This is a genomic window from Streptomyces sp. NPDC002845, from assembly GCF_053591955.1.
Window position 1 is genome coordinate 111,742 of record NZ_JBSFUU010000009.1, and the last position, 57,671, is coordinate 169,412.

At 71.3% G+C, this 57,671-nt stretch carries 38 protein-coding genes and 1 pseudogene (2 of these 39 only partly in view); 27 read left to right on the forward strand and 12 right to left on the reverse strand.

All coding sequences use genetic code 11. The annotated features are described in order from the left end of the window. Together ACWD3C_RS08940 and ACWD3C_RS08945 are read right to left on the reverse strand one after the other, a co-directional pair. Nucleotides 1–215: the start of a lactate 2-monooxygenase gene (locus ACWD3C_RS08940; protein WP_451141640.1), read on the reverse strand. The gene continues 955 nt to the left of window position 1, outside the view; the window shows 215 of its 1,170 coding nt (coding positions 1–215); it begins with the start codon at nt 213–215; its stop codon lies off the left edge, out of view. Between the two features lie 183 nt (nt 216–398). Then, a complete protein-coding gene (locus tag ACWD3C_RS08945; protein ID WP_451141642.1) occupies nt 399–989 on the reverse strand; it encodes a hypothetical protein in 591 nt (196 codons plus the stop codon). Between the two features lie 348 nt (nt 990–1,337). On the opposite strand from ACWD3C_RS08945, the gene ACWD3C_RS08950 reads away from it, so the two are divergent. After that, on the forward strand, nt 1,338–1,772 hold the full coding sequence (locus ACWD3C_RS08950; protein WP_451141644.1) for a protease inhibitor: 435 nt from the start codon (nt 1,338–1,340) through the stop codon (nt 1,770–1,772). Nucleotides 1,773–1,910: 138 nt separating this feature from the next. Here ACWD3C_RS08950 and ACWD3C_RS08955 read toward each other — a convergent pair whose 3' ends face one another. Further along, on the reverse strand, nt 1,911–2,102 hold the full coding sequence (locus tag ACWD3C_RS08955; protein WP_451141646.1) for a hypothetical protein: 192 nt from the start codon (nt 2,100–2,102) through the stop codon (nt 1,911–1,913). Nucleotides 2,103–2,460: 358 nt separating this feature from the next. Between ACWD3C_RS08955 and ACWD3C_RS08960 the strand changes: the two genes are divergently transcribed. The 5 genes from ACWD3C_RS08960 (at nt 2,461) to ACWD3C_RS08980 (ending at nt 9,246) form a co-directional block, all read left to right on the forward strand. Then, nucleotides 2,461–3,315: an ABC transporter permease gene (locus ACWD3C_RS08960; protein ID WP_451141648.1), complete on the forward strand. Its 855-nt coding sequence runs from the start codon at nt 2,461–2,463 to the stop codon at nt 3,313–3,315. After that, nucleotides 3,312–4,199: a carbohydrate ABC transporter permease gene (locus ACWD3C_RS08965; RefSeq protein WP_451141650.1), complete on the forward strand. Its 888-nt coding sequence runs from the start codon at nt 3,312–3,314 to the stop codon at nt 4,197–4,199. The genes ACWD3C_RS08960 and ACWD3C_RS08965 overlap by 4 nt, the downstream gene beginning before the upstream one ends. A gap of 57 nt (nt 4,200–4,256) precedes the next feature. After that, on the forward strand, nt 4,257–5,906 hold the full coding sequence (locus tag ACWD3C_RS08970) for an extracellular solute-binding protein (RefSeq protein ID WP_451141652.1): 1,650 nt from the start codon (nt 4,257–4,259) through the stop codon (nt 5,904–5,906). A 40-nt stretch (nt 5,907–5,946) separates the two neighbouring features. Continuing rightward, a complete protein-coding gene (locus ACWD3C_RS08975; protein WP_451141731.1) occupies nt 5,947–7,011 on the forward strand; it encodes a LacI family DNA-binding transcriptional regulator in 1,065 nt (354 codons plus the stop codon). 336 nt (nt 7,012–7,347) lie between these two features. Then, complete coding sequence (locus ACWD3C_RS08980; RefSeq protein ID WP_451141654.1) at nt 7,348–9,246, forward strand: DUF2264 domain-containing protein; 1,899 nt, start codon at nt 7,348–7,350, stop codon at nt 9,244–9,246. Here the strand turns inward: ACWD3C_RS08980 and ACWD3C_RS08985 are convergent. Next, nucleotides 9,167–9,601, reverse strand: coding sequence for an STAS domain-containing protein (locus ACWD3C_RS08985; RefSeq protein WP_451141656.1), 435 nt, complete (start codon nt 9,599–9,601; stop codon nt 9,167–9,169). The two genes, ACWD3C_RS08980 and ACWD3C_RS08985, sit on opposite strands and share 80 nt — an antisense overlap. A 283-nt stretch (nt 9,602–9,884) precedes the next feature. Between ACWD3C_RS08985 and ACWD3C_RS08990 the strand changes: the two genes are divergently transcribed. Next, nucleotides 9,885–10,334, forward strand: a complete 450-nt coding sequence (locus tag ACWD3C_RS08990; protein WP_451141658.1) for a hypothetical protein — start codon at nt 9,885–9,887, stop codon at nt 10,332–10,334. Between the two features lie 277 nt (nt 10,335–10,611). Here the strand turns inward: ACWD3C_RS08990 and ACWD3C_RS08995 are convergent, their stop codons facing one another. Next, the gene (locus ACWD3C_RS08995; protein ID WP_451141660.1) at nt 10,612–11,622 is read right to left on the reverse strand and encodes a Ppx/GppA phosphatase family protein; all 1,011 of its coding nucleotides are present in this window, start codon (nt 11,620–11,622) and stop codon (nt 10,612–10,614) included. 159 nt (nt 11,623–11,781) lie between these two features. Here ACWD3C_RS08995 and ACWD3C_RS09000 point away from each other — a divergent pair, with 159 nt between their 5' ends. Genes ACWD3C_RS09000 through ACWD3C_RS09015 form a run of 4 tightly spaced genes read left to right on the forward strand, consistent with a single transcriptional unit; the run spans nt 11,782 to nt 16,937 of the window. After that, nucleotides 11,782–12,321 (forward strand): GNAT family N-acetyltransferase, encoded by a 540-nt coding sequence (locus ACWD3C_RS09000; protein ID WP_451141662.1) that lies wholly within the window; start codon nt 11,782–11,784, stop codon nt 12,319–12,321. Nucleotides 12,322–12,379: 58 nt separating this feature from the next. After that, a complete protein-coding gene (locus ACWD3C_RS09005) occupies nt 12,380–13,879 on the forward strand; it encodes an ABC transporter substrate-binding protein (RefSeq protein ID WP_451141664.1) in 1,500 nt (499 codons plus the stop codon). Nucleotides 13,880–13,884: 5 nt separating this feature from the next. Continuing rightward, the gene (locus tag ACWD3C_RS09010) at nt 13,885–15,663 is read left to right on the forward strand and encodes an ABC transporter permease subunit (RefSeq protein WP_451141733.1); all 1,779 of its coding nucleotides are present in this window, start codon (nt 13,885–13,887) and stop codon (nt 15,661–15,663) included. Continuing rightward, nucleotides 15,660–16,937, forward strand: coding sequence for an MDR family MFS transporter (locus ACWD3C_RS09015; protein WP_451141666.1), 1,278 nt, complete (start codon nt 15,660–15,662; stop codon nt 16,935–16,937). Before ACWD3C_RS09010 ends, ACWD3C_RS09015 begins: the two co-directional genes overlap by 4 nt. 810 nt (nt 16,938–17,747) lie before the next feature. Here the strand turns inward: ACWD3C_RS09015 and ACWD3C_RS09020 are convergent. From ACWD3C_RS09020 to ACWD3C_RS09035, 4 genes are all read right to left on the reverse strand, one after another. Further along, nucleotides 17,748–20,564, reverse strand: coding sequence for an NHLP bacteriocin export ABC transporter permease/ATPase subunit (locus ACWD3C_RS09020; protein WP_451141668.1), 2,817 nt, complete (start codon nt 20,562–20,564; stop codon nt 17,748–17,750). Nucleotide 20,565: 1 nt separating this feature from the next. Continuing rightward, nucleotides 20,566–22,800: an NHLP family bacteriocin export ABC transporter peptidase/permease/ATPase subunit gene (locus tag ACWD3C_RS09025; RefSeq protein ID WP_451141670.1), complete on the reverse strand. Its 2,235-nt coding sequence runs from the start codon at nt 22,798–22,800 to the stop codon at nt 20,566–20,568. Continuing rightward, nucleotides 22,797–23,603: an HlyD family efflux transporter periplasmic adaptor subunit gene (locus ACWD3C_RS09030; RefSeq protein WP_451141672.1), complete on the reverse strand. Its 807-nt coding sequence runs from the start codon at nt 23,601–23,603 to the stop codon at nt 22,797–22,799. The genes ACWD3C_RS09025 and ACWD3C_RS09030 overlap by 4 nt, the downstream gene beginning before the upstream one ends. 129 nt (nt 23,604–23,732) lie before the next feature. Next, the gene (locus ACWD3C_RS09035; RefSeq protein WP_451141674.1) at nt 23,733–23,948 is read right to left on the reverse strand and encodes a type A2 lantipeptide; all 216 of its coding nucleotides are present in this window, start codon (nt 23,946–23,948) and stop codon (nt 23,733–23,735) included. A 911-nt stretch (nt 23,949–24,859) separates the two neighbouring features. On the opposite strand from ACWD3C_RS09035, the gene ACWD3C_RS09040 reads away from it, so the two are divergent. Continuing rightward, on the forward strand, nt 24,860–26,215 hold the full coding sequence (locus ACWD3C_RS09040) for a S1 family peptidase (RefSeq protein ID WP_451141676.1): 1,356 nt from the start codon (nt 24,860–24,862) through the stop codon (nt 26,213–26,215). A 241-nt stretch (nt 26,216–26,456) separates the two neighbouring features. Here the strand turns inward: ACWD3C_RS09040 and ACWD3C_RS09045 are convergent. Next, nucleotides 26,457–27,323, reverse strand: a pseudogene (locus ACWD3C_RS09045) (class III lanthionine synthetase LanKC N-terminal domain-containing protein); the annotation flags it as partial. 245 nt (nt 27,324–27,568) lie between these two features. Here ACWD3C_RS09045 and ACWD3C_RS09050 point away from each other — a divergent pair. Continuing rightward, the gene (locus tag ACWD3C_RS09050) at nt 27,569–29,974 is read left to right on the forward strand and encodes a SpoIIE family protein phosphatase (protein WP_451141678.1); all 2,406 of its coding nucleotides are present in this window, start codon (nt 27,569–27,571) and stop codon (nt 29,972–29,974) included. Between the two features lie 12 nt (nt 29,975–29,986). Then, entirely contained in the window at nt 29,987–30,490 is a 504-nt protein-coding gene (locus ACWD3C_RS09055; RefSeq protein ID WP_451141679.1) for a metallophosphoesterase family protein, read from the forward strand. 357 nt (nt 30,491–30,847) lie between these two features. On the opposite strand, the gene ACWD3C_RS09060 is transcribed toward ACWD3C_RS09055, so the two are convergent. Beyond that, nucleotides 30,848–31,795 (reverse strand): methionyl-tRNA formyltransferase, encoded by a 948-nt coding sequence (locus ACWD3C_RS09060; RefSeq protein ID WP_451141681.1) that lies wholly within the window; start codon nt 31,793–31,795, stop codon nt 30,848–30,850. Between the two features lie 247 nt (nt 31,796–32,042). Between ACWD3C_RS09060 and ACWD3C_RS09065 the strand changes: the two genes are divergently transcribed. The 8 genes from ACWD3C_RS09065 to ACWD3C_RS09100 all read left to right on the forward strand — a co-directional run bounded on the left by ACWD3C_RS09065 (nt 32,043) and on the right by ACWD3C_RS09100 (nt 52,248). Then, nucleotides 32,043–33,398, forward strand: coding sequence for a lysine N(6)-hydroxylase/L-ornithine N(5)-oxygenase family protein (locus ACWD3C_RS09065; protein ID WP_451141683.1), 1,356 nt, complete (start codon nt 32,043–32,045; stop codon nt 33,396–33,398). 118 nt (nt 33,399–33,516) lie between these two features. After that, complete coding sequence (locus ACWD3C_RS09070) at nt 33,517–34,575, forward strand: FecCD family ABC transporter permease (RefSeq protein ID WP_451141685.1); 1,059 nt, start codon at nt 33,517–33,519, stop codon at nt 34,573–34,575. Between the two features lie 13 nt (nt 34,576–34,588). Continuing rightward, a complete protein-coding gene (locus ACWD3C_RS09075; RefSeq protein ID WP_451141687.1) occupies nt 34,589–35,650 on the forward strand; it encodes a FecCD family ABC transporter permease in 1,062 nt (353 codons plus the stop codon). A 40-nt stretch (nt 35,651–35,690) separates the two neighbouring features. After that, nucleotides 35,691–36,542, forward strand: a complete 852-nt coding sequence (locus tag ACWD3C_RS09080) for an ABC transporter ATP-binding protein (RefSeq protein ID WP_451141689.1) — start codon at nt 35,691–35,693, stop codon at nt 36,540–36,542. 112 nt (nt 36,543–36,654) lie between these two features. Beyond that, nucleotides 36,655–37,716 carry an iron-siderophore ABC transporter substrate-binding protein gene (locus ACWD3C_RS09085; RefSeq protein WP_451141691.1) on the forward strand — a complete coding sequence of 354 codons (1,062 nt, stop codon included), beginning with the start codon at nt 36,655–36,657 and terminating at the stop codon, nt 37,714–37,716. Between the two features lie 2 nt (nt 37,717–37,718). After that, nucleotides 37,719–39,506, forward strand: coding sequence for an ABC transporter ATP-binding protein (locus ACWD3C_RS09090; RefSeq protein ID WP_451141693.1), 1,788 nt, complete (start codon nt 37,719–37,721; stop codon nt 39,504–39,506). Nucleotides 39,507–39,563: 57 nt separating this feature from the next. Further along, nucleotides 39,564–50,531: an amino acid adenylation domain-containing protein gene (locus ACWD3C_RS09095; RefSeq protein ID WP_451141695.1), complete on the forward strand. Its 10,968-nt coding sequence runs from the start codon at nt 39,564–39,566 to the stop codon at nt 50,529–50,531. A 16-nt stretch (nt 50,532–50,547) separates the two neighbouring features. Further along, the gene (locus ACWD3C_RS09100) at nt 50,548–52,248 is read left to right on the forward strand and encodes an ABC transporter ATP-binding protein (protein WP_451141697.1); all 1,701 of its coding nucleotides are present in this window, start codon (nt 50,548–50,550) and stop codon (nt 52,246–52,248) included. A gap of 79 nt (nt 52,249–52,327) precedes the next feature. Here the strand turns inward: ACWD3C_RS09100 and ACWD3C_RS09105 are convergent, their stop codons facing one another. Beyond that, nucleotides 52,328–53,455 carry an alpha/beta hydrolase-fold protein gene (locus ACWD3C_RS09105; protein WP_451141699.1) on the reverse strand — a complete coding sequence of 376 codons (1,128 nt, stop codon included), beginning with the start codon at nt 53,453–53,455 and terminating at the stop codon, nt 52,328–52,330. A 94-nt stretch (nt 53,456–53,549) separates the two neighbouring features. On the opposite strand from ACWD3C_RS09105, the gene ACWD3C_RS09110 reads away from it, so the two are divergent. The 5 genes from ACWD3C_RS09110 to ACWD3C_RS09130 form a co-directional block, all read left to right on the forward strand. After that, nucleotides 53,550–53,762 (forward strand): MbtH family protein, encoded by a 213-nt coding sequence (locus ACWD3C_RS09110; RefSeq protein WP_451141701.1) that lies wholly within the window; start codon nt 53,550–53,552, stop codon nt 53,760–53,762. A gap of 15 nt (nt 53,763–53,777) precedes the next feature. Continuing rightward, nucleotides 53,778–55,355, forward strand: a complete 1,578-nt coding sequence (locus tag ACWD3C_RS09115) for an amidohydrolase (RefSeq protein WP_451141703.1) — start codon at nt 53,778–53,780, stop codon at nt 55,353–55,355. Next, nucleotides 55,352–55,582, forward strand: a complete 231-nt coding sequence (locus ACWD3C_RS09120; RefSeq protein ID WP_451141705.1) for a hypothetical protein — start codon at nt 55,352–55,354, stop codon at nt 55,580–55,582. Before ACWD3C_RS09115 ends, ACWD3C_RS09120 begins: the two co-directional genes overlap by 4 nt. Nucleotides 55,583–55,725: 143 nt before the next feature. Beyond that, nucleotides 55,726–56,247, forward strand: coding sequence for a GNAT family N-acetyltransferase (locus ACWD3C_RS09125; RefSeq protein WP_451141707.1), 522 nt, complete (start codon nt 55,726–55,728; stop codon nt 56,245–56,247). 913 nt (nt 56,248–57,160) lie between these two features. After that, nucleotides 57,161–57,671: the 5' portion of a pentapeptide repeat-containing protein gene (locus ACWD3C_RS09130; protein WP_451141709.1), read on the forward strand. 134 nt of this gene lie beyond the right edge of the window; 511 of the gene's 645 nt are visible here — the first part of the coding sequence; its start codon is at nt 57,161–57,163; its stop codon lies off the right edge, out of view.

A 57,671-nucleotide genomic window follows, 5' to 3' on the forward strand; every position in this document is an offset into this window, starting at 1 on the left:
CGGGGCACGATCCTGTGCCGCTGGAACGCGGCCCGGTTGGCGCGGACCGTACTGCCGTCGCCCGCGCCGCCCGCCACATAGCCGGCCGGCCCGGCCCCGAGCCGCCGCTCGGTCAGCTCCTCCAACCGGGTCAGGTCGGCGGGCAGCCGCGGTACGGCGCCCCCCAGCCCGTGCAGATAGATCTCGTACTGGAAATCCGCCCAGTGCTTCGCCATCCGTACGTCCCGCCTCTCACCGATGAGACCGCGCTGTACGCCGACGATCCTGACGGGCGGGACCGGGCCCGTCCACCGTTCTAGGAGGTCAGTTGCCCTCGACGGCCAACGCGGTGGACGCGTCCTCGGGCCGCGCCCCCGGCCCGCTGATCGGTGGCACCGGCACGTCGGCCGTACGGGAGATCACTGTTCGTAGGGCCGGGCGTCCTCCTGCCCGGATTCCTGGTCGCCCGGCGTGTCCTGCGGCTCCGCGTCCGCGTCCGGCCCCTGAGCCCGTACACGCTGCACATGCTCCAGTGACTCCCGCAGCTCGGTGAGCCAGTCGTCGGTGTGGCGCTGGACGAGGCGTACGCACCAGGCGAGGGCGTCGCTGCGGCTGCGGGCGACACCAGAGGCGACGAGCGTGTCCAGCACCTGGCGTTCGGGCTGCCGCAGCCGGGTCATCACGGGCGCCGCGACATGGGTGAACCGGGCGCGCTCGCCCGCGCACTCCACGCCCCAGGAGACCTTCTTGCGGAACCGGTGCTCCGCCTCGCGCGCCACCTCGATCCTGTCCTCGCGGGTGCGCTCGCGGAACTCCTGGATACGGGCCTCCACGGCCGCCTCCCGCTCGGCGGCCGAGACACCCTCCGCGAGCCGGGGTTCGGGGATGCGGCCGATGACGGTGATCTCCTCGCGGTCGACGATCACGTCCACCAGGCCGTCGAACAGGTCGTCGGGCAGCCGGCCGGTGAACCAGCCGCGCAGCTTCTCATGCTGCTCTTTTGTAATCATGTAATGAAAATTACTCAACCGCTCCATGAACACAAGGGGAGCGGTCAGAGGTCCGCCGGGAGCTGAACCGGAATGTTTCAGGCCGATTGCCGAGCCATGCGAATCCAGCCAGTTGAACACCCCGGACGATCAACAACCGCTCAGCTGTGGGGTTTGCATGTTCGAATTCTGTGACTTCACGCCACTGATTGAATACTGAAAGTTACCGAAACGCGTGGGGTGGGGGTGAAATCCGATGCCGGACTCGGCAGACTCGCGCTCGCCGATCCGGCACCCGCCCGGACCGACCGCGTCGCACGACGACGGGAGGCGGTCCGGTGCTCAACCCTCAGCGGAAGGATGCACACCATGCCGAACACCGCGCGCTGGGCAGCGACCCTGACCCTCACGGCCACCGCCGTCTGCGGCCCCTTCGCGGGCACCGCCCTCGCCGCCCCCGAACCCGCCGCGTCGAGCCTCTACGCCCCCTCGGCCCTGGTGCTCACCGTGGGCCACGGCGAGACCGCGGCCGCCGTCACTCCCAAGCGCGCGGTCACCCTGAGCTGCGCTCCGAGGCCCTCCGGCACGCACCCGGACCCCGCCGCGGCCTGCGCCGAACTCCGGGCGGCCGACGGGGACTTCGACGCGCTGTCGGACAGAGGCGAGGCGCTGTGCACCAAGGAGTACGACCCCGTCGTCGTCACCGTCGACGGCGTCTGGCAGGGCCGGCGCGTCGCCCTTGAGCGCACCTTCGCCAACGAGTGCGTGAAGAGCTCCTCCGGGATCGCCGTCTTCACGTTCTGAGGAACCGGGGTCGCGCGGTCCCCGTGAATGGCGCATGCGGGTTCGCAACTGGGGAGTGCGAGTCCTGTCGCGGGGTACCACGCGATCTCCGCACCGGGGGTCGGCCGCAGAGTGGGGCTGTCGGCCGACCCCCGGGATTCAGTCCTGCTCGATGCTCCAGCGCCCCACCTCGCGATAGCCGGAGTCGTATACGACCGACCCGTCCCCGGGCTTGAGCTCGTAGTGGTGGAGGTTCCCGCCCCAGTAGCGCAGGATCCGGCTCAGCTCCTGGACGACAGTGCCCTCGTTCCAGTCGGCTCCGCCCAGGTCGACTTCGAGATGGAATTTCACGTAACGCGCCTCCACTTCCGGATCGTCCCGGCGCCTCGTGGCACCTCCTTCAATCGTTTCATTGAACTCCTACTTGAGGCTTGGGCCGCCTTCGCAGGCCACGAGGCCGTCGCCGCCGGACGCCGCGAACGCGTGGTGCGGTCGTCAACTCCCGTTTCTGTCCGAAGTGTTGACCGTCTTCTGGAAACGTTTTAACTTCCCTTCACCCGACACCCAGAGGTGAGGAGGCTCCGTGGCAGCGTTGCTACGGGAGCGCACAGGTAGGACGCCGGTGAGCCCTTCCCGCCGCCGTCCACCCCGCGCTCGTACGAAGCAAAAAGGTTTTCAGAGCCGCAGGAGCCGGACTCTGTTCCTGCTCATGCTGCCCGGGCTCGCGTACTTCCTCGTGTTCCACTACGGCGCGCTGGCGGGCAACGTCATCGCGTTCAAGGACTACGTGCCCTTCGACGGCATCTGGGGCAGCCAGTGGGTCGGCCTCGGCAACTTTCAACGGATGTTCGAGGACGGCGCGTTCTGGGACGCGACCCTCAACACCGTCTGGATCGCGGTCCTCCAGCTCGTCTTCTACTTCCCCGTGCCGCTCGCACTCGCACTGCTGCTGCACACCCTCACCTGGAGCACGGTCCGCCGCTTCGTGCAGTCGGTGGCGTATCTGCCGCACTTCATCTCATGGGTGATCGTGGTCGCCCTGTTCCAGCAGGTCCTCGGCGACACCGGCGTGTTGAACGGCTACCTCGGCGACGCGGGACTGCACAGCGTCGACATCATCGGCAACCCCGACGCCTTCAAACCGCTCGTCGTCGCCCAGGTCATCTGGAAGGACGCCGGCTGGGGCACGATCATCTTCCTCGCCGCGCTCTCCCAGGTCGACGAGCAGCAGTACGAGGCCGCCGCCATCGACGGCGCCGGACCCTGGCGGCGCTTCTGGCACGTCACCCTGCCCGCGATCCGCCCGGTGATCATCCTGCTGCTCATCATGCGGCTCGGCGACATCCTCTCCGTCGGCTTCGAGCAGATGCTGCTCCAGCGCGACGCGGTGGGACCGGAGGCCGCGGAGATCATCGACACCTTCGTCTACTACCAGGGCATCGTCGGCGGCGACTACGGATTCGCCGCCGCCGCGGGCCTGTTCAAGGGCGTGATCGGCGCCCTGCTCGTCTACGCCGCCAACAAGGTCGCCCACCGGCTCGGCGAACAGGGGGTCTACAAGTGAGCGCCCATGTCCGGCCCGGCTGGATGGAGAAGCCGAAGCCCGTCACCCAGGCCGCCAAGGCCCTCGCCCTGACCACGGTAGTGCTGCTGGTCTGCGTACCGTTCCTGATCATCCTGTCGACCTCGCTCGCCTCCCAGCGCGAGGTGATCGCCAACGGCGGCTGGGTGCTGTGGCCCCAGGACCCGACCCTCAAGGCGTACGAGGACATCCTCGACGGCGGCATCGTCACCCACGCCCTCGGCGTCAGCACGGGCGTGACCGTGCTCGGCACCCTGCTCAGCCTCGCCTGCACGGTGACTCTCGCCTACGCCCTGTCCCGCCCCGGGGTCTTCGGCGGTAAGCCCGTGCTGCTGCTCGTTCTGTTCACCTTCCTCTTCCCACCGGGCATGATCCCGAGCTTCCTGCTGGTCAAGGAACTCGGACTGCTCGACTCGTACGCCTCGCTGGTCCTGCCCGTCCTGGTCAACGTCTTCAACCTGGTCGTCCTGCGCGGCTTCTTCCAGGGCATCCCGGAGGAACTGTACGAGGCGGCGCGGTTGGACGGCGCCGGGGACTGGCGGGTGCTGTGGTCGGTCGTGCTGCCGCTGTCCAAGGCGGCGCTCGCCGTCGTCGGCCTCTTCTACGCGGTCGCGTACTGGAACTCCTGGTTCTACGCCTCCCTGTACCTGGAGAGCGACCACTGGCCGCTGCAACAGGTGCTGCGCACCTATGTGGTCGCCGGGTCCGGGCTCACCGACACGACGACCGGCGAGGCAACCGTGAACGCGCCGCAGACCGTGCAGATGGCGGTGCTGGTGATCGCCACCGTGCCGATCCTGCTCGTCTACCCGTTCCTGCAGAAGTACTTCACGAAGGGCGTGCTCACCGGCGCCATCAAGAGCTGACGACCGAACCAGAGCTGACATCTCATCAAGAGCCGTGCAAAGAAAGGTCGGTTGCCCATGTCCACCCTGTCCCGGCGCACCCTTCTGCGCTCGATCGCCGTCGGCGGAGCGGCCGCCGCCGCGCCCGGCGTGCTCACCGCCTGCTCCAGCGGATCGGGCGGCGGTGACGTCTCCAACGCGGGCAAGGAACTCGCCCCCTGGCCCACCCACACACCGGTCTCCGGACCGAAGCCCGACCTCGCGCCCACCGACGAGGGCGTCCAGGCCGGATACACCTCCTACCCCTCCGACCTCGTCACCTCGGTCCCACGCACACCCGGCGAGGGCTCCACCATCAAGGTCATGTCGGTGACCTTCGGCGTGCCGCCCAAGTCCGCCTCGGAGAACCGGTTCTGGACGGCGGTGGAGAAGGCCCTCGGCGTGAAGATCGAGTACACGGTCGTCTCCCAGACCGACTACCAGAAGAAAATGGCCACGGTCATGGCCGGCGACCCCGGTGAACTACCCGACATCCTGAATGTGTTCTCCGGCTTCGTCCTGCCCCGCGAGGCCCAGTTCGTCCAGCGCAGGGCCGAGGACCTCACCCCGTTCCTGTCCGGCGACGCGATCGCCGACTACCCCAACCTCGCCAACATCCCCACCCACGCCTGGCAGGACATGGGCCGCATCGGCGGACGCATCTACGGCATCCCCTTGGAGCGCCCGCTGCCCGGCTCCACCCTCTGGCTCAACCAGGACTTCTTCACCGACGCGGGGATGAAGGAGGACTGGACCTCGCAGGACTTCGCCGCCGTCGCGCAGCAGGGCACGGGCGGCGGAAAGTACGCGCTCGGTGCCGCCGTCGGCTCGCTCTTCGGCAACGCCGTGCACTCCGCCGCCCACAACGCCCCTTCGAGCTGGGCCGTGGACAAGGACGGCACGTTCCACGCGAACTTCACCGACGAGCGCTTCAAGGCGGCCGTCGCCTTCCAGGCCGAGTTGCGCAAGAACGGCTCCTACCACCCGGACGCCACCTCGATCTCCCAGCCGGACCTGGGCACCCTCTTCCTCAACGGCACGGTCGGCTCCATGCAGGACGGGTTCGGCGCGTACCTGCCCAAGTACCTCGACTCCGAAGGACTGTTGACCCCGGCGGCGGCCCTCCCGTACAGCGTGGACGGCACGCCCGGAGGTGTCGTCGCCGCCCGCCGTTCCTTCGGCTACACCGTGCTGAAGAAGGCGAAGAAGGAGCGTATCGAGATGCTGCTGCGCATCCTGGACTATCTGGCCGCGCCCTTCGGCAGCAAGGAGTGGGAACTCGTGCACTACGGCGTGGAGGGCACCCACTTCACCCGTGGCCAGGACGGCGCGCCCGAGGCCACCTCGCTCGGCGAGATCGAGAACAACACCAACCTGCCGTTCAAGTACCTCGCCGAGGGCCCGCAGGTCCTGTTCGTGCCGGGTCGGCCCGAAGCGGTCCGCGCTCTGCACGCCTGGCAGCAGAAGGTGGTGCCGGTCGCCGTCCGGGACGCCTCGTACGGGCTCCAGTCCGCGACGAAGACCGCCCAGGGCACGACGCTCAAGGCGTTCATGGACGACACGGTCACCGGGATCATCGCGGGCCGCGCCCCGCTGTCCGAACTGGACGCAGCCGCGAAGCAGTGGCGCTCCAGGGGCGGCGACAGAATGGCGGAGGAGTTCGCGAAGGACTACGCGGCCAACACCTGAACGGTTGGCGGAAGAGGAGACGCGGGGGATGGGAAGCGACATGGCGTCGAAGGGGCGGGTCACGATCCGCGAGGTCGCCGAGCGGGCGGGCGTGTCCGTGGCCACCGTCTCGCGTGTGCTCAGCGGCAACTACCAGGTCCCGCCCGCGACGAGGGCCCGCGTACTGCGCGCGGCCCGCGACCTCGACTACGTCGCCAACGCGCACGCCCGCGCCCTGGTCGGCGGCGGCCGCAAGATGGTCGCCGTCGTCCTGCGCCAGGTCACGAGCCCTTTCTACGCTCAGGTCGCCGAGGGCGTCGAGGCGGAGGCCGCCGCGCGTGGCTGGCTGTGCCTGGTCGGCACCACGGGCGGCGATCCCGGGCGCGAGCTGGAGTTCGTGCAGCTGATGCGGGAGGAGGGCGCCCGGCTGGTGATCCTCGTCGGCGGGGTCGTCGAGGACGACGCCTACCGCGAGCGCGTCGCCCACTACGCGCAGGCCCTCGACGCGGCCGGGGCCCGGCTCGTGCTGTGCGGACGGCCCGCGCCCGACCCGGACATCCCCGCGCTCGTCGTGGAGTTCGACAACGAGGCCGGGGCCCGCGCCATCACCGGGCATCTGCTGTCGGCGGGCCACCGCCGGATCGTCTTCCTCGGCGGACTGCCCGGCAACACGGCCCTCGACGCCCGCGTCTCCGGCTACCGTGCCGCGCTCGCGGAGCACGGGCTGCCGCCCGAGGCCGCCCATGTCATCGACTGCGGCCTCGGCCGGGCGGCGGGCCACCGGGCCATGGCCGAACTCCTCAAGGCCACACGGGAGTTCACCGCCGTCTTCGCCGGGGACGACATGGTCGCCGCCGGGGCGCTGCGCGCCATCGCCGAGGCCGGGCTGCGCGTGCCGCACGACATCTCCGTCGTCGGCTACAACGACATCCCGCTCGCCGAGGACTTCAACCCACCGCTCACCACGGTCCGCACCCCCGCCGAGGAACTGGGCCGCGCCGCCGTCCGCATCGCCCTGCGCGACCCCGACCACACCGCGGGCACGCACCACCTGCTCGGCACCCACATCGTCGTCCGCGACAGCGTCCAGCCGCCACCGACCGATGGAGGTTCCGCCCCCGTGTGACGGTGCCGCATGTGTCGTTGTCGTCCTGTGCGGCCGGGATTTCAGTGGCGCGGTGCCTCAGCGTCGTCGTCCGCGCCATGGTCCGGCTCTTCGACTTACGGAGGTTTCCGCCGCTGTGTGAACGCGCCGCATCTGTCGCTGTTGTCCCGCGCGGTCCTGACGGCACCGGGGCCGCCCGTCATCGTCGAGCGCCCGAACTGACGGAGGTTCCGCCGCTGTAACCGCGCCGCAGGTTCCACTGTCGCCCCGCGTGGCCCCGACGACACCGGGGGGCGCACACCGTTGTCGTCGGCGACAGCGTCCAGCCACCCCCACCGACGGAGGACTCACCCCCGCATGACCGCGCCGCATGTGTCGCTCACCGGCCTGCCGCCCCTGGACCCCGCCCGCTCACCCGTCACCGGCTTCACCCGCGCCCACTGGGAGGCGACGGCCGACCGTCTCCTGGAGGGCCTCGTGCCCTACGCCACCCCGGGATTCGCCCAGTACCGGCTGCCCGGCCGCGCGAGTCACTCGGGTCCCTGGTCCGACGGACTGGAGGGCTTCGCGCGCTCCTTCATGCTGGCCGCCTTCCGCATCGCGGGGTCCGCGGGGCGCGTCGGCCCGGCCCTGATCGAGCGGTACGCGGCCGGGCTCGCCGCCGGGACGGACCCGGGCTCCGACGAGCGCTGGCCGCCCATCACGGACCGGGGGCAGCCCATGGTGGAGGCGGCCTCCATCGCGATCGCCCTGCACGAGAGCCGGCCGTGGCTCTGGGACCACCTCGACGACGGGGTGCGCGAGCGGGTCGCCGACTGGCTGGGCGGCTTCGTCGGCGCCACTGCCAACGACTCCAACTGGCGCCTCTTCCAAGTGATCACGGAGGAGTTCCTCGCCTCGGTCGGCGCCCCGCACAGCCGCGCGGAGATCGACGCGGGACTGGCCCGTCTGGAGGACTGGTACCGGGGCGGCGGCTGGTACACCGACGGCGACGGCCGCAAGTTCGACTACTACAATGCCTGGGCGCTGCACCTGTACCCGGCCCTGTGGGCGCGTATGGCGGGGCCTCGCGGAGACGCCGAGGTGGTGGCCCGGCACCGCGCCCGGCTGCGTGAATTCCTCGACGCCCACCAGCACTTCTTCGGCTCCGACGGCGCCCCGGTCCACCAGGGCCGCTCGCTCACGTACCGGTTCGCGGCCGCGGCCCCGCTGTGGGCGGGCGTCCTCGCCGACGCCACCCCGCTGCCCCCGGGCCGCACCCGCCGCCTCGCCTCCGGTGCCCTGAAGCACTTCACCGACCGCCAAGTACCCGACGGTAAGGGCCTGTTGAGCCTGGGCTGGTACCGGCCCTTCCTCCCGGTCACCCAGCGGTACTCGGGCCCGGCCTCCCCGTACTGGGCGAGCAAGGCGTTCCTGGGCCTGCTGCTGCCCCCCGACCACCCCGTGTGGACGGCACCCGAGGAGCCGGGCCCGGTCGACACGGCCGACACCTGCCTGGTGCTGCCCGCCCCGGGCTGGCTGCTGCACTCCACGGCCGCCGACGGGATCGTACGGCTCGTCAACCACGGCACCGACCGGCTGCCGCCCCCGCCCGCCGCCTCCGAGGACAACGCGCACTACACGCGCTTCGCGTACGCGAGCGCCGCGGCGCCCGACACCGCGGGCGCGGGCATCGACAATCACGTCGCCCTGGTCGCCCCCGACGGAACCGCCTCCCGGCGCGGGCGCGTCCACCCGCTGGGCATGGCCGGAAACCGGGCGGCCTCCTGGCACACGGCGTCACTCGCGGGGGAGGGGCATCGGATCGAGACCACCAGCGTTGTACGCGGCCCCTGGGAGGTGCGGGTGCACCGGGTGGAGGGTCCGCGCGGCGCGGTCGTACGCGAAGGGGGGTGGGCCCTGGCCGACGACGACCGGCCGCCGGAGGAGGCGACCGGGCCGGGGTGGGCGTGGGCGTGGCGGCCGGACGGGCTGGGCAGTGCCGTCGTCGCCCTGCACGGCTGGGACATGGAGGTGAGCGGTGCGGTCGCGCACGCGCGGGATGCCAACGCGTACGGCGTTCACTCGGCAACTCCCCATCTGCTGCTGCCCGTTCATCCGGGAGGCAGCCGGTTGCTGGTCACGCTGGTGGTGCTCGGCACCGACCCGGAGGACGCGCTGAAGGCGAGCGCGCGGGTCACGGCGGACGGCGCGGTGCGGATCCGTTTCCCGGACGGGGCGGAGGAGGAGGTTCCGGGAGTGGGGGAAAGCGGTTGAGCAGGCCCGCGGCGCGCAGCAGGCGGCGGATGCGGGGCTGGTCGGAGACGAGACGGAGACGGCCGCCCGCTCCCGGGCCCTCGCCTCGGCACGGCACAGCACGCGCAGCCGAGCAGTCGAGGAAGGCGCACCGGCGCAGATTCACGAGGACATCCGGGGAGGGGCCGTTCGTGGCGGTCTCCAGGTGCTCAGCCACACAGGCGGCCGTCGCCATGTCGATCTCCCCATGCACCTGAACAACGAGGAACGGGCCGGTCCGGCGGCCGCGCGTGTAGGGGTTCGGCGCGGCGAGCCCGGACCCGGCGGCCGTACCCCAGGGTGAATCGGCGGTGGGGTCATGGGCTTCCGGCGGCATGTCGGCTCCACCTCGGCGGCGGTAGGGCGCATTTGATCTCGCCGGCTACCCCGGCAGGGCCAGAACCATCCCTACCGCACGGCCCACAAAATTTGGTTCACTCGACAAGGTGAATTTCGATCCGGAGTGTTGACTTTTGGTGGGAGGTGCGGGGCTGGGATGCTCTGGCCAAGCCGGATGTGGGAGCCATAGAGTCGCAGTGCAGCCCCAGCCCCCGGCCGCGCCGCCGTCCGAGTGGCGTTTCATGGAAGCCCATGCGTCTGTCGAACGAGGGGGGTTGGCGGTGGGGACACCGGTACGCACTCCCGCTGAAGATCCGCCGTTGCTGACCGAGTGCGGACTGATGGCACCCGCGCTGGAAATGGAGTTCTCGGCGCACTTCTCGCGCGCCGACGGGGAGTCGGCGGCGGAGGCGGCCATGGCGGCGGTGGCGCGCGTGATCGACGCGCCGAGGTGGTTCCTCAAGCCCGTGCTGGAAGCCGGCCGCTCGACGAGCGGCCACCTCCTGGAGCGCACCACGGCCGACATCTGCCGGATCGTCCTCACCGCGAACGACTCGGGCATCACGGTCGCGGCCACCGACGACACCGAGGTCGCTTTCGACACCGGTCACCACCGCGGTGCCGGACAACTGCCCCTGCTGGCCGTCGTCGACGGACTCCGCCTCCACCATGGTCCGGACGGGCACCTGTGGGTCGTATGGCAGGGCTCATGGGGAGCTGCCGGCCGCTAAGCGGCCCCGGGGAGGTGGGGTGCGTTTCCGCGCCCGCCGCGGAGCGGCTGATGTCACCGCGGTGCTGGGGGCACCTCCCAGCGGTAGCTGGGGGAGCATCGGCGTGCTGCCGCATCGTCCTCGTACTGGATGTACTTGGGTGATGCGGCAGTGCGGCGAGGTGCCGTGCCGGGCGGCGTGGGAGCGTGTCTCACTTCGCCGAGGCTGCTTAGGGGCTCCCAGTGAAGGCCGCGCCCCGTCAGAGGCGCGGGGTGACCTCGAACTCTCGCCGAGAAACTCACCGCACAGGCGTGGCGATCCGCAGCGGCACCGCCCCCTTCGCCCCCGGAGGGGGCTCCTCGCCCTGGACGACGTCCGCCCACCAGGCGCCCCCGTCCTCGATGTGCCGCAGCAGGATGCCCTCGCGGATCGCCCAGGGGCAGATGGCGACCACCTTGAGCCCGGTCAGCTTCATGGCCGTGTGCCCGACCACGGCTCCCGCCAGGCTCTGGGTGGCCCGCGGCGCCGAGATGCCCGTGAGGTGGGCGCGCTCGGCGGCCGGCAGTACGGCGAGGCGGTCGATGGACCGCCGCAGGTCCGAGCGGCGCAACTTCCGCTCCACGAAAGGCCCGTGGCGTCCGGGCGCGGCCCCGCACAGCCGGGCCAGCTGCTGGAAGGTCCGCGAGGTGGCCACCGCGGTGCGCGGTCCCTCCCAGCGGATCCGGGCGGCCACGTCCCGCAGCTGATGGCGGACCTTGCGGCGCAGGGCCTTCACGCTCTGAAGCGAGGGCGGGTCCTGTCCGTCGAAGAACTCATGGGTGAGGCGGTTGGCGCCGAGGGGGAGCGAGGCCGCGAAGTCGGGCAGGCGTCCGCGTCCGAAGGCGACCTCCAGTGAGCCGCCGCCGATGTCGAGGAGCGCGAGCGGACCCGAACGCCAGCCCATCCACCGGCGCGCCCCGAGGAACGTGAGCTCCGCCTCGACCTCGCCCGGCAGCGTGCACAGGGGCACACCGGTCTCGGCGCGGACGGTCCGCAGCACCTCGGCGCGGTTGGGCGCGCTGCGCACCACGGCGGTCGCGAAGGCCAGCGGGCCCGCCGCACCCCACCGCTCCGCCGTACGGACCGCCGCGGCCACGGACTCGCTCAGCCGCTTGACCGCCTCGTCCGGGACGAGGCCCCCGTGTGCCACCTGCTCGGAGAGCCGCAGCCGCCACTTCGCGGTATGCACCGGAAGCGGCACCCCGCCCTCGGCGTCCGCCACGATGAGCCGGACCGTGTTCGAACCCACATCCACCACGCTGATTCGCATGCACCCGAAGTACCCGCGAGGTGCGTCGGCACGCGTGTCATGGGCACGAAGAGGATGTGCGGCGGCGGGTATGAGACAACCGCTGCGATCACTTCTGAATCACCCACAATCACCCGCCCCCCATCGTGAGCTGCTTGTTTAATTGCATATGATTCGCAGGTGCGTGATTACGACATCAGGACGGCGACTCCCGGCGATCTCGACGGCGCGCGTGCGGTGATGCTCGACACCGTCTACCGCGACTTCGGCACGGGATACGTGCCCCGCTGGCACGGCGACATCATCGACCTCGACGGCGCCTACCTCGCGCCCGACCGGCACACCCTCCTGGTCGCGGTGGACGGGCGGGACGGCGCGGTCGTCGCCACCGCGGCACTCGACTCCCGGGGGCCGGCGCATCCCCCCAACCCCCGCCAACTGGCCGAGCGTTACCCGTCCGGCGAGACCGCGCAGCTCAGGCGCGTCTACGTGCGCCCCGATCACCGCCGCCGGGGCCTGGCCCGACGCCTGGTCGCCGCCCTGCTCGACTTCGCGGCGGCCGACGGCGGCTACCGCTCCGTATATCTCCACACCGACCCGGCGGTGCCCGGCGCCGAGGACTTCTGGCGCTCGCTCGGCAAGGTCGTGTGCGACGAGCGCGAGGCGGGCGGGCAGGGGGTCGTCCACTTCGAGGTGCCCGTGAGTACCCTCGCTAGATGAAAATCATTTCCATGTAGTCTGTCGCCCGTTCCGTCACCCCCACCCCAGAACGAGGACCATGCTCCCCGCGTTTTCCGTCGCCCGGCGCCGACTCCTCGCCGGCCTGCTGCTCGCCCCCCTGCTGACCGGCTGCTTCGCCTCCGGCGGTGACACGTCCGGAAGCGACTCCACGGACGGCGCCCGGCTCCGCGTGGCGCTAGCCTTCCCGCCCACCGAGAACTTCTCCCCGTACGGCGCCGACGCCACCCTCCTCAGCAGGCTCGGAGTCACCGAGGGACTGACAAAGCTGGACGCCAACGGATCGGCGGCCCCCGCGCTCGCCGAGTCGTGGACCCGTGAGAACGACCGGAGTTGGCTGTTCACGCTGCGTGAGGCGAGCTTCCAGGACGGCACCGAGGTCACCCCGGCCGCCGTGGCCGCCGCCCTCACCCACGCCACCGAGGCCGAGCCCGTCACCCCCGCGCTCTCCAGTATCACGCTCACCGCACGGAAGGCCGGCGACCACCAGGTGCGGATCACCACCGAGGACCCGGACCCGGTCATGCCGCTGCGTCTGTCGAGCCCCGGCCTCGCGATCCTCTCCACGCAGGCGTACGGCAGGACGGTCGACCCGGTCGGCACCGCCACCGGCCCCTTCGAGCTCACCGAGGTCACCGGCGCCACCGCGGCCACCCTCGACCGCTTCGACGACTACTGGGGCGGCCGGGCCCAGGCCTCCGGCGTGGACGCCAGGTTCATAGCCGACGGCACCGCCCGCACCAACGCCCTGCGCACCGGCGAGGCCGACATCGCCGAGGCGGTCCCGGTCTCCCAGGCGGCATCGCTGGACGAGGGCACCCGCCACGAGACGGCCACCACCCGCACGACCAGCCTCTTCCTGAACACGCAGTCGGCCGTCTTCAAGGACGCCGGGACGCGCGCCGCCGCCCGCGCGGCTGTCGACACGTCCGTGCTCGCCAAGGACGTCTACGAGGGTTACGCCGACCCCGGCGCCGGCATCTACGGGCCCGCCGTGACCTGGGCGGCCGCCGAGCGCGTCGAACCCGGTAGGCGTGCCGAGGCGGCGAAGCCCGACGAGGCCCCGGTGACGTTGGCGACGTACGACAACCGGCCCGAACTGCCCGAGGTCGCACAGGTGCTGAAGCAGCAACTGGAGAAGGCCGGGTTCACGGTCGAGCTGGAGGTGCGCGAATACTCACGCCTCGAAAGCGACGTCCTCGCCGGCAAGTTCGACGCCTTCGTGTCCGCCCGCAACACCCTGCTCGACACCGGCGACCCGGTCTCCGTCCTCACCAGCGACTACACCTGCGACGGCGGCTACAACCTGGCGCTGCTCTGCGACAGGACCGTCGACCGAGCCGTCGCCGAGGCCGAGGCGGAAGCCGACACCGACAAGCGCCGACAGGCGGCCATGGCCGCGGAGGCGGCGATCCTGGGCACGGACGCGGTCGTCCCCCTGGTCCACCAGCGGATCATCACCGGCGTCGGCACCTCGGTGCGGGGCGTGCTCCTCGACCCGTACGAGCGCACGCTCATCGGCACGGGGACCCGGCGCTGAGCGGCATACGCGGCGGCACGTTCCTCTGGCGCCTGGCACTGGCGGCCGCCCTCGCCTGCGGCATCGGTCTGCTGCCGTGGCTGTCGCGGACCGACCCGGCGCTCACCGTCCTCAAGGCCCGCTCGGCCGAACGCGCCCCGACCCCGGAGGTGCTGGCCGCCGTACGCGACCAACTCGGCCTCGACCAAGGGCCGTTCGGACTCCTGGGCCAGTGGCTCGCCGGGCTGGCACGCGGGGACGCGGGGCGTTCGTGGATCTCGGGCGCCGAGGTCACGCCGTCCGTCGTCCAGGCCCTCGGCGTCTCACTGCTGCTGATGGCCGCCGCACTCCTGGTCGCGGCGGCCACCGCGACGGCCGTCTGCGCACGCACCCTGTGGCTGGGATCGCGCCGCCGCCTCGGCGAGCGGCGCGGGAGCGGCAGCGCGGCGGCGGTGCTGGCAGCGCTGCCCGAGTTCCTCACCGCGTCCGTCCTGGCCGCCGTGATCGGCGTCCACCTCGGCTGGCTGCCCGCCCTCGGCTGGTACGGGCCCCGCTGGACGGTACTGCCCGCGCTCGCCCTCGGCCTGCCCGCGGGCGCCCTGCTCGGGCGGCTCCTCGACGACCTGCTGCCCGGCACCTTCGCCGGGCCCTGGGCCCTGGCCGCCGCCGCACGCGGCATACCGGGGCGGCGCATCGCCCGGCAGGCGCTGCGCCACTGCGTGCCCGGACTCCTGCCGAACATCGGCCTGTTCGTCGTCGGACTCACCGGCGGCGCGGTCGCCGTAGAGCAGATCTTCGACATCCCCGGCCTCGGCCGCACCACCCTCCAGGCCGCCATCGCCCAGGACCTGCCCGTCCTCCAGGCCGGCACCCTCGCCCTCGTCCTGCTGGCCGCCGTGGCCGGCGGACTCACCCGGCTCGGCGCCCGCATGCTCATCGGCCCGGCCCTGCGCGACAACGCCCTCCAGTCGCCCCACCGCCCGAAGCCGCCCGCCCCGCGCACGACGCCGCTGCTGTACGGCGCCGTCCTGCTCGGGGTGATCGCGCTCGGCCTGCCCCGCGACCCGCTCGCCCTGGACACCGGCGCCCGGCTCCAACCTCCGTCCTGGGCACGCCCGTTCGGCACCGACGCGCTCGGCCGCGACGTTCTGGCCCGCATCGGGCACGGCGCCTTCCACACGCTCGCCCTCGCCCTGGCGATCAGCGCCGCCGCCCTGCTCACCGGCGTTCTGCTGGGCCTGCTGCCCCGGCTGTCCGGCCCGCTCGTCGACACCGTCAACGCCGTACCGCCGGTCCTCGCGGGCCTGCTGGCGGCCGGAGTCGCCGGAAGCGGCGCGGCGACCCCGGCGCTCGCGGTGGCCGCCGTCGCCTGGGCGCCGCTCGCCGCGCACACCTCGGCCCTGCTCGCCCAGGAACGGGCCACCCTGCACATCACGGCGACGAAGGCCCTCGGCGCGGGCCCGACGTACCTGCTCCGCCACGAACTCCTGCCCGCCGTCCTGCCGCCCGTCACCCGCCACGCCCTGCTCCGCCTGCCCTCCGTCGCCCTCGCCCTGACCGCCCTCGGCTTCCTCGGCCTCGGCAGCCGGCCGCCGGACCCGGAGTGGGGCCTCCTCCTCGCCGAGAACCAGCCGTACGTCGAACGCGCCCCCTGGGCGGTCCTCGCCCCCGCCGCCGTACTCGCCCTGCTCGGCGCGCTCGCGGTGACGGCGGCGGGCGGGGTGCGGTGGCCGCGACCGTCCCTCTCGCCCGTACGACAGCCGAAGCCCGCCGCCGTCACCACCCCCGTGAAAGCACCCCGATGACCCGACAACCGACCCTCACCCGTCGCCGCACGTGGGCACAGCTCAACCCCCTCCTGCGGCTGCTGATCCTCACCCAACTCGCCTTCAACATCGGCTTCTTCGCCGTGCTGCCCTTCCTCGCCGAACACCTCGGCACCGCGATCGGGATGGCCGGCTGGATGGTCGGGTTCGTGCTCGGCCTGCGTACGTTCAGCCAGCAGGGCCTGTTCGTGGTGGGCGGTGCGCTGGCCGACCGGTACGGCGTACGGCCCGTGGTCCTCGCCGGGTGTGTGCTGCGGATCGCCGGGTTCGTGTGGCTGGGATACGCGGAGGAGTCGTGGGCGGTCATCGGGGCCGTGCTGCTGATCGGCTTCGCCGCCGCGCTGTTCTCACCGGCCGTCGAGTCGGAGGTGGCCCGGCAGGCCGTCCTCTGGGAGGAGGCGGGCGGCGGCTCCCGTACGCGGGTCCTCGCCCTGTTCACCGTGGCCGGACAGGCCGGGGCGTTCGTCGGGCCGCTCCTCGGCGCGCTGCTGCTCGACGTGGACTACCGCACGGTGTGCCTCGCGGGTGCCGGGGTCTTCGTCCTCGTCCTGGCGGGGCATGTGTGGCTGCTGCCGCAGCACATACCGGGGCGGGAGCGGGTCGAGGTCAGGGGAGGGGTCGGCTCACTCGTCCGCAACCGCCGCTTCCTGGCGCTGTGTTGTGCGTACGGGGCGTACTTGCTGGCGTACAACCAGCTGTATCTCGTGCTGCCGCTGGAGGTGGAGCGGGTGGCTGGCTCGCAGCAGCCGCTGGCCTGGCTGTTCGCGCTGTCCTCGCTGCTCGTCGTGACGGCCCAGCTGCCGGTCACCAACTGGGCGGCGAACCGGCTCGATCTGCGCCGCTCCATGACGGTGGGGCTGGTGCTGATCGGTGCCGGGTTCGCGGTGGTGGGCGGGGCGCGGCCCGCCGCGTGGACGGGGAACGCGGGGCTGCTGCCCGCGGCAGGCTTCGTCGTGCTGCTCACTCTCGGTCAGATGCTGGTCGCGCCCGCCGCGCGGGCCTGGGTGCCCGACCTTGCCGACGACGGGCGCCTCGGCCTCTTCACCGGTGCGATGTCCTCCGTCTCCGGCCTGATCGTCCTGGTCGGCAGCGCGGCCACCGGCTCCCTCCTCGACACCGGCCTGCCGCCCGCCGTCCCGTGGCTCGTCCTCGCCGCGATCCCGCTCGCCTCGATCGCACTGCTACCACGCCACTCCGGCCCGCCCCGGGGCCCCAGCCCGACCCACCGCCCGGGCACGGTACGCCGCCGCTAGGGCATCTGGTACGGCTGGTTCCTCGCCCCCGGCCGCCCCTACCCGTCCCATCCCCAGGGGCTGCCGCCCCTTCACCCGGCCCTGGGGCTGCGGCCCCTGGACCCCCTGGGGGTGGGTGGGTTGTCTGCGGGTGGGTGGAGGTTGCTGTGGGATCGGCCTGAACGGCCTCGTCCTCAAGCGCCGGACGGGCTGGGGGTGTCTGGGGCGGGTCGGGACGGTGCTGCTGGGTGGGTGGTGGGTCGGCCTGTGGCCTCGTCCTCAGGCGCCGGACGGGCTGGGGGTGCTTGGGGTGGGTTGTGTGTGGGCCGGTGGGTGATGGGTCGGCCTTGCGGCCTCGTCCTCAAGCGCCGGACGGGCTGGGGGTGCCTGGGGTGGGTTGGGTGTGTGTGGGCCGGTGGGTGATGGGTCGGCCTTGCGGCCTCGTCCTCAAGCGCCGGACGGGCTGATGGTGCCTGGCCGGGGCTGAAAGGGCTCGGCGCGGAGTCGGCGGTCGGCGCGGGCTGGTGAGGTGGGGCGCGGGCTGATGGGTACTGCTCCGGGCTGGAGCCGCGCCCCGTCAGGGCCGAGGGAGCCGCGCCCTGTAAGGGGGGCGGGGCTGTATCGATATGCGGCTCCGCCGCGGGGGCGCGACCAGCCACACACAACCCGCAGACTCCCGACAACCCACACCACCCACCCCCTGCCGGCGGGGTCGAAGGGGCGGCAGCCCCTGGGGATGGGACGGGTAGGGGCGGCGGGGGCGAGGAACAGCCGTAGGACGCTGTGTGGCGTACTCCGGCCGACGGCTCACCCTCCCCCTCACTCTCACGCTCAGGCCAGCTGCCGTCTCACCAACTCATGCAGTCGCCCATCCGCGTCGGCGAGCAACCGCGCGGGCGGGCCCACCTCGGCGACCTTGCCGTTCTCCATGACGATGACGCGGTCGGCGTCCATGACGGTGGAGAGGCGGTGGGCGATGACGACGCGGGTGGCGTTGAGGGCGCGGGTGCTCTCGATGACCTTGCGCTGGGTCTCGTTGTCGAGGGCGCTGGTGGCCTCGTCGAAGAAGAGGATGCGGGGGCGGCGGATCAGCGCCTGGGCGATCATCAGGCGCTGCCGCTGGCCGCCGGACACGGAGCCGCTGCCCTGGACGATGGTGTGCAGCCCCATCGGCATCCGCTTGATGTCATCCGCCAGCCCCGCCATCTCGGCGGCAGCCATCGCCTCCTCGGGCGTATACGGCTCGGTACCGCAGATGACGTCGAGGATGGAACCGGTGAACGGCTGGGCGTGCTGAAGGACGACCCCGCACTGGCGCCGCACGGCGGACTGGTCGAGGGCGCCCAGGTCCTGCCCGTCGTACAGGACACTGCCGGAGACCGGTCGGTCGAAGCCGATGAGGAGACGCAGCAGGGTGGACTTGCCGCAACCGCTCGGGCCGACGATCGCGACGAACTCGCCCGGCTCGATCTCGAAGGACACGTCGTCGAGGACGAGGGGACCGTCGTCGGCGTACCGGAAGGCGAGCCGTCGCGCTTCGAGTCCGCCCGACAGGAGGCCGGGGCGCGTGCTCGCCGTGCGCACCTCCGGCGTTCCCTCCAGCACCGGCTTGATCTGTTCGAAGAGGGGCAGCGCGGAGACCGCCGACACGAACGCCCCGGTGAGCTGGGTGACCGAGGTCAGGAGCATGGTGACGGACGTGCTGAAGGTGAGGAAGGCGCTCGCGGACATCGAACCGCGTGCCGGGCCCGCCAGCAGGATGAACATCAGCAGGGTGGACAGCGGCAGATACACCGACCCCAGCACCGTGTTGAGGTTCTTGATGCGGCCGACCCTCTGCTGGAGCTCCCGGCTGCGCGCGAACTCGCCCGCCCAGGCCGCGTACGCGTAGTTCTCGGCCGCCGCGACCCGCAGCTTCGGCAGGCCCCGCAGGGTCTGGAACGCCTGGTTGTTGAGCTTGTTGTTCAGCACGACCAGCCGGCGCTGCCAGCGCACCTGCCACAGGCCGAGCCCGAGGAACACGGAGGCGATGACGACGAGCATGCCGATCGCGGCCAGCGCCATGGGCACGCTGTACCAGAGCAGCAGTCCCAGGTTCATCGCGCCGAGCGTGACCGACTGGGCGACGACCGGTCCGACACCCGCCAGCGTGCGGCGCATCGCGGTGATGCCCATGGCCGCGCTGGCGAGTTCACCGGTGGAGCGCGAGGTGAAGAACTTCGTCGGCAGTCTGAGCAGCCGGTCCCAGACCGCCGGCTGGAGCGTGGCTTCGATCCGCCCCTCCAGCCGCAGGATCGTGAGGTTCTGCAACAGCATGAACGCGGCCGAGACCACACTCGCGATCATGATGGCCAGACAGACCTGCACGATCAGGTTCTCCTGGGCTTTCGGTACGTACTCGCCGAGCACCTTGCCCGTCGCGATCGGTACCAGCGCGCCCAGCGCGACCGTCACCAGACCGCTGATCGCCAGGTTCGTCATGTCCCCGCTCGTGCCTCCGAGGCTGAACCGCATCAGCCGCAGTGGGCTGAGCGTCCGCTCGGGCAGCGGTCGGTAGAACATCACGGCCCGCGGCTCGAACTCCGCCTCGTTCGCCTTCTCGATCGGCGTCTCGCGGCCGGACGACGGCTGTACGGCCACATAGCCGCCGCGCCGCCACAGCAGTGCGACCGGCGCGCCCGACAGGGCCCGGTGCCCGACCAGGGGGCCCACGTTCTCCCGCCACCAGCGCCCGGTGAGGCGTACGGCGCGGGTGCGGACCCGGGAGGCGATCGCGATGCGTTCGACCGGGTCGAGCCGCTCGCTCTCGGTGCCGCCCTGCGCGGGCTCGGACAGGGCGATCCCGGTGGCCTGGGCGACGAGCCGGCAGGCCGCGTATGTGGCGTCGGCGTCCGCGGCGGTCGTACGCCGTGCCGAGGACTTGCCGATGGAGGCGAGCAGCGTCCGGTCGGCCTGGGCGCGCACGGCCTCACCGGCCTTGATGCCCTCCGCCGTACGGTGCTCGTGGGTGCGCTCCAACTGCTCGATCCACCGGTCGAGCGTGGCCAGCAGCCGGTACTGCTGGTCGACCATGCCCTGCCAGACACCCGGGTCCATGAGAAGATCGGCCGCCGCTTCGGCGCCGTACATCGAGCCGTACTGGACGCTGCCCGGCGGCACCTGCATCCAGAACACGTCGTCGTCGGTGAGCGCGGCGGCGTTCTCGGTGGCCATCGGCGCCTGGAAGAGGATGGACAGACCGCGGCCGACGCCGAGGGCGAGGGCGTACTCCAGGGGGCTCGACCGCGGGGGTACGTACTGGGGGTTGCCCCACTCGTCGTACGACCAGGTCTCGGTGTTCACCGGCTGGTACAGCTCGCGCAGTCCGATACGGCGCACCACGCAGTCCCGCAACGGGCGGGCGACAAGTGTGTGTTGGGGTCCGGCGACCGGGCCGAGCAGCAGGGAGCCCACCTCCAGTCGGCCGAGGTGGTGCCAGTGGCCCTGCTGGGCGGCGTCCACCGCGAACAGGTCCAGGGCGCCGGACGCCACGAGCCACAGGACCTGCGGGCCCTCCAGGTCGAGGCGGCTGTGGCCGGAGCAGTCGATCGGCGTGCCCATGGAGCCCAGCGCGCCGAGGACGAGGTCGCCCTCGTGAACGGACGTCATCTCATCGCTCCCTGACCAGCTGGGCGTACGCGCCGCCGGCCGCGACCAGCTGCTCGTGCCGTCCGCGTTCCACGATCGTGCCGTGCTGGAGCACCACGATCTCGTCGCTGTCGCGGACCGTGCTCAGCCGGTGCGCGATCACCACACAGGCGCAGCCGCGCTTGCGCAGGTTGTCCATGACGAGCAGCTCGGTCTCCGCGTCCAGCGCGCTCGTCACCTCGTCGAGGACCAGGATGCTCGGCCTGCGCACCAACGCCCGGGCGATCTCCAGCCGTTGACGCTGACCGCCGGAGAAGTTCCGGCCGTCCTGCTCGACCCTGCTCCGGATGCCGCCGGGGCGGCGCGTCACCACGTCGTACAGGGCCGCGTCCCGCAGCGCGTCGACCACGGCCTCGTCCGGGATCGACGGGTCCCACAGCGCCACGTTGTCGCGGACCGTGCCCTCGAAGAGGAACACCTCCTGGTCGACGAAGGAGACGGAGGCCGCGAGCGCGCCGCGTGGGATGTCCTCCAGCCGCTGCCCGTCGATCCGGATCACGCCCTCCCAGGGGGCGTACAGGCCGGAGATCAGCCGGGACACCGTCGACTTGCCGCTGCCGGAGCCGCCGACCAGCGCCACCTGCTGCCCCGGGCCGGCCGTCAGGTCGAAGCCGCTGAGCAGCGGCTTGTCGAGCGGGCTGTAGCCGAATGTGATGTTCTCCAGCTCGACATGACCGTGCAGCCGGCGCGTCGACTCGGTCGCGTCGGGGCGGGCGTACAGCGGGTCCGCCTGGAAGTTCTCGACGTCCTTGAGGCGGGCGACGTCGGCGGCGAAGTCCTGGATGCGGCCCGCGACGCCGTTGAGGCGGGTGATCGGTGCGGTGAAGCGGGTGACGAGTGCCTGGAAGGCGACGAGGAGACCCACGGATATGTGGCCCTCGATGGCCCGCATCCCGCCGATCCACAGGATGAGCGCGCTGTTGAGCGTGGCCAGCGTCGGCGCGACCACGCCCAGCCAGGCACTCGGCACCCCGAGCCGCTGCTGCTCCTCCAGGGTGGTGGCGTGCTGCCCGGCCCACTTGCGGAAGTAGCCGTCCTCGCCGCCCGTCGCCTTCATCGTCTCGATCAGCTGCAGGCCGGTGTACGCCGTGTTGGTGAGCCGGGCGTTGTCGGCGCGCAGCTTCGCCGTACGGGTCGCGCGCAGCTTGATGACCACGCGCATCGCGACGACGTTGAGCAGGGCCACGCCGATGCCGACGAAGGTGAGCTGAGGGTCGTACGTGTAGAGCAGCAGCGCGTAGAGCACCACCACGACCGCGTCCACGCCGGCCGCCGCGAGGTCACGGGCCAGGGTCTCGGCCACCGCGTCGTTCGACTGGAGGCGCTGGACCAGGTCGGCGGGGCTGCGCTGGGCGAAGAAGGTGACCGGCAGGCGCAGGAGGTGGCGCAGGAAGCGGGCGCTGGACAGGGTCGAGGAGATGATGCGGCCGCGCAGCAGGTTCGCCTGTTGCAGCCACGTCAGGATGATCGTGAGCAGCACGGACGCACCCATCGACGCGAACAGCACGCCGAGCAGTGAGGTCTGGCCGCCGATCAGGAACATGTCGATATAGGTCCGGCTGAGCGCGGGCACCGCCGCGCCGACCACGACCAGCAGCAGACTCGCGAGCACGGCGGCGGGCATCGTGCCCGAAGTGCCGCGCATCCGGGCGGGCATGGCGCCCAGGACGCCCGGCTTGCGGCCGCCCTTCTTGAAGCCGTCGCCCGGCTCCATGACGAGGACGACACCCGTGAAGGCGGCGTCGAAGTCCTCCATCGGCACGAAACGGCGGCCCTTGCCGGGGTCGTTGATGAGGACGCCCCGACGGCCGAAACGGCGCCCCATCCCGTCGTACACGACGTAGTGGTTGAACTCCCAGAACAGGATGGCCGGCGCCTTCACCTCGGCGAGCGCGGCCACGTCCATCTGCATGCCCTTGGCCGTCAGGCCGTAACTGCGGGCCGCCTTCAGCAGGTTGCTCGCGCGCGAGCCGTCGCGGGAGACACCGCAGGCGATGCGCAACTCCTCCAGCGGGATGTGCCGTCCGTAGTGGCCGAGCACCATCGCGAGCGAGGCGGCGCCGCACTCCACGGCCTCCATCTGCAGGACGGTCGGGGTGCGGACGGCCTTCTGTCCGCCCTTGGGAACGGGGCGCTTGGGCGCGGCCTTGCGCCTGCCCCGTACGGGCCGGGTCTCCTGGGCCTGGGGCGCGGTCACGGGAGCAGCCAATCGATCGGACGCTGATCGGCCATACGGATCTGACCCGTGGCCATGGTCATGGAGGTGAGCTCGAACGGCGGCCCGTCCTGCGAGGACCACTTGTAGCCGGACTTCGTGGCGGCCCCGCGGTCCAGGCGCACCGTGACGGCCACCGGCCGGCCGTCCTTGGTGAACTGCTCACCCAGCTGGCTGTCCCCGAGGAACGCGCCGATCGACTGCGGCGTCTGGGCGGTCCGGTCCACCGACTCCACATGGCCGCGCAGCACGCCGTACTCCGAGGTGGGCACGGACTGCACGGTGAGGTCCACCGAGGCGTTCTCGGGAATCGTGGCCGCGTTCTCGGCGGGGACGTACACCGTCGCGTACAGCGCGTCTTCGGCGCCCGCGACCTTCTCGATGGCCGCGACATTGGCGCCGGTGGAGATGATCTGGCCGATGGTGGCCGCGACGGCGGTGACCCGGCCGGCGGCGACCGTGCGGACGACGGTCTCGCCCTCGGCGGTACGGACCTTCAGTACGGGTGCCTTGGCCTTGATGCGCTGCCCCTGCTCGGCGAGGACCGCGGTGACCTGCCCCGCGGCGGGGCTCTGGAGGATGTAACTGCCCTGCCCGTGCGTGAGGATGGCGGGCGCGCTGACCGTGGAAGCCACCGAGCCCGTCACCGCCCACACCGACGCGGCGGCCATGACGACCACGGTGACGGAGAGGACGAGCCAGCCCTGGGGACGGGCGAAGCGCACCGGAAGGTCGAGTTCTTCCGGTGACTGCAGCTTGGCGAGGGCCTGTTGGCGGAACTGCACGGGAACTTCCCTCACCTGCGGGTGAACTCGAAACAGGGGCTACTGCTCGGCGGGTGAACCGAGCCGCACAAACGGGCGAGAGCCCCGGAACCGAGGGACGGTTCCGGGACTCAGCGGCACAAGGTGCGATCAGAGACCGGCGACCAGGTTGGTGACCGGGGCCGTGCTCAGGCCGGTGGCGCCCTCGACGGTGCCGACAACCGTGTTGAGGGTCGAGGAGAGCGGAACAATGCCGTCCACCGCACCGACGACCGAGTCGACCGCGTTCACGGACAGGCCGCCGGAGACGGCGTCGAGGGCGGCGTCCGAGATCTCGGCGGTCTCAACCTGGGGGGTGGAGTTCATGATGGAACTTCCCTTCGTATGGATATTTCATAAGGGGGAGAGCGGCCCCCCTCTGGAACAGACGGTCGGCCGCGCCCACAGGCGTCAGGTCCCCGTCTGAAGGGGAACCTTTGGGGTGACCCCTGCGGTGCGAAGGATCAAAGCACGGTGCCGCGCCGCGCATCCAATCAATCCACCGCCTCACCAGGGCAATTGCGCGGCAGATGCGCCCAACCGTGCAGACGCGGGCACGGATCGGTGGCAGGTTCTTCACGCGCGGCGCGGCATCGTCGCATCCCTTGTGTTGCCACCCGGAAAACGATTGGGACAGTCCCGGCTCAAAGGAGCGGAGCGCAGGCGACGGTTGTGACGGTCCCCTGCGTCCCGTGACTTGGTTGGGCATTCGATGTGGAGATTCGCTGAAGCCGGGATTCCGTTACGAGGCGACAACTGACCGCTGTTGACTGGTGGCGGATCGTGTTCGCTCATCGAGCTGCCGGCGAAGGAAGCCGTCCGGTGACCGATCCTGGCGAGAACCTCCTCGACGGTGACGTTCGCTTCCGTGATGGCTCGCCGGCAGTGCGTGGACTGCCGAACCGTCGCCGCGCCGTCGGCGGCCGTCGGCGCCCGACCCGGCAGAGCGCCCCCTCGCGGCCGACCGGCCGGAGCACGGCAGGGGCCGACCGGTCGGACCACGGCCGGAGCGATGGCTCCCGGCAGTGACCCAACTCCCTTATCAAAAAGCCCAGTTCAAGAACCCATGGGGCGAAACCGGCGGAAAGGATCTTGTCGAGCCGACCGGGGGCCGGTGTCATGGACAGATTCCTCCCGGCGTTGAACACCCCACGAGGCGCGCGCGTATCAACTGGCATCCAGGCGCCCCAGTCAACTGCCGGACGGCGGCCCCGGCCTCGTCCCCAGGAGGTTCAGAGTTGAGTCACAAACGCACACCCAAGCGCAAGGCTGTCATCGCGGCAGGAAGCGTGGTGGCGCTCGGAGCCGCGGCATTTCTGCTGCCGAACGCCCTAGCGAGCCAGACGGACGGGAACGAGGGCACCGCCCCCAGGACGTTCACGGCGGCCGATGTCCCGGACCTCTCCTCTCAGCTCTCCTCGCTGCTCGGTGACGCGTTCGCCGGGTCGTACTACGACGCCGGCAACCAGCAGATCATCATCAACGTCATCGTCGGCGACGACAACGAAGTGATCAACCAGGTCAGGGAACTCGGCGCGGTTCCCAACGAGGTGCAGAACAGCACCGCCACGCTCCAGACCGCCGCCAGCACGCTGAAGGCCGACGCGACGATCCCGGGCACCGCCTGGTCCGTCGACCCGAAGACCAACGAGATACGGGTCACCGCGGACAGCACCGTCACCGGCGCCAAGTGGGACCAGCTGGAGTCGACGGTCGACTCGCTCGGTTCCGGGGTGGCGACCATCACGAAGTCCGCCGGGACGTTCAGGACGTTCGTCGACGGCGGCGACGCCATCTTCGGCGGCGGCTCGCGCTGCTCCGCGGGCTTCAACGTCACCAACGCGGACGGTACGCCGGGCTTCCTGACCGCCGGTCACTGCGGTGTCGCGGCGGCCCAGTGGTCGGACGCGCAGGACGGTGCGCCGATCGGCACGGTCGACGCGGCCGTCTTCCCCGGCCAGGGCGACTTCGCGCTCGTCAAGTACGACGACCCGGCGACCGAGGCCGCCAGCGCCGTGGACGTCGGCGGCGGCCAGCTCGTCGAGATCACCCAGGCCGCCGAGGCCGCCGTCGGTCAGCAGGTCGTCCGCATGGGCAGCACCACCGGCCTCGACGAGGGCGAGGTCCTCGGTCTCAACGCCACGGTCAACTACCCGGAGGGCACGGTCACCGGGCTCATCCAGACCAACGTCTGCGCCGAGGCCGGCGACAGCGGCGGCTCCCTGTTCACCGCGGACGGCAGCGCCATCGGCCTGACCTCCGGCGGCAGCGGTGACTGCACCGTCGGCGGCGAGACCTTCTTCCAGCCGGTCACCACGGCCCTGGCCGCGGTCGGCGCCACCATCGGCGCGGGCGACGCCGTCGGCGGCGAGGAGGCCGGCGCGGGCGAGGAAGCGGGCGCGGGTGAAGAGGCCGGTGCCGGTGAGGAAGCCGGTGCCGGAGAAGGAGCGGGCATCGGCGAAGAGGCCGGTGTCGGCGAAGAGGCCGGTGTCGGTGAAGACGCCGGTGTCGGCGAGGAGACCGGTGTCGGCGAGGAGGTCGGCGTCGGCGACGGCGTGGACAACGGCTCCGGTCTCAGCCTCAGCGACTACTGATCCGGCCGTCGTGCCCACAAGTCACTGACCCGGCCCGGCCGCACCAGCGGTTCCGGCCGGGCAGTGGACTGGTCCGGCCCTCCGGCGGGAGGGCCGGACCAGTCATGTACGCGCACACGGTCGCGGAGGCGGCCATGTACCCCCCTCCGCCCGAAGGCATGCCCCCAGCACTGAAGCGCGGAACGGCGGGCGGGCGCTCCTTGTACGCCCCCGCGCACCCCGTTGGCCGGTTCTTCGCGCCCAGCCGGGCGATCGCGGCGGCCCCGTCCGCGGCGAGCCCGGCGTGCGGGCGGCCCTCCTTGAGGACCACCTTCCGGCCGGTGCGGGTGTCGGTGCCCTGGTACACCCCGCCGCCGTTGGAGAAGTGCAGTGCCTTCTCGATGCGGTACGGCAGCTCGCCGACCGTCGTCGTGTTCCGCGCCGCGAGCTGCGGCTCCAAGAATGCGGGCAGCGTCACCCACTCCGGGACCTGGAAGGACGGCTGCCGCCCGTCCGGCACCAGCGTGCCCTTGCCGTCGCGGACCGCCGGGACGAGCGTGCCGCGCTCGTGGACGACGAAGGAGCGCGCGAACGCGCCGTACCGGACGTACAGAGGTCCGTCGTTCCAGCGCAGGTCGGTGAGGATGTACGGCCCCTGCAGGCCGGCCAGGCGTTCGCCCAGCTCGCGCAGGACCAGGTGGAGCTGCTCCTCGTCGGACGGGTAGATCGTCACGAACTTGCCGCTGGTGTCGCGGGCCGCGTACTTGGCGTTGCGCGGGTGCAACAGATGCGGGGCCGGTACGAACTTGAACGGGATCAGCCGGGGCACGCAGTAGTCCCACACGGCCGCCGCGATCCGCTCGGCGTTCATACGGGTGGCCGAACAGTGGATCTTCCATCCCTGCGTCGGTCCGGGGCGTGGCCGTCCGTCGTCGTCGACGGGGGTCAGCGTGAGCCAGTCACCGATCCGGGCCGCGTGCCAGCCGTCGGGCGCCGCGCGGCGGGCCGTCTCGTACAGGGGAGCGGTACCGCCTTCGGCGGCCGAGGGGCCCGCACCGGCCGACAGCCGGTCCGGAGTCTCGTAGAAGTGCCGGTCGGCGAGCGCGTACACCTCGTACCGCTTGTCCATGCCTGTTCCCCCTCGGCTGTTCCCCTCGGCCACGTGACGCCGAGCCTTCCAGCCCGCCGGGGGCACCGGACAGTCCCGCCTGTCACGAGAAAGCCGTCACGCCTGTCATGCGCTGCCTGTGCGGAACGCATACGTAAAGACTTGTTCGACGCGGTTTCGGACAGCGAGGCTCCGCTGCGTGTCCGACCGCCCCCGGCGCGGTCACAGGGGCTGCGCGAGTGTCCGATAAGCGCTGTAATACGGACGTGGTCAGTGAGGGCGCCGCCGGACGCGGAACGAGAACGCTGCGCGCCGAACTTGCCCTCACGGCGCTTGCCGCCGATCCCGACACACGCGGGCGGCTCCGCTCCGTACTCGAACAGGCGCTCGTCTTCACGGAGGCGACCGTGGCCGCCGTGTACACGCCGGACGACAGCGGCGACCTGTTGCGCCTGGTCGAGTCGGCCGGTGTGCCGAGGACGCTGTACGGGCTGCGCGACAGCTATCCCTCCTCCGGCGGGTCCCCGGTGCCCGAGGCGTGCCGTTCGGGGGAGCCGTCGTGGCCGACCTTCGCGGAGCTGGGCCAGGACGCCGACGTACGAAGGTCGCGGGTGAAGGACTTCTCGCTGGGCGTGCTGCCGCTGCGCGACACCGGCTGCCTGGTCGCGGTGAGCGAGAGCGCCGGGGGCTTCGGCGCCGAGGACCGGCAGTGCCTCCGTCTGGTCGCCGACGCGGTCGCCTTTCCCACGCCGCCGTCCGCCGCGCCCGGCAGCTCGTTCAGCCTGGCCATGGACACCGGGCGGGTCGAGGTCGACGACGGGCTGCTGGAGCTGTTCGGGATCAGTCCGGGCGACTTCGACGGCAAGGTCGAGACGCTGCTCGCGCGGACCGTGCCGGAGGATCTGCCCGCGCTGATGTCCGTCGTGGAGGCCGACCACATGGCCATCGGCGACCGGGAGCTGGAGTTCCGCATCCTCCAGCCCTCCGGCGAGCCGAAGTGGCTGCGGCTGCGAGGTCGTCTGCTCCCCGCCGGCGACGGCCGCCCGGCCCGGCTGGTGGGGACCGTCACCGACTCCTCCGGGCGGGGTGATGTGGCCCGTATCCAGCGCCTCGCCGCCTCCCTGGCCACCGCGGGCACCGTGCGCGACGTCAGCCAGGCCATGGTCGCCGCCCTGCGCAAGCCGCTCCAGGCCGACCGGATCGCCCTCGCCGAGCTGGAGGCCGAGCGCCTCGTCGTCACCGTCCTCGACCCGCCCCAGCCCGAGGCCTGGCCCGAGCTGTGGCGCAGCGAATGGCGCTCCGAGTGGCCCGACGCGCCCGTGCGCGCCATGCCCACCCTCGCCGCTGCCCTGCGCGAGGGCCGCACCGCGATCCGGCCCGCCGGAGCCGCCCTGGAACCCGCGCTCGCCGAGGTCGGCCCCGGCGGTCTCGCCGTCCTGCCGCTGCCCGCCGGCGACCGTATGGCCGGGGCCTGTGTGATCGGCTGGGACAGCCCGCACGACTTCGGCTCCGACGAGCGCTCCCTGCTCACCGCCGCCGCGGGCCTCGCGGGCCAGGCCCTGATGCGCGCCCACGCCCTCGACGCCGAGCACGAGCTCGTCGGCACGCTGCAGCGCACCCTTCTCCCGCGCCGGCTGCCCCAGCTGCCCGGCGCGGTCGCCGTCGCCCGCTACCTGCCCGCGACGGCGGGGCTCGAAGTCGGCGGCGACTGGTACGACGTGATCCCGCTGCCCGACAACCACGTCGCCCTCGTCATCGGCGATGTCCAGGGCCACAGCGCGGCGGCCGCCACCCTCATGGGCCAGATGCGCACGGCCCTGCGCGCGTACGCCGTCGAGGGCCACCCGCCGGACGTGGTCGCCTCGCGCGCCAACCGGCTGCTGATGGACCTGGAGACCGACCTCTTCGCCACCTGTGTCTATGTCGACGTCGACATGGAGGAGGGCACCGCCTGGTACGTACGCGCCGGGCACCTGCCCCCGGTCCTGCGTCACCCTGACGGCACCACGGAGATCACCGAGTCCGAGGGCGGACCACCGCTCGGCGTGATCACCCAGGCCGAGTTCCCGATGACCCCGATGCGCCTCGCCCCCGGCACACTGCTCGCGCTGACCACGGACGGCCTTGTCGAGTCCGCCGAGACCGACATCGAGGACGGCCTCAATCGGCTCGCCGCCGAACTGGCCACCGCCGACCCCGCCCACCTCGGACTGGTGGCCGACGCGCTGCTCGGCGGCGCCAACCGCGCCGACGACGTGGCCCTGCTCCTCATCCGCTACGACGGGATGGCCCTGCGCCCGCTGCGCGAGACCTGGACGGTGTGGCGGGTGCCCGAGGCGGTCGGGCACGCCCGACGCTTCACCCGGCGCACCCTGCGCGCCTGGGGCGTCGGCTTCGAGGCGGACGCCGTCCTCCTCGTCGTCTCCGAACTCGTCACCAACGCGCTCGTGCACACCGAGGGCCAGGTCCGCCTCGACCTCACCCTCATCAACGGCCGCCTGCGCGTCGCGGTCGCCGACCCCTCACCGCGTACGCCGATCAAACCGACCAGCATCGGCTGGGAGGCCACCGGCGGCCGCGGCATCCTCCTCGTCGAGGCCATGTCCGCGGCCTGGGGCACCGTGCCCGTCAGCGGCGGCAAGCAGGTGTGGGCCGAGATCCCCGTCCGGTGAGACGCTGGACGCGTGCGCCTGCTGCTCATGTCCGACACCCACGTGCCCCAGCGCGCGAAAGCCGTGCCCGCCCCGCTTCTCGCCGAGCTGCCGCACGCCGACGTCGTCGTGCACGCCGGCGACTGGGTCGACACCGCCACCCTCGACCTCCTGGAAGCCGGCTCCCGCCGCCTGATCGGCGTGTACGGCAACAACGACGGCCCCGCCCTGCGCGCCCGGCTCCCCGAGGTGGCGTACGCCGACCTGGACGGCCTGCGCCTCGGAGTCGTCCACGAGACCGGCCCCGCCCAGGGCCGCGAACGCCGCTGCGCCGAGCGCTTCCCGGAGCTCGACGTCCTGGTCTTCGGGCACAGCCACATCCCGTGGGACACCACGGCCGACACCGGACTGCGCCTGCTCAACCCCGGGTCACCGACCGACCGCCGCGGTCAGCCGCACTGCACGTACATGACGGCGACGGTGACGGCCGGCCGGCTCACCGAGACGGAGCTGCACCGGCTGCCGCCCCGCACCTGACGGTCGGTGTGAACACCGGTCTGTGAGGAGGGGAAGGGCTGCCGCGCGCGGTTCGCCGCAGGTCACCGCTGTTCGGCGCGCGCAAAAGACGATCGCCGCCGCGCGGACCTGTGGTCCGTACGGCGGCGATGTCATGTCGGCCCCGGGACCGTACCGGGGCCGACAGGCTGAGGGGCGGAGTGCGACGGAAACGTGCGGGGCAGCTGCCTCGGTCTCGATGTGCTGCTGAACCCTCCGGCGTCGTAGGGGCGTTCACTGTCGTGATGCCGGGGGAGTGCCGCCGCCGTGCGGAGACGGGAAGGTTCGCACGGCGGCGGCGTTCGGCCGGCCCACGGGACCGCGGCGGGGCCGGGCGTGTCAGGGGTGGCTGGTCAGATAGCCGCCCATGGAGGTGAAGTACTCCGTCGCGGACAACTCCCGGCCGTCCTCGGTCCGTACGCGGGTGATGGCCAGGCCGGGGTTGCGGCCGGTGCGGGCGTCGGCTCCGGCGACGATCACCACGCCGTCGCCCTCGCGGTAGAAGATCCGGCCGGGCGTACCGCCGTAGTGCCCCTGGGACACCACGGCGGCGAGGACCTCAAGTCGCTTGCCCTTGTGGAAGGTGAAAGTGCTGGGGTACGGCTCGGACTGGGCGCGGACCAGGCGCTGAAGGTCCTCCGCAGGCCAGGTCCAGTCGATGCGGCTGTCCTCGATGGACCGCTTGTGGAAGAAGCTGGCCCGGGAGCGGTCCTGCTGGGTGAACTCCGTCTGCCCGGCGGCGATGAGGCCGAGCGCGCCGATGGTGACCGGGGCGATGAGGTCGACGGTCTTGTGGAAGAGGTCGGTGGCGGTGTCCGTCGGTCCGACCGGGACCGCCTCCTGCCGGACGATGTCGCCGGCGTCGAGCTCGTCGTTCATCATGTGCGCGGTGACGCCCACTTCGGGCTCGCCGTTGATCAGGGCCCAGATCAGCGGGGAGAAGCCGGCGTACTTCGGCAGCAGCGAGTCGTGCACGTTCAGCGTGCCGTGGCGCGGCAAGGCGAAGATGCGCGGGGGGATCCATGTCCGCCAGTTGTTCGCCACGATGATGTCCGGGTCGGCCTCCTTGAGGCGCTCGAACAGCTCGTCGTCGTCAGGGCGGTTGCGGATCAGCACCGGGACGCCGTGCTCTTCGGCGAGGTCGGCGACGGAGTCGCTCCAGATCTTCTCGTACGCGTGCTCGCTCTTGGGATGGGTCACGACCAGCGCCACGTCGTGTTCGGAGTCCAGGAGGGCTTGGAGGGTGCGGTGCCCCCAGGTCTGGTAACCGAACATGACGACCCGCATGGGGTTCCTCCTCAGAGCAGGGACTGACCGAGAGCAAGTAAAGCAAGGCTTACCTTAGTTTGCAATGGGCCTGCACGGCGCCCCAGTTGACGGACCTCGCGGTCCCGGTCGTCCGTTTTGCCCTATCGACAGCTCTGCGAGATTAGCTTAGGCTCACCTAAGTTCAAGCGGGCCGCTCCGTCGGCGTGCCCACTTTTCGTACGTTCCCCGCGCCTGACAGGCGGCTGCCCCGCACGATGGGAGTGACATGTCACAGGTTCTTCCTGGTGACGCACCACTGGTCCACGACCTCATTGGCATCGGCTTCGGGCCGTCCAATGTGGCCATGGCGATAGCGCTCAGCGAGCACAACGCAAGCGTCGGCAGGCAGGATGCGGTCACCGCTCACTTCTTCGAGCAGCAGCCGCGCTTCGGCTGGCACCGCGGCATGCTCATCGACGACGCGACCATGCAGGTGTCCTTCCTCAAGGACCTGGTGACGCTCCGGAACCCGGCCAGCGAGTACAGCTTCCTGTGCTACCTGAAAAGCAAGGGACGGCTGATCGACTTCATCAACCACAAGAACCTCTTCCCGCTCCGGGTGGAGTTCCACGACTACTTCGAGTGGGCCGCGGCCCAGGTCGATGACATGGTCTCCTACGGTCACGAGGTCGTCGGCGTCACGCCCGTCGTCCGTGACGGAGCCGTGGAGTACCTGGATGTGACGGTCCGGTCGGGGGAGGGGCTCGTGGTCCACCGGGCCCGCAACCTCGTCATCGGTACCGGGCTGCGTCCCCTCATGCCGGAGGGGGTGGAACGCGGCGACCGCGTCTGGCACAACTCCGAACTGCTGGCGAAAGTCGACGGGTTGGAGGGCACCTCGCCCTCTCGGTTCGTCGTGGTGGGCGCCGGGCAGAGCGCCGCCGAGAACGTGGCCTACCTGCACCGCCGCTTCCCCGAGGCCGAGGTCTGCGCGGTCTTCTCCCGCTACGGCTACAGCCCCGCCGACGACAGCAGCTTCGCCAACCGGATCTTCGATCCCGCGGCGGTCGACGAGTACTTCGCCGCGCCCGAGAACGTCAAACGCCAACTGATGGACTACCACGGCAACACCAACTACTCCGTGGTGGACATCGACCTGATCGACGACCTGTACCGGCAGATGTACCGGGAGAAGGTCCTCGGCACCGAGCGTCTGCGCTTCCTCAACGTGTCCCGGCTCGCCGACGTCAAGGAGACGCAGGGCTCGGTCCACGCCACCGTGAAGTCCCTCGTCACCGGCGAGGAGACTCTCCTGGACTCGGACGTCGTGGTCTTCGCCACCGGCTACACCCCCGCCGACCCCCTCGGCCTCCTCGGCGAGGTCGCCGACCGCTGCCTCCGCGACGAGGCGGGCCGCGTCCGCGTCGAGCGCGACTACCGCATCGCGACGGACCCCGACCTGCGCTGCGGCATCTACCTGCAGGGCGGCACGGAGCACACGCACGGCATCACGTCGTCCCTGCTGTCCAACACCGCGATGAGGGTCGGCGAGATCCTGGACTCGCTCCTCGGCCGGGGCGTCAAGTCCGCTTCCGACGAGGCCCGGACGGTCGCCGACGGAACCGGCAGCACCGCCCGGTAGTCCGCCCGCCGGTTCGGCCCCCGGACCGCCACGCCCCGCCCCGCCTGGTGGAGCCGCACCCGGCAGGCGGGGCAGCACTGTGCAACCCCGTGAAATCAAAGGGATAACGTACGTCGACATGGGCACGACTGCAGTGGAGCGCCCCGCGCCCCGAGGCACAACAGAGGCCCGTCGGCGGCGGGTTGTGGGTTTGGGCACGCTGGTGGTGCTCCTCGTGGCCGCGGGGGCGGTGTCGTTGGCTGTCGGTGCGCGCGCGTTGAGTCCCGCCGAGGTGTGGCACGGGTTGTTCGCGGCGCCGGACTCCGACCAGCGGCTCACCGAGATCCGGCTCATCGTGCAGACCGTGCGGGTGCCCCGGACGGTCCTCGCGATCGTGGCGGGCATCGCCCTGGGGGTCGGCGGGGCGCTGATCCAGGGGTACACGCGCAACCCGATCGCCGACACGGGCCTGCTGGGGGTGAACTCCGGCGCCTCGTTCGCCGTGGTGTCGGTGATCTCCCTGTTCGGCTTCTCCAACCCGTTCCAGTACGTCTGGTTCGCCTTTCTGGGGGCGGCGGTCGCCGGTGTCGTCGTGTTCGGTCTTGCGAGCATCGGCCGGGGGGCCGGCAACCCCTTGACGCTCGCACTGGCCGGGCAAGGGGTCACGGTGTTCCTGGCGGCGATGACCACGGCGGTCTCGCTGTCGGACCAGGCGGCGCTGAACGCGCTGCGGTTCTGGAACGCGGGCTCCCTGGCCGGTGTCGGATTCGACGTCATCTGGCCGGTGACCGCGTTCATCGCGGCCGGGCTGGTGCTGGCGCTGACCACGCTGCCCGCCCTCAACCTGCTCAACCTGGGCGACGACGTGGCGCGGGGGCTGGGCGTGAACATCGCGCTGAGCCGGACCATCGGCATCGCCGCCATCACCCTGCTGGCCGGCGCGGCGACGGCGGCGTGCGGCCCCATCGCGTTTCTCGGGCTCATGGTCGCCCACGTGGCCCGGTATCTGACCGGGCCGGACTATCGCTGGCTGGTGCCGTACGCGGGTCTCCTCGGTGCCATCGTCCTTCTGGTCTGCGACATCGTGGGGCGTCTGGTGGTGCGGCCGGGCGAGTTGGACGCGGGTGTCCTCGTCGCTCTCCTCGGCGCCCCGTTCTTCGCGGGTCTGGTGTGGCGCGGAAAGTTCAAGAGCGCATGAACGGGACAAGCGCATGAACGGGACAGACGTGAAGCCATCGGTGGCGCCGGGCGTGCGGCTCGGCCATGTGTCGTTCGTATGGCGGCCCTGGATCGTCTCCGTCACGCTGCTGCTGGCGGCGGCGACCTTCCTGGTGTTCTGCCTGTCCATCGCCGTCGGGGACTTCCCCATCGGCCTGCCCCAGGTGATCGCCACGATCCTCGGGCAGGGTGAGCGGGTCGACGAGTTCGTGATCATGGACCTGCGGATGCCGCGCGCCCTGGCCGGGCTCGTCGTCGGGGTGGCGCTGGGGGTGTCCGGGGCGATCACGCAGTCGATCGCGCGCAATCCGCTGGCCAGCCCGGACATCCTGGGGATCACCGGAGGCGCCAGCGCGGTCGCGGTGTTCGGGGTGACGGTGTCGGGCGGGACCGCCGCGGCCGTCGTCAACTCCGTGGGCCTGTCCGCGGCGGCGCTCGCGGGCGGCCTCGGCACGGGGCTGCTGGTGTACTTCCTGGCGTGGCGGCGCGGGATCGACGGCTTCCGGCTCATCCTCATCGGCATCTCGGTGAGCGCCGTGATGGAGGCGATCACGACCTGGCTGCTGGTCACGGCCGACATCAGGGACGTGGCACGGGCCCAGGCGTGGCTGGTCGGCTCGCTGGACAACCGGTCGTGGGACGAGGTCCGGGTGGCGCTCTGGTGCTCGCTCGTCCTCCTCGTCGTCGTGGCGTGTGTCGCGTTCCAGTTCAAGCCGATGCACCTCGGCGACGAGATCGCCGCGGGCCTGGGCGTCCGGTACTCGACCGTGCGGGCGGTCCTGCTGCTGTGCGCGGTCCTGCTGGCCGGTGTGGCGGTGAGCGCGGCGGGCCCGGTCCCGTTCGTCGCCCTGGTGGCGCCCCAGGTGGCGATGCGTCTGGCGAGGTGCCCGACGCCGCCGATGGTGGCCTCCGGCACGGTGGGCGCGCTGCTGCTGATCGGCGCGGACCTGGTCGCGCGCACGGCACTGCCGGTCAGTCTCCCGGTCGGCGTGGTCACCGCCGCGATCGGCGGTCCCTTCCTCGTCTATCTGCTGGTGCGGGCGAACCGCAGATAGCTGGTACAAAAGTTAGGCAAGCCTAAATGAGGGGGGCCTTGTGGCCGCGCAGTCCATCACCGGAATCGAGTCCGGGGTCGAGTCCGGCGCCGATGACGCCTCGCGGCTGGCAGCCAGGGGCGTCACGGTCGGGTACGGCGCCCGGACCGTCATCGACGATCTCGACGTGGCGATCCCGCCCGGGGTGATCACCACGATCATCGGCCCCAACGGCTGCGGGAAGTCGACCCTGCTGCGGACCCTGTCGCGGCTGCTCAAGCCGGCCAAGGGGACGGTCGTGCTGGACGGTGACGACATCGTCAGGCTCAAGACCAGGGACGTGGCCAAGAAGCTCGGCCTGCTGCCGCAGGCGCCGGTCGCGCCGGAGGGGCTGACGGTGTCCGACCTGGTCGCCAGGGGGCGCCATCCGCACCAGAGCTGGCTGCGGCAGTGGTCGTCGGACGACGCCGCCGTCGTGGAGCGCGCGCTGGCCATGACCGGGGTGTCCGACCTGGCCGACCGTCCGGTCGACGCGCTGTCCGGCGGGCAGCGTCAGCGCGTCTGGATCTCGATGACCCTGGCCCAGGGCACCGATCTGCTGCTCCTGGACGAGCCGACCACCTACCTGGACCTGGCGCACGCGATCGACGTGCTCGACCTGGTGGACGACCTGCACGAGTCGGGGTGCACCGTGGTCATGGTGCTGCACGACCTCAATCTGGCCACGCGCTACAGCGACAACCTCGTCGTGATGAGGGAGGGGTCGATCCTGGCGCAGGGGCATCCGCGTGACGTGATCACCGCCGAGTTGCTTCACGAGGCGTTCGGGCTGCGCGCCAAGGTGATCGACGACCCGGTGGGCGACCGGCCGCTCATCGTGCCGATCGGCCGCACCCACGTCCAACTCGCCTAGATGCCGAAAAAGTTATAGAAGTTAGGCTAGGCTAACCTCACTTGTGCACGGTAAGGTTTGCCTGCCCTTAGACGGGGTCGCAGTGAACAGCGCGAAAGCAAGGGGATTGCGGATGCTCATCCATAGAACGACGCCGGTGAAGCCCTGGCGGCGGTTGGCGGCGATACTGTCCGCCGCGACTCTCGGCGTCGGCCTCCTCGCGGGATGCGGCTCCGACTCGTCCGACTCGGCGGACAACGCGAGCGACGACACCTCGGCTGCCGCCGCCTCCGGCGCATTCCCCGTCACCGTGGAGCACGCGTTCGGGTCCACCGAGATCACCGAGGCTCCCGAGCGGGTCGTCTCCGTCGGCTACACCGACGACCAGACCATCCTGGCGTTCGGCATCAAGCCGGTCGGCATGGTCGACCAGTACCCGAACCCGGCGGGCCAGAGCCCCGACATCAACACCCAGTGGCCCTGGGTGAAGGACAAGTGGGGCGACACCCAGCCCGAGGTCATCATGAAGAACGGTGACTCCGGCCCCAACTACGAGAAGATCGCCGCCCTGCGCCCGGACCTGATCATCGCGGTCTACTCCGAGGTCGATCAGGCCGCCTACGACAAGCTCTCCCAGATCGCTCCGACGGTGGGCCGTACCAAGGCCGAGAAGGAGCCGTTCAGCGCTCCCTGGCAGGACAACGCGCTGCACATCGCCAAGGCACTCGGCAAGGCCGAGGAGGGCGAGAAGATGGTGGAGGACATCCAGAGCCGGCTCGACGAGGCCAAGGAGGCGCACCCCGAGTTCGCGGACGAGACCGCCGTCGCGCTGTCCTGGTACGACGACTCGGTGGCGCCGTTCACCTCCACCGACGTGCGCGGACGCCTGGTGACGGGCATCGGCTTCCAGTACCAGACCGAGATCGACAAGGTCGCCGACGGCAGCTTCTACACCACGCTCTCCCCCGAGCGCATCGACCTGATCGACGTCGACCGCATCTTCGTCATCAACGACAAGGCGGACACGGAAGCGCTGAAGAAGTTCGAGCTGTTCACCAACCTGGACGCGGTCAAGAACGGCAAGGTGTCCTACCTGCTGGACAGTGAGGGCCCGGCGGTCGGCGCGGCCATCTCCCAGGGCACGCTGCTGTCCATGCCGTACGCGATCGACGAGCTCGTCAAGTCGGCCGAGTAGGTGTGAGCACCACCGACACGCGCGTCGCCCCGGCGACCCTGCGCACGGCGACCGGACGCGAGGCCACCCGATGGGTCGGGGCGCACTGCCGCGAGGTGCCCTGGCTGACGGTCGCCACCGTGCTCACCACGGTGGCCGGGGCGGCGCTCCAGGTGCTCCCGGTGCTCCTGCTCGGCCGGGTGGTCGACGGGGTGGTCGAGGGCGAATCGCGCTCGATCCTGGTCACGATCGGGGCCCTGCTGGTGGCTGCCGCGCTGCTCGGCGCGGCGGCCACCGCGGTGTCGACCTACCTGATCGGGCGGCTGGGCGCGGATCTGCTCGCGCGGCTGCGGGAAGGCGCCGTCCGGGCGGTGCTGGGGATGCCGAGCGCACGGATCGAGCAGGTCGGCCGGGGCGATGTGCTGTCCAGGGTCGGGGACGACGTGGCCGTGATCTCCAAGGGCATCCGGACGGCCGTCCCCACGGTGTTCTCGGCGGGAGTGCTGGTCGCCATCGCCACGGTCGGCATGTTCGGCCTGGACTGGCGACTCGGCCTGGCCGGCGCCTGCGCGCTGCCCGCGTACGCGCTGGCCCTGCGCTGGTACCTCCCCCGGTCCGCCCCGCTCTACCGCAAGCAGCGGGCGGCCCAGGCCGACCGTGCGCAGGCGTTGATCAGTGGTTTGAACGGGATCGACACGGTCCGGGCATACCGCCTGGAGAGTGCCTTCCGCGAGAAGGTCACCAGCGAGTCGTGGCGGGTGCGCGATCTCGGCGTCGAGGTGTTCCGGTTCTTCGGCCGGTTCGTCGGCAGGGAGAACCGCGCCGAGTTCATCGGGCTGGTCCTCATCCTCGTCGTGGGATACGCCCTGCTGGAGGCCGATGCCGCCAGCCTGGGCGAGGTGGCGGCGGCCCCGCTGCTGTTCCATCGGCTGTTCACCCCGCTGGGCCTCATCATGTTCACCTTCGACGAGGCGCAGAAGTCGGGCGCGAGCCTGACCCGGCTGGTCGGGGTGCTGGGGGAGGACGCGGAGGACCGGCTGGTGGGCGACGCGGCCGTCGCGTCGGCGGACGCCGCGCCGTACCCGGTGACGGTGGAGGGGCTGACGTTCCGTTATCCCGGCACCGAGGAGCCGGTCCTGAGGGATGTCGACCTGACGATCCCGGCCGGCGGTTCGCTCGCGCTGGTGGGGGCGACGGGTGCGGGCAAGACGACCCTGGCTGCGCTGATCGCGGGCATCGGAACCCCGCAGGCCGGATCGGTGCGCGTCGGGTCGACCGACCTCGCCGGTCTGGACGAGGCCGGGGCGCGGGCCCTGGTCAGCATCCTGACGCAGGAGACACATGTGTTCTCCGGTCCGCTCGCCGACGACCTGCGGCTGGCCGCGCCGGAAGCGACCGACGCCGAACTGATGGACGCGTTGCGCACGGTCGGCGCCGACGAGTGGGTCGACGCCCTGCCCGAGGGGCTGAACACCCCGGTCGGCGAGGGCGGTGAGCGCCTGGACGTCACCAAGGTCGCCAAGATCGCCCTGGCCCGGCTGGTGCTGAGCCGGTCGCCGGTGGTGGTGCTCGACGAGTCGACCGCGGAGGCGGGCAGCGAGGGTGCCGCCGAGCTGGAGAGGGCCGTGCTGGCCGCGTGCGCGGGCCGGACCACGTTGTTCGTGGCGCACCGGCTGACCCAGGCGATGGCGGCGGACCGGATCGCCGTGCTGGACGCGGGGCGCGTGGTGGAGCAGGGAACGCACGAGGAGTTGGTGGCTCTGGGGGGCCGGTACGCGCGACTGTGGCGGGCCTGGCGAGAGGGTAGTTAGGTGAACCTAAGTCAGGTTAGGCTAACCTTCATGTCTTGGAAGGGCGTTGAGTCTTCGATGATGGAACCGAGCGCTCGTCTCGTGCTGCTTTCTCCCACGCGCCTGGCCGACGTACGCCGGCGAAGCGGCGACTACTCCGACAGGACCATCGCCGAAGCATGCGCCATCGGGCTGTCGTACTGGGCGACGGGCCTCAGCCCCGACGGCATCGACCTCACTCCCGGCACTCTGTTCGCCGACGTCCTCGGTTGGGTCGACAACGCCGGGGTCGTGCCCGGCGGTTGGGAGGTCGGCGCGGATGGCGCTGGCGGTGCGGACGGCTGGAGCATCGCCGTCCCGGAAGGCGTCGCGTCGGCCGACGCGCAGCTCGCGCTGGACGACTTGGCCGACTTCCCGGACCGGCCCATCGGCACCATCGGCCCGGTCGGCCTTGCGGCACGGCTCGAAGCCCTGGCCGAGTGGAACGACACCCACGCCGACCGGGTCCGCCCGACCATCGTGGAGATGTTCCACGAGCAGGCGCGGACCAGGCCGGACGCCGTCGCCATCGTCGACGAGCACCGGTCGCTGACCTACCGTCAGGCAGCCGAGCTTTCCGGCCAGTTGGCCCACCATCTGATCGAACGCAGGCTCACCGCCGAACAGGTCGTCGGCATCTCCCTGGGCCGCTCCGCCGACATGGTGATCGGGCTGCTCGGCGTGCTCCAGGCGGGGTGCGCGTTCGTGCCGCTCGATCCGCAGTGGCCCGCCGCGCGCCGGGCCGTCGTCATCGAGGACGCCCGGGTCGTCGTACAGCTCAACGACTCGGGCGAGCACGACCCGGCTGAACCGGAGGCCGTGGCCGTCGACCTCGGCGACTGGCGGTTCGGCTCCTACCCCACCGAGGGGACCGGGGTCACCGTCCCCGGCGACGCCCTTGCATACGTCATCTTCACGTCCGGCTCGACCGGGCGGCCCAAGGGCGCGATGATCCGGCACGAAGCGATCAGCGAGCGCCTGTTGTGGCAGGTCGACGAGATCCTGGGCTTCGGCCACGACGACGCGTCGCTGTTCAAGGCGCCGCTGTCCTTCGACATCTCCATCAACGAGATCTTCCTGCCGCTGGTGTGCGGCGGCAGGCTGGTGGTCCTGCGGCCCGGCGGCGAACGCGACCCGCACCACCTGCTGAGCGTGATCGCCGAGCAGCGCGTCACCTTCACGTACCTGGTGTCGTCCATGCTGGACGTGCTGCTGGAGATCGCGGGTGACTCCGGACGCCTGAATAGCCTGCGGCACGTGTGGTGCGGCGGCGAGGTGCTGACCCCGGAGCTGTACGAACGGTTCCGCACCAAGCTCGACATCCCCATGTACCACGGCTACGGCCCGGCCGAGACGACGATCGGTGTCTCGCACGTCATCTACCGGGGCGCCGCGGAACGCCTGTCGACATCGATCGGCAAGGCCAACCCCAACACCCAGCTGTACGTGCTGGACGACGAACTGCGCCCGGTCCCGGTCGGGGTCGGCGGCGAGCTGTACGTGGGCGGATTCCTCCTCGGGCGCGGATACGTCAACGCGCCCGGCCTGACGGCGTCCCGGTTCGTGGCGAACCCTTTCGCCAACGACGGCTCCCGGCTGTACCGGACCGGTGACCTCGCACGGTTCAACCCGGACGGATCACTGGACTTCCTCGGCCGGGCCGACAACCAGATCAAGATCCGCGGTATGCGGCTGGAGATCGAGGATGTCGAGGTCGGTCTCGCGGAGCACCCCGGCGTACGGCACACCTGCGTCGTCGCGAAGAAGAACGCGGCGGGCGGCACCTACCTCCTGGGGTACGTGATCCCGGCCGCCGGCAGCGAGGACCTGCGCGCGGACGAGGTCAAGGCCTGGGCCGTCGAGCACATGGTCGAGTACATGGTGCCCGCCCACATCGTCGTGATGACGGAGTTCCCGCTCACCGCGAACGGCAAGCTCGACCGGAACGCGCTGCCGGAGCCCACGATCGGGACGGGCTCGCTCACCCCGCCCGCCACCGAGAACGAGCGCGTCGTGTGCGCGGCGGTCGCGGCGGTGCTGCGGCTGGACGAGATCGGTGTCGACCAGGACTTCTTCCAACTCGGCGGAGACAGCATCCTGGCGATCTCACTGCTGAGCGCGCTGCGCGACGCGGGTCTCTACGTCACGGCACGACAGATCTTCGCCAACGGCACCGTGAGGGCGCTGGCGGCGGTGGCGAGTCGTGAGGACGTCTCCACCGTGGACCACGGAGATGTCGCGACCGGTCCCGTCGTGGGATCGCCCATCGTGCAGTGGCTCGGCGAGACCACGGACGCGATCGACGGCTTCGTACAGTCGGTGGTGCTGAACACCCCCGCGGACCTGACCGCCGACGCGCTCGACGAGATCCTCGCCGCCGTGGTCGGGCGGCACGACATGCTGCGCGCCAAGCTGGTGCGCGGCGACCGCTGGAGCTTCGACATCCCGGAGGCGGACCAGACAGTCGCGGGGCAGGCGGTGGCGGACCAAGCCGTCGCGGGGCAGCCCGTCGCCGCGTGGCAGGAGAGCGACCGGCCGCTCGACGAGTGCGTCGCGCTCGCCACTGAGGGGCTGGACCCGGCGGGTGGCGTGATGCTGCGTGCCGTCTGGCGCCGCGAGGCACGTCAACTGGTCCTGGTCGCCCATCACGTGGTGATCGACGGCGTGTCCTGGCGGGTCCTGATGGAGGACCTGGCCACGGCGTGGCGGCAGTTCACCTCGGGTGCGCCGATCGAACTGCCTCCGGTGGGCACGTCGTTCCGGCGCTGGACGCAGTTGCTGGAGCGCGCGGCGTTCGACGCGGACAGCGCCTACTTCTGGCGTCCCCTGCCGGGAACGGACGGGCCGGTGGGCAGGCGAGCCCTGTCCGAGGCCGACACCGTCGCCCGGGAGCGGCTGCGGACCGTCTCGGTCGGCCCCGAGGTCACGGCCGCGCTGCTGGGCGAGATTCCCGCGAAGTTCCACGCGGGCGTCAACGACGTGCTGCTGACCGCGCTCGCCGTCACCCTCGCCCGGTGGCGCCGCGACCTCGGGCAGGAGCAGACGTTCGCGCACATCGAACTCGAAGGCCACGGCCGCGAAGGACAGTTCGTGGCGGGCTCCGCCGGCTTCGAGCCGGAGCTGTCGCGGACCGTGGGCTGGTTCACCACCCTGTTCCCGGTGACCGTGGACCCCGGCGCGACGGCCGACTTCACCGCACTCGAGTACCTGGCCGCCGCGCTCAAGGCAGTCAAGGAAGACCTCGCCCGGGTGCCGGACAACGGCGTCTCCTACGGCGCCCTGCGGTACCTGACCGACACCGAGTTCGACGCGCCCGCACCGCAGGTGCTGTTCAACTACCTGGGCCGCTTCGACGCGGGTGCCTCCGGGGACTGGCAACTCGCGGGCACCACGGGCCAGTTGGGCGAGAAGCGCGACCCGAGGATGCACCTGCCGCGTGCCCTGGAGTTCAACGCGATCGCCGAACCGGCCGCCTCGACCGGCGAGTACGAGCTGGTCACCAGCATCTCCTGGCCCGACGGGATGTTCACCGACGAGGACATCACGACTCTCGGCGACTACTTCCGGGGGGCTCTTGCCGGACTGGCCGCACTCGACGAGGGCGGCCACTCTCCCAGTGACTTCGGCCTGGTGCCGCTCACACAGGCCGACGTCGACGCCCTGGATGGCCCGGCGCTGCGGGACATCCTGCCGTTGACCCCGTTGCAGGAGGGCCTGTACTTCCACTCGGTCTTCGACGACGACTCGGCGGGCAGTTATGTCGAGCAGCAACTGCTGACGCTGGAGGGCGAGGTGGACGCCGACCGGCTCGCGGCGGCGGCCACCCGGTTGCTCACGCTGTACCCGAACCTGGCCGGGCGGTTCGTGGCCCTCGCCGACGGCCGTGTGGTCTCCGTGCTGGAGAGCGGCGTGGAGGCGCCCTTCACCACGCTGGACCGTCCCGGCATCACCGACGACGAGATACGCGACCTGGCCGAGCGGGACCGCCGCGCCGGGTTCGACCTGGCCACCGGCCCGCTGATGCGGTACACGCTCATCCGCGCGGGCTCAGGCCGAAACATCCGGAACATCCTGGTGCAGACTGTGCACCACATCATCGCCGACGGCTGGTCGGTACCGCCGATGCTCCGCGCGCTGCTGGCCGAGTACCACGCGCCGGGAACCGTGTACCCGCTCGGCGGCTTCCCCGATTACGTGCGCTGGCTCGCCGGACGCGACGACGACGAGAGCGACCGGGTCTGGCGCGAGCAACTCGCCGATCTGCCCGGCCCCTCGCTGGTCGCCGAGGGGCACACCCCGTCCGACCGGTTCGCCGACACCGCCGTGGAGCCGGGGGAGGACATCGACGCGGCCGTACGGTCGGCCGGCGTGCCCCTGAGCGTGGCCGTGCACAGCGCCTGGGCGGTGACGCTGGGCTCCATCCTGCACGGCAGGGACGTGGTGTTCGGTTCCACGGTGTCCGGGCGCGACGCGGATGTGCCCGGTATCGAGGATATGGTGGGCCTGTTCATCAACACGATCCCCGTACACGCTCGTTGGGCCGGTACCACCACCGCGCGCGACCTGCTCGCCTCGGTGCGGGAGCACCAGAGCGCGGTGCTGCCGCACCAGCATGTCTCGCTGGCGAGGATCGGCCGTCAGGCGAGGGCCGGCTCCCTGTTCGACACCCTGGTGGTGTTCGACGTCGCGACCGATGTGGACAGCCTGCGGGGGGCTGACGACGAGCTGGTCATCACCGACATCGTGAACGAGGGTGCCCCCCACTACCCGTTGACGCTGGTGGTGGAGCGCGCGGTCGACGGTCGCCCGCGCTTCAACCTGATCTACGACGGCGAACTGCTCCGGGAGGCCGGCGCCCAGGTGATCCTGCGCGCGTTCACCCAGGCCCTCACCGGCCTGCTCGCCCGGCCGGACGCCCTGGTCGACAACCTGGCCCCGGAGGGCGAGCGGCGTCCCGCGCGGATCACTCCGACGACGTTGGGCGGACTGTTCGACGCCGCCGCGAACCGCGACCCGGCCGCCACCGCCGTCACCCATTGCGGTCTCGACGGCAGTGCCCGGTCCATGTCGTACGGCGAACTGGCTGACGCGAAGACCGAGTTGGCCTCGGCCCTGCGCGCGGCCGGTGTCGGGCCGGGCAAGCGGGTCGCCGTCGCCGTCCCGCGCTCCCTGGAGCAGGTCGTCGCCCTGGTCGCGATCGTCAGCGCGGGCGGTGCGTACGTACCGCTGGACCTTGCGTACCCGGACGAACGGCTGGAGTACATCCTCGCCGACGCCGCTCCGCAGGTCGTTCTCGTGGACCGTGAGCAGCGGGACCGCTTCACGGAACTTCTGGGTCGGGCGGGGGTGTCGGCTCGCGTGCTCGTGCAGGGCGACGAGCTGCCGTCGGCCACCACTGGGCCCGGGGCCGAGGTGAGTTGGCACGACCCCGCGTACGTGATCTACACGTCCGGATCGACCGGCCGCCCCAAGGGCGTCGTCGTCCCGCACTCCAGCGTGGTGACGCTGCTCGCGAACACCCGGCCCGACATGGACTTCGGCCCGCACGACGTGTGGGTCCAGTTCCACTCCTTCTCCTTCGACTTCGCGGTCTGGGAGCTGTGGGGCGCGCTGGCGCACGGGGGTGAGCTGCTGGTGCCGGAGTACGGGCTGACCCGCTCCCCGGTCGACTTCCACCGGTTGGTCCGCGAGCGCGGGGTGACCGTGCTCAACCAGACCCCGTCGGCGTTCTACCAGTTCATCGAGGCCGACCGGCACGCCGACGAGCCGGTCACCGCACTGCGCCGGATCATCTTCGGCGGCGAGGCGCTGGATCTCGGACGGCTGCGCGGCTGGGTCGAGCGGCACGGCACCCGTTCGCCCGAGCTGGTCAACATGTACGGCATCACCGAGACCACCGTCCATGTCACCCACCGGGTGCTGACCGACGAGGACTTCGACTCCGGCGACGACGTCAGCCCGATCGGTGGTCCGATTCCCGGCCTGGTCACCTACCTGCTCGACGACCGGCTCCGGCCGGTGCCGCCGGGCAGGGTGGGCGCCATCTACGTCGCCGGCGACCAGGTGTCGCTCGGCTACCTGGGCAGGCCGGGGCTCACCGCGGGCCGGTTCGTGGCGAACCCGTTCGCGGGCGACGGCTCCCGCATGTACCACACGGGCGACCTCGCCCGCCGTACGCTCGACGGCGAGCTGGAGTTCACGGGCCGAGCCGACGATCAGGTCCAACTCAAGGGGTTCCGGATCGAGTTGGGCGAGGTGGAGTCCGCGATCAGGGAACTCGACGGTGTGGTCGACATGGCCGTCACCGTGGCGGACAGCGGCGACCACCTGGTCGCGCACGTGGTGGGCAAGGTGCCCGCCGACTTCACCGACCTGCTGTCCGCGAAGCTGCCTGTGCACATGGTGCCGGGCCGGGTGCTGCCGGTCGACGCCCTGCCGCTGACGGTCAACGGCAAGCTGGATCGGAAGGCCCTGATCGAGCGGGCCGCCCAGGACGACACCCCAGCGGCCACGAGTGATTCCGTGCTCGCCGCACTGGTCGACATCTTCGCCGAGACCCTGCCCGGCACCGCCGTGGACCCCGACACCGACTTCTTCAGGGCCGGAGGCGACAGCATCGTCGCCATCACCGTGATCAACCGGGCCAGGGCGCTCGGCCTGCCGATCGCGCCACGGGATGTGTTCCTGTTCAGGACACCGCGCGCGCTCGCCGAGCACGTGGGGACACGCACACCCCAGGCCGCGGCGGCGCCCGCGCCCGTCCGTCGTGAGGACGGCCCGCTGACGCCGACGCCGATCATCCTGCGCCAGCGGGAACTGGGCGGATCACTGGCCCGGTTCGCCCAGGCCAGGACGCTGGTGGCCCCCGAGGGCACATCCTTCGCCGACGCCGAGCGCGCCGCGAACGCCGTCGTGGCCGCGCACCCGGTCCTCCGGTTGCGGCTGCGCGTCGAGCACGGGGTGTGGGCACTGCGCACCGAACCCGCCCGCGAGATCACCGTCGTACGACCGGACATGACCGATGCGACAACGGCGGCGAACGAAGCCGCCGGACGGCTCGATCCCGAGTCCGGGGACGTCATCGCGTTCTCGTGGCTGGAGGCGAGCCGGACCCTGGTGGTCACCGTGCACCACCTCGCCGTCGACTCGGTGTCCTGGCTGGTCCTGCTGGACGACCTGGCCACCGCTATGCGCGGGGAGACCCTGGCGCCGCCGACCACGTCCTACGCCGAGTACGCCGAAGCACTGGCGTTCCAGTCCACCCAGGTGATCGACGACCTCGGGCACTGGGTCACCACGCTCGAAGCGCCCGCGCTGCTGCCCGCGATCGACGGGCTGCGCGAGACCACGGTCGTACTCGCCCCCGAAGTGACCGACCGCGTTACGCGCACCGCGCCCGCCGCACTCGGCGTCGATCTCACCGAGTTGCTGTGTGGCGCGCTGCGCACCGCGCTGACCCACATCCAGCCGTCGCCCACCGATCTCGCGATCGAGTTGGAGCGGCACGGCCGGGTCCCGGTCCTGGAACACCACGACTACACCCGCACGATCGGCTGGTTCACCTCCATCGCACCCGTGCGGCTCACGGCGCACACCGACCCCGTCGCGGCGGCGCGCGAGGTCGCCGAACGCCAGCCGGACGAGCGCGGGCACGTTGCCTACGGCCGGCTCAGGTACCTCAACCCGCAGACGGCCCCGCTGCTGAACGCAACCCGCCCGCAGGTGCTGTTCAACTACCTCGGCCGGGGCAGCGAGTCCCAGGCGCTGCACATCACGGGCGGCGATCAGGGCAGCCCGTACGCCGTCGAGGTCAACGCGTGGCTCGACGAGGCCACCGGAAGCCTGCACGCGGCCTTCACCCTCGCCGAGGGCATCCCCGACGAGATCACCGAGCACTGGCGGAGCGCACTGGAACGCATCGCGGACGCCTCCGCGACGGCCGAGCGCACGGCACCGGTCACCCCGCTCCAGCGGGGCCTGTTCTTCCAGGCCCAGATGGCGGGCTCGGCCGGACACTACGTCGCGCAGAGCTGGTTCACCTTCGACCGGCGCTTGGACACCGAAGCGCTGGCCGAGGCGATGGCGTACGTGATCGCGAGGCACCCGGTCGTGGGCGCGGGCTTCACCACCGACGACGACGGAAACCCGGTCCAGGTCCTCAGCGCGGGGCGGCAGGTCGCCCTCCGTACGGTCGAGTTGGCGACGGAGGCGGAAGTCGAAGCCCTGCGCGCCCGGGACCGCGACACGGGATTCGACCCGGGTGAGCCACCGCTGATCCGGCTGACCGTGGTACGTCTGCCCGACGACCGTGACGGCCTCCTGCTGAGCTACCACCTGCTGCTGTGGGACGGCTGGTCCCGAGAGATCGTGCTGCGGGACCTGTTCGATGCCTACCAGGCCGTCGTAGCGGGCGAGCCGTGGGACGCGACCCCGGCTACGCCGAGCTTCGAGGACCACGCCCGGGCACTCGACGCCAAGGACCCCGCCGTATCGGAACGCTTCTGGGCGGAGCACCTGGCCGGCCTCCCCGGCCCGACGCTGCTCGCCGGACCGGCGCCGTCCCTGTCGGACGACCTGCCGCGCGCGCTCGTGCACACGCTGTCCGCCGAACAGTCGGACCTGCTGCGGGAAGCGGCCAGGGTGCACGGCGTCACGCTGAACTCGGTGCTGACCGGTGCGTTCGGCCTTTTGCTGGGTGCCCACACAGGGCGGAGCGACGCCGTGTTCGGCGTGACCGTCTCCGGCCGGGAGGGCGAGGGACTGGACGGCATCGTCGGTGTGCTGCTCAACACCGTGCCCATGTGGACGCGGGCGCGGCCGGACGACACGGTCCGCGAGTACCTGACGGCCGTGCAGGCGGCCAGGGTCGAGGCGATGGAACACGAGCACCTGGGGCTCGGCGAGATCCAGCGGGCCAGTGGGCACGACACCCTGTTCGACAACCTGTTCGTGCTCCAGAACTTCCTGGACATGGACGCGTTCGCCGAGATGAACGCCAGGCACGGCATCACCTCGGTGAAGGCCGACGACTCCACCCACTACCCGTTCACGTGGGTCGTCACGCCCGGCGACCGGCTCACGGTCAAGCTGGAGTACCGCGACGACGACACCGCGAGCGCCCGTCGTCTCCTCGACGACTACCTGAACGTGCTTGAGGATGTGGCTCGCTCGACCGGACCGGTCGGCGCGTTGCGCGGGTTGGGGCCGCAGCCCTCGCGGGGCGCGCGCACGGACGTCGGCACGGACACCGTCGTCGACCGGTTCGACAAGGCGGCGGACCGCGACCCGCAGCGGGTGGCGCTCGTCGCGCACGGCTCGACCATGACCTTCGCCCAACTGCGGGACCGCAGCCGTGCGGTGGCGGGTGTGCTCGCCCGGCGCGGCATCGGGCCGGAGGCGACCGTGGGTCTCGCGATCCCGCGCTCCCTCGACTCGATCGTGGCGCTGTTCGCCGTGCTGCGCGTCGGCGCCGCGTACGTGCCGCTGGAGCTGGACCACCCGGACGAGCGGATCGCCGCGATCGTCGCGGACGCCCGCCCGGACGTGATCCTCACCGTGAGCGCCGTGTCGCCCCGGCTGACCGGCGATCTCATTGAGTTGGACCGTCCCCTGCCCGAGGCCGAGCCGTTCGTGACGTTCGCGCCGGACGACCCGGACCGCCTGCGGCACCCCGCGTACACGATCTACACCTCCGGCTCGACCGGGAAGCCCAAGGGCGTGGTGACCGAGTACGCCGGGCTCACCAACATGCTGATCAACCATCAGCGCCGTATCTTCGAGCCCGTGTTGGCAAAGCACGGCCACCGCGTCTTCCGGATCGCGCACACCGTGTCGTTCGCGTTCGACATGTCGTGGGAGGAGCTGCTGTGGCTCGCCGACGGCCACGAGGTGCACATCTGCGACGAGGAACTGCGCCGCGACGCGCCCCGGTTGGTCGCGTACTGCCTTGAGTACGGCATCGACGTCATCAACGTGACCCCGACCTACGCGCAGCAGCTCGTGGCCGAGGGCCTGCTCGACAACCCGGAACGACGACCGGCGCTGGTGCTGCTCGGCGGCGAGGCCGTCACCCCGACGTTGTGGCAGCGGCTCGCCGAGACCGAGGGGACGGTCGGCTACAACCTGTACGGACCCACCGAGTACACCATCAACACCCTCGGCGTCGGCACCTTCGAGTGCCAGGACCCGGTGGTGGGCGTGGCGATCGACAACACCGACGTCTACGTGCTGGATCCATGGCTGCGGCCCCTGCCGGACGGCGTCCCCGGTGAGCTGTACGTGTCGGGCATCGGCATCGCGCGCGGCTATCTCGGGCAGCCCGCCCAGACCGCGCACCGCTTCGTCGCGTGCCCGTTCGGCGAACCCGGCGAGCGCATGTACCGCACCGGGGACCTGGTGGTCCGGCGGCCCGACGGCAACCTGATGTACCTGGGCCGCACCGACCAGCAGGTCAAGATCCGGGGGCACCGGGTCGAACTGGGCGAGGTCGAGGCCGCGTTCGCGGCGCACCCGGCGGTGCGGTTCGTCGCCGCGGTCGCCCAGCCCGACCCGCAGGTCGACGGCGCGTACCGACTGGCCGCCTATCTCGTTCTGGACGGCGCCGATCTGGCGGCGGTCGCCGCCGAAGTGGGCGCCGGGCTGCCGGACTTCCTGCGCCCGACGCACTACGCCCAGGTCGACAGCATCCCGCTGACGGTGAACGGGAAGGCTGACACGAAGGCGTTGCCGGAGGCCAAGCCGCTCGGCGCGCTGACCACGGCGGGGGAGCGTGGCCCGGAGACCGAGACCGAGACGGTGGTGTGCGAGTTCTTCGCCGAGGCACTGGACCTGGACGACGACGAGGTGAGCGCGGTGAGCGACTTCGTGTCCCTCGGAGGGCACTCCATGCTGGCGGTGCGGCTGATCGGGCTGCTCCGCCGGGAGTACGGTCCTGTGGTCACGATCCGAGACCTGTTCACCCTGCGCACCCCGGAAGCGATCGCCCGCCACCTCGACGACAACCGATGACGACTGACGACAGCTGATGACAACTCCTGACGCGCAGCGGCCCCGCCCGGGGTCCGACATCCTCCGGACCGCACTGCGCCGCAACGTCGGCGCCATGGTCTGGGGCACCGTCCTCATGGGCCTGTACCAGGCGGGGGAGACCGCCTTCCCCATCGCGCTCGGCCTGATCGTCGAGCACACGATGCGGGACCGGAGCCTCGGCTCGCTCGGCCTGTCGATCGCCGCGCTGGCCGTGATCATCACGACCGTGTCGCTGTCGTGGCGGTTCGGGATGCGCGTCCTGCAGAAGGCCAACACGACCGAGGCACACCGCTGGCGGGTGCGGGTCGCGGGCTGCGGACTCCAGCCGGTGGCCAGGGACGTCGACCTCAAGTCCGGCGAGGTGCTGACCATCGCCACCGAGGACGCAGACCAGACCGCCGACATCATCGAGGTGGTGCCGCTGCTGATCAGCTCGCTGGTCGCGGTGGTGATCGCGGCGATCGCGCTGGGCCTGGCCGACCTCCGGCTCGGCGTGCTGGTGATCGTGGGAACCGTCGCGATCCTGTCGATCCTGAGCGTGATGTCCAGGCGGATCGGCGCCAGTACCCGCGAACAGCAGGCCCGGGTGGCGCGGGCGGGCGCGAAGGTCGCCGACCTGATCATCGGCCTGCGCCCGCTGCACGGCTTCGGCGGCAACCACGCGGCGTTCCGGTCCTACCGGAAGGTCAGCACGGAGGCGAAGCACCAGGCGATCACCGTCGCCAGGGTGAACGGCGTGTACGCGGGCACCGCGCTGGCCCTCAACGCCGTACTCGCCGCCGCTGTGACCCTGACGGCGGGCTGGCTGACGTTCGACGGCCAGATCTCCGTCGGAGAGCTCGTCATGGCCGTAGGGCTGGCGCAGTTCATCATGGAACCGCTCAAGCTGTTCTCGGAGATGCCGAAGTACGTGATGATCGCGCGTGCGTCGGCCGAGCGGATGGCGCTGGTGCTGTCCGCGCCGCCGGTGACGGCCCCGGGGCCGGAGCTCCCGGCCGCGGGCGGGTCCCTTGAGATCGACTGCGTCCGGTACGGGTCCCTGCGCAAGGTGAAGTTCCAGGTGTCCGCCGGAGAGTTCGTGGCGATCGCCGCCTACCAGCCGCGCGCGGCGGCCGACCTCGCGTCGATCCTGGCCTTGAGCATCCCGCCCGACGCGTATGAGGGAGCGGTACGGGTCAGCGGGCAGGAGCTCGCGGACCTGTCGATCGAGGCGGTCCGCGAGCACATGCTGGTGAACCCCTACGACGGGGAGATCTTCGCAGGCACCCTCCGCACGAACATCGACCCCTCGGGCACCAGCCGGACGGTCCCGGAGGCCGTCGAGGCGTCCATGCTGACTGACGTCGTCGCCCTCCACCGCGAAGGACTCGACTACGCCGTCCGCGACCGCGGCGCGAACCTTTCCGGAGGGCAGCGCCAACGGCTGTCCCTGGCCCGCGCCCTCGCTGCCGACACCGACGTCCTCGTCCTGCGCGACCCGACGACAGCCGTCGACGCGGTCACCGAACAGCTCATCGCGCGCAACGTCGCCAAGCTGCGCCGGGGCCGCACCACCCTCGTGATCACCAGCAGCCCGGCCCTCCTGGACGCCGCCGACCGTGTCCTCGTCCTGGACGACGGCGTCATCACCGCCGAGGACACCCACCGGAACCTTCTGGCCACGGACGAGGACTACTGCTTGGCGGTGGCCCGGTGAGGCGCCCCGTAAGGGGCGCGGGGCTGTGTCTATTCGCGGCTCCGCCGCGTGGGCGCGACCAGCCCCCACCGACCCGCAGCTAATTCACCGCGCCCCCCAGCGGATCACCAAGCGCCCAGGCGACATCCCTGAGCAGAGCATGCCGCCAGCCCGCCCGGTCGTGCTCCGATGCCGACCGCGAAACGCGCACAGTCGCACCGGCCTGCTCGGCAAGGCTCTCCACCAACTCGCAGTGGGGGAGCATCCCCCTCTCGTGTTCCCCCACGTCGAACGCGACCCGCAGACCGGACAGGTCGGGCCGCTCCCGCAGTCGCGCGGCGAGGGCGCCGCCGGGCGGGCCGCCCAAGGGGTCCGCCAGGTCCATGGCGTCGAGTGTCCACCAGAACGACCCCGACTGGCAGGCGACGCGGGACACCAGCTCCGGGAACTCCAGCGCCGCGTACAGCGCGCTCAGCCCGCCGAGGCTCTGCCCGGCGACCACCAGCCGGTCCCGGTCGGCGGGTACGCCGGTTTCCGCCACCAGCGGCAGCAGTTCGTCCCGGATCGCCTCCCACAGCTCGGGCCTGCAGGCGAACTCGGCCTTTCTGTCCTTGGCCGGAAGGAAGACGAGTGTGACCGGGGGCAACTCGCCACTGGCGACGGCCGAGTCGAACGCGGTCATGGCCGGGTGCAGGTACAGCCAGTCGTCCCCGTCGAGCAGCAGGACCACCGGTCCGCCGCCGCCCGCCGGGTGGACGCGCACGGTGCGCCGCCCGCCGAGCCGTTCGCTGCTCCAGCGGACCCGGGTGCGCGGGAGGGGCAGTACGACATCGGTGCCGGCGCCGATGACGGGCCAGTGCGGCTGGACCGGGGCGTCCGGGGTCGCGGCGATGGACCGGTCACCGCCCGCACCGACCGGGTTGAACGGGTCGGCGTACGCCGCGTCGCCCGCGAGGAACTGGTAGGTCACCCGCAGCCGCGCGGGCATGCGCACCTCGGCGTACCAGCAGTCCGTGTCGCCCCATCGGCGCAGGGGTACCGGCTCCGACCAGCTCTCGAAGCCGACGCTCGCTTCAGACCCGCGCCATAGGAACAGGGTCACCCAACCGCCGTCGTCGGAGGGTATCGACGCGGGTGTCCCCGCCGCCGCCCAGAACTCGTCGGTGCCGGGTTTGCCGGGCAGGCCGAACTCGACGAAGTCGGTTTCCGTACCGGCCGCGCGGTGCATGAACGTCTCCTTGTGAGAGGCAAGGGGCGAAGGATAAGCTCATCGCGGTTAGGCGAGGCTAACCTAATTGTGGCATTCCGGGGAGGCATTGACCATGAGCACCAACCCTTTCGACGACACCGAAGGTCGTTTCCTGGTCCTGGTGAACGACGAGGGCCAGCACTCACTCTGGCCGTCTTTCGCAGAGGTGCCCGGGGGGTGGACGATCGTCTTCGACGAGAACACCCGAGAAGCCTGCCTGGACTTCATCGAGGCCAACTGGACCGATCTGCGCCCGCGATCCCTCGCGGCGTCCATGGACGTCTGACCCTTCGCCGCGCGGATGCTCTGCACCAGACTGACGAACGCCCGCTTCCTCACCATGGACCCGGATCACCCGGTCGCCCACGACCTGGGCATCTGGCGGGGCCGGATCGCGGGCCTGGACGAGGCCGTGACCTCCCTGCCCGCACGCGAGGTGATCGACCTGCAGGGCGCCACCGTGCTGCCCGGGTTCATCGACGCCCATGTGCACCTGGCCTGGACCGGGTTCAAGCAGAACACCCCGAGCATCGCGGGGTGCACACGGACCGACGACGTACTCGCCGTCGTGGAGGAAGCCGTCACCCGGAAGGGCTCGCCCGGCGCCTGGGTGAGCATCGCCGGCTACGACCAGCGGGCCCTGGGACGCCATCTGACCGCCGCCGAACTGGACAAGGTCAGCCACGGGCACAAAGTGTTCGTGATGCACGACTCCGGGCACGGCTGCGTCGTCAACTCCGCCGTTCTCGACCTGCTCCCCGCCGGCATCCCGCACGACAACGGCTTCCTCGCCGAGGGCGCCATGGGAGCCGCCCGCGCACTGCGCCTGCCGTACCCCCAGGAGGAACTGGCCCAGGCGATCGGACGCGCCGCCCGCACCTGCCTGGCCGAGGGCGTCACCGCCTGCGCCGAGGCGGGCATCGGCGGCACCCTCTTCGGTCACAGCCCGGTCGAGCTGGGCGCCTACCAACTCGCCCGCGAGGAAGGTTTGTTGCCGCTGCGCGTGCAGCTCATGGTGTCCGCGGACCGGCTGCGCCCGGTCGCCGCACACGAGGCCGACGGCATCCCCCGGGCCCTCGACCTCGGACTGCGCACCGGGTTCGGCGACGACCGGCTCTCCGTGGGCGCGCTGAAGATCTACACCGACGGCGGCATGATGGCCCGGACCGCCGCGCTCAGCAGCCCGTACGAAGGGCTGGACCACACGGGCCAGTTGCAGGACGACCCGGACGTGCTCGCGGACACCATCGTGGACGGCCACCTCGCCGGGTGGCAGCTCGCCGTCCACGCAATCGGCGACCGTGCGGCCGACGTTGCCCTGGACGCCCTGGAACGGGCCCAGCGCCTCCGGCCGCGCCCCGGCGCCCGGCACCGCATCGAGCACGCAGGCCTGATCCGCCCCGACCAGCTCCAGCGCTTCGCGCAACTCGGCGTCAGCGCGGTCGTCCAGCCCAACTTCCTGCGCTACTTCGGCGACGACTACGCGGCGATCATGGGCGAGGGGCGCGCCCCATGGCTCTACCGCGGCAGAGCGTTCCTGGACCACGGCATCACGCTCGTCGGCAGCTCCGACCGCCCCGTCACCGACGGAGCCCCGCTGCGGGCCATCCAGTTCATGGTCGAGCGCGCCTCCGAGTCCGGCCAGGTGATCGGCCCGGACGAGGCCATCACCGTCGACGAGGCCCTGCGCGCCCACACGGTCGCCGGCGCCTTCGCCTGCCATTGGGAGGACAGCCTGGGAAGCCTCACCCCGGGCAAGCTCGCCGACCTGGTCGTGCTCGGCGACGACCCCCGGCGCGTCGATACTTCGCGCATCGGGGACATCGAGGTGGTGGCGACGTACGTCGACGGCCGTGAGACCGGGAAGTCGGCGTCGTGAGCAGAAAGGCGGCGGTTGTGGAGAACTACGCGCATCTCTGGGACAGCGACGGGTTCCGGCATCGCTGGGTCATCTGGAACACGGCCGGGGAGACCTTCGTCTTCGACAGCGAGACCAACTGCCCCGTGGACATCGGCGACGAGACGGTCCTGCCAGAGGTTCTGCGCAGGATGCGCGAGGCGGGCGTACCTGAGACCGACGACTACCCGGGCCGCCCGTGCGCGTAGGCACGCCCCCGCTCCCCGTGCTGCGGCTCCACCGTCGCGAGCTGGACTTGAGGATTAGGTAAGGCTAACCTTATCTCGCTTGTTTCGGTGGAGTGACACGGCGACGAGCCGTTCTTCGACCGTGGAACCGAGGAAGGAAAGCCTTGATCACGGCTACGCCGCGCCCTGCCCCGCTGTCGCATGCGCTCCTCGCCCCGACGCCCTCCGTGCGCACCGCCCGCCAGGAGGACGCCGCCGCACTCGCCGACCTGTCCCAGCCCTTCGTGCGCTCGGGGGCGCTGCGGGAGCGGCCTGTCTCGCTCTACGCCACCCACGCGGCCGACTTCCTCGTGACGGAGGCCCCCGACGGCACCCTCGAAGGCTGCGTGGGCCTGCGCGCGCACCAGGCCGAACCAAGGGAGGGGCGCGGGCCCACGGGCATTGTGTACAACTTCTGCGTGGCCGGGCGGAGGCAGGGAGGCGGAGTGGGAGCCGGGCTTCTGCGCGCCGTGCTGGCCAGGGCGCGCGCCCAGTCGCTCGGTGCCCTGTTCACGGCGACGACCGGCGGTGGCGGCCTGTTCCTCCGCCACGGCTTCGCGCCCACGACCGCGTGCCTGGCGCCTCCGTCCTGGACCGAGTCCCTGGACCCACGACGCAACGCGCGGATCCTCGCGAGAATCCTGTGACCGTCGGCTTGCGAAAGCGGCAGACGGGGTCCTGACACCGTCCGCGACGAGGCCACGCGTCCGTCGGCTCCCTGTGCAGGAGAAGGTCGCGCAGCGGACCGTCCGTCATGCGGACCACGCCGCTGCGTGCGGCTCACCGAAGTGCCAGGCTGTGCTCCTCGGCGGAGACGTCGGCCACCGCGACGAACTCAGCAGCCTTCCGAGATGGCCGCGCAAGAAGGCGTTATGACGCACGTTCGCCAACAGATGCTCGCCGGGGCGAGACGTGAGGGGTACGACGATCTCGGCGGCGTCCGGCTCGTCCCCGGTGCCCGGCCCCCATACGTCGGCCATACGTCGGCCATACGTCGGCGAAGAGCCCGCGCTGCTCCGGCGGCTGTCCGGCCGGCCGGCTCCGCGTCGAAGACGACCGGCATGGTCGGCGTCCCTGCCAGCTCCCGGTGCGCCGTGATGTTGTCGACGAGTTCCACCACAGGGGAACGCCTGGCGGGAAAGTCGCCTCGCTCACGCGGGCGGCGAGTGTCGTGCGGCCGCCTTGCCGCGTCCTGAGGTCCGGTTCTTGGCGCCGATGCGGTAGGTACCGAAGGCGACGAGGCTGTGTTTGCGCAGGCCAGGTCGGTGAGCATGACGTCGCCGTACATGGCGGTCCCTGGCGCGGTCGTTCAACCAGTACTCGGGGGGAATCCGTGGCCCGCATGGTCGGCGGCGCCGCGACACCCGGCCGGCGGCCGGAGTCCTCGGCTGACGAGCCCCAACCCGCCCGCGCATCGCCGCGTCGGTCGGTGTTCCGGTTCGCTTCCCGCGTGTCCACGAGGTGATCACAGAGGCGGGCTGGATTATGGACGAAGCTGATTGTCTTCTGCTCGCGTGCACTGTCATGAAGTCATGAATGCACCAGGGATGGCCCGTGAACATGTGTGTGCCTCGTCTGCGGCTGTGTACGACTGCGCTCGGCCTGCTCGTCGCCTTCGCGGTCGGCTGCGGGCAGGACGAGCATGGCCGGACCTGCCCCGACGGGACGGGCAAGGACCTCTCGGGCCGCACCGTCGCGGGAGCGGAGCTGCGGCAGAAGAAACTCCGGTGCGTCAACCTGGAGGGCTCCGCGCTGACTGGCTCGGTCTCCGAGGCGAACCTGAGCCGCGGCAACCTCTTCGGGGCGCGGCTGGCCGCCGTGTCTCTGGAGAGCGTGGACCTGCGGGACGCGGATCTCCGCCGCGCCGAGCTCACCTCCGGCATACTCGCCGAGGTCGACCTGCGCGGCGCCGACCTCGGCGGGGCCGTGCTCGACAAGAGCCTGCTCACGAACGTCAGTTTCGAGGGAGCCCGGCTCAAGGGCGCGAAACTGCGCTCTGTGTCCCTCACCAACGTCGACTTCGGCGACGCGGACCTGCGGGACGTAGATCTGGCAGGTGCCACGCTGTCCG

Coding starts and splice junctions, on each gene's coding strand:
- ACWD3C_RS08945 (WP_451141642.1), bottom strand. CDS start 989: ATGATTACAAAAGAGCAGCATGAGAAGCTGCGCGGCTGGTTCACCGGC.
- ACWD3C_RS08950 (WP_451141644.1), top strand. CDS start 1,338: ATGCCGAACACCGCGCGCTGGGCAGCGACCCTGACCCTCACGGCCACC.
- ACWD3C_RS08960 (WP_451141648.1), top strand. CDS start 2,461: ATGCTGCCCGGGCTCGCGTACTTCCTCGTGTTCCACTACGGCGCGCTG.
- ACWD3C_RS08970 (WP_451141652.1), top strand. CDS start 4,257: ATGTCCACCCTGTCCCGGCGCACCCTTCTGCGCTCGATCGCCGTCGGC.
- ACWD3C_RS08975 (WP_451141731.1), top strand. CDS start 5,947: ATGGCGTCGAAGGGGCGGGTCACGATCCGCGAGGTCGCCGAGCGGGCG.
- ACWD3C_RS08980 (WP_451141654.1), top strand. CDS start 7,348: ATGACCGCGCCGCATGTGTCGCTCACCGGCCTGCCGCCCCTGGACCCC.
- ACWD3C_RS08985 (WP_451141656.1), bottom strand. CDS start 9,601: ATGCCGCCGGAAGCCCATGACCCCACCGCCGATTCACCCTGGGGTACG.
- ACWD3C_RS08995 (WP_451141660.1), bottom strand. CDS start 11,622: ATGCGAATCAGCGTGGTGGATGTGGGTTCGAACACGGTCCGGCTCATC.
- ACWD3C_RS09005 (WP_451141664.1), top strand. CDS start 12,380: ATGCTCCCCGCGTTTTCCGTCGCCCGGCGCCGACTCCTCGCCGGCCTG.
- ACWD3C_RS09015 (WP_451141666.1), top strand. CDS start 15,660: ATGACCCGACAACCGACCCTCACCCGTCGCCGCACGTGGGCACAGCTC.
- ACWD3C_RS09020 (WP_451141668.1), bottom strand. CDS start 20,564: ATGACGTCCGTTCACGAGGGCGACCTCGTCCTCGGCGCGCTGGGCTCC.
- ACWD3C_RS09035 (WP_451141674.1), bottom strand. CDS start 23,948: ATGAACTCCACCCCCCAGGTTGAGACCGCCGAGATCTCGGACGCCGCC.
- ACWD3C_RS09060 (WP_451141681.1), bottom strand. CDS start 31,795: ATGCGGGTCGTCATGTTCGGTTACCAGACCTGGGGGCACCGCACCCTC.
- ACWD3C_RS09065 (WP_451141683.1), top strand. CDS start 32,043: ATGTCACAGGTTCTTCCTGGTGACGCACCACTGGTCCACGACCTCATT.
- ACWD3C_RS09070 (WP_451141685.1), top strand. CDS start 33,517: ATGGGCACGACTGCAGTGGAGCGCCCCGCGCCCCGAGGCACAACAGAG.
- ACWD3C_RS09075 (WP_451141687.1), top strand. CDS start 34,589: ATGAACGGGACAGACGTGAAGCCATCGGTGGCGCCGGGCGTGCGGCTC.
- ACWD3C_RS09085 (WP_451141691.1), top strand. CDS start 36,655: ATGCTCATCCATAGAACGACGCCGGTGAAGCCCTGGCGGCGGTTGGCG.
- ACWD3C_RS09095 (WP_451141695.1), top strand. CDS start 39,564: ATGATGGAACCGAGCGCTCGTCTCGTGCTGCTTTCTCCCACGCGCCTG.
- ACWD3C_RS09100 (WP_451141697.1), top strand. CDS start 50,548: ATGACAACTCCTGACGCGCAGCGGCCCCGCCCGGGGTCCGACATCCTC.
- ACWD3C_RS09105 (WP_451141699.1), bottom strand. CDS start 53,455: ATGCACCGCGCGGCCGGTACGGAAACCGACTTCGTCGAGTTCGGCCTG.
- ACWD3C_RS09110 (WP_451141701.1), top strand. CDS start 53,550: ATGAGCACCAACCCTTTCGACGACACCGAAGGTCGTTTCCTGGTCCTG.
- ACWD3C_RS09115 (WP_451141703.1), top strand. CDS start 53,778: ATGCTCTGCACCAGACTGACGAACGCCCGCTTCCTCACCATGGACCCG.